The sequence below is a fragment of the Pseudomonas sp. 57B-090624 genome (assembly GCF_003234055.1).
Lineage (GTDB): Bacteria > Pseudomonadota > Gammaproteobacteria > Pseudomonadales > Pseudomonadaceae > Metapseudomonas > Metapseudomonas tohonis.
In genome coordinates, this window is sequence record NZ_QKRU01000062.1 from 1 (window position 1) to 42,858 (window position 42,858).

The 42,858-nt window shown below is 66.2% G+C and carries 37 protein-coding genes and 3 pseudogenes; 20 read left to right on the forward strand and 20 right to left on the reverse strand.

Features of this window, described 5'->3' with window-relative positions:
* The first annotated feature begins 592 nt into the window (after positions 1 to 592).
* The 3 genes and pseudogenes from DMX10_RS24350 (at position 593) to DMX10_RS33005 (ending at position 3,568) form a co-directional block, all read left to right on the forward strand.
* On the forward strand, positions 593 to 1,759 hold the full coding sequence (locus DMX10_RS24350) for a type I restriction endonuclease (protein ID WP_111263546.1): 1,167 nt from the start codon (positions 593 to 595) through the stop codon (positions 1,757 to 1,759).
* 38 nt (positions 1,760 to 1,797) lie between these two features.
* Positions 1,798 to 2,499 carry a hypothetical protein gene (locus DMX10_RS33000; protein WP_178083004.1) on the forward strand — a complete coding sequence of 234 codons (702 nt, stop codon included), beginning with the start codon at positions 1,798 to 1,800 and terminating at the stop codon, positions 2,497 to 2,499.
* 280 nt (positions 2,500 to 2,779) lie between these two features.
* A pseudogene (locus DMX10_RS33005) lies at positions 2,780 to 3,568 on the forward strand (TonB-dependent siderophore receptor).
* 74 nt (positions 3,569 to 3,642) lie between these two features.
* On the opposite strand, the gene DMX10_RS32610 reads toward DMX10_RS33005, so the two are convergent.
* Both DMX10_RS32610 and DMX10_RS24360 read right to left on the reverse strand, forming a co-directional pair.
* On the reverse strand, positions 3,643 to 3,933 hold the full coding sequence (locus tag DMX10_RS32610) for a hypothetical protein (protein WP_146603057.1): 291 nt from the start codon (positions 3,931 to 3,933) through the stop codon (positions 3,643 to 3,645).
* 59 nt (positions 3,934 to 3,992) lie between these two features.
* Entirely contained in the window at positions 3,993 to 4,409 is a 417-nt protein-coding gene (locus DMX10_RS24360; protein ID WP_111263515.1) for a hypothetical protein, read from the reverse strand.
* Positions 4,410 to 4,682: 273 nt separating this feature from the next.
* On the opposite strand from DMX10_RS24360, the gene DMX10_RS24365 reads away from it, so the two are divergent.
* Complete coding sequence (locus DMX10_RS24365; protein ID WP_111263516.1) at positions 4,683 to 5,042, forward strand: hypothetical protein; 360 nt, start codon at positions 4,683 to 4,685, stop codon at positions 5,040 to 5,042.
* A 72-nt stretch (positions 5,043 to 5,114) separates the two neighbouring features.
* On the opposite strand, the gene DMX10_RS24370 is transcribed toward DMX10_RS24365, so the two are convergent.
* The 5 genes from DMX10_RS24370 to DMX10_RS24390 form a co-directional block, all read right to left on the reverse strand.
* Complete coding sequence (locus DMX10_RS24370; RefSeq protein WP_111263517.1) at positions 5,115 to 6,293, reverse strand: VWA domain-containing protein; 1,179 nt, start codon at positions 6,291 to 6,293, stop codon at positions 5,115 to 5,117.
* Between the two features lie 25 nt (positions 6,294 to 6,318).
* On the reverse strand, positions 6,319 to 6,714 hold the full coding sequence (locus tag DMX10_RS24375) for a GFA family protein (protein ID WP_111263518.1): 396 nt from the start codon (positions 6,712 to 6,714) through the stop codon (positions 6,319 to 6,321).
* Positions 6,707 to 7,141 (reverse strand): hypothetical protein, encoded by a 435-nt coding sequence (locus DMX10_RS24380; protein WP_111263519.1) that lies wholly within the window; start codon positions 7,139 to 7,141, stop codon positions 6,707 to 6,709. Before DMX10_RS24380 ends, DMX10_RS24375 begins: the two co-directional genes overlap by 8 nt.
* A 7-nt stretch (positions 7,142 to 7,148) precedes the next feature.
* Positions 7,149 to 7,994, reverse strand: coding sequence for a MoxR family ATPase (locus DMX10_RS24385; RefSeq protein WP_111263520.1), 846 nt, complete (start codon positions 7,992 to 7,994; stop codon positions 7,149 to 7,151).
* 284 nt (positions 7,995 to 8,278) lie between these two features.
* Entirely contained in the window at positions 8,279 to 9,358 is a 1,080-nt protein-coding gene (locus DMX10_RS24390; RefSeq protein WP_111263521.1) for a DUF748 domain-containing protein, read from the reverse strand.
* A gap of 130 nt (positions 9,359 to 9,488) precedes the next feature.
* Between DMX10_RS24390 and cysK the strand changes: the two genes are divergently transcribed.
* Entirely contained in the window at positions 9,489 to 10,463 is a 975-nt protein-coding gene (cysK, locus tag DMX10_RS24395) for a cysteine synthase A (protein ID WP_111263522.1), read from the forward strand.
* A gap of 153 nt (positions 10,464 to 10,616) precedes the next feature.
* Here the strand turns inward: cysK and DMX10_RS24400 are convergent, their stop codons facing one another.
* Positions 10,617 to 12,281: an MFS transporter gene (locus DMX10_RS24400; RefSeq protein ID WP_111263523.1), complete on the reverse strand. Its 1,665-nt coding sequence runs from the start codon at positions 12,279 to 12,281 to the stop codon at positions 10,617 to 10,619.
* Positions 12,282 to 12,528: 247 nt separating this feature from the next.
* Here DMX10_RS24400 and DMX10_RS24405 point away from each other — a divergent pair, with 247 nt between their 5' ends.
* The gene (locus DMX10_RS24405) at positions 12,529 to 13,614 is read left to right on the forward strand and encodes a polyamine ABC transporter substrate-binding protein (protein WP_111263524.1); all 1,086 of its coding nucleotides are present in this window, start codon (positions 12,529 to 12,531) and stop codon (positions 13,612 to 13,614) included.
* Between the two features lie 172 nt (positions 13,615 to 13,786).
* Here the strand turns inward: DMX10_RS24405 and DMX10_RS24410 are convergent, their stop codons facing one another.
* The 3 genes from DMX10_RS24410 to DMX10_RS24420 form a co-directional block, all read right to left on the reverse strand.
* On the reverse strand, positions 13,787 to 14,695 hold the full coding sequence (locus DMX10_RS24410; protein WP_021220268.1) for a DMT family transporter: 909 nt from the start codon (positions 14,693 to 14,695) through the stop codon (positions 13,787 to 13,789).
* A gap of 709 nt (positions 14,696 to 15,404) precedes the next feature.
* Positions 15,405 to 16,148 (reverse strand): TorF family putative porin, encoded by a 744-nt coding sequence (locus DMX10_RS24415; RefSeq protein WP_111263525.1) that lies wholly within the window; start codon positions 16,146 to 16,148, stop codon positions 15,405 to 15,407.
* Between the two features lie 101 nt (positions 16,149 to 16,249).
* The gene (locus DMX10_RS24420) at positions 16,250 to 17,992 is read right to left on the reverse strand and encodes an amidohydrolase (RefSeq protein WP_111263526.1); all 1,743 of its coding nucleotides are present in this window, start codon (positions 17,990 to 17,992) and stop codon (positions 16,250 to 16,252) included.
* 106 nt (positions 17,993 to 18,098) lie between these two features.
* Here DMX10_RS24420 and DMX10_RS24425 point away from each other — a divergent pair, with 106 nt between their 5' ends.
* The 3 genes from DMX10_RS24425 to DMX10_RS24435 all read left to right on the forward strand — a co-directional run bounded on the left by DMX10_RS24425 (position 18,099) and on the right by DMX10_RS24435 (position 21,892).
* Positions 18,099 to 19,013 (forward strand): LysR family transcriptional regulator, encoded by a 915-nt coding sequence (locus tag DMX10_RS24425; RefSeq protein ID WP_111263527.1) that lies wholly within the window; start codon positions 18,099 to 18,101, stop codon positions 19,011 to 19,013.
* Between the two features lie 115 nt (positions 19,014 to 19,128).
* Positions 19,129 to 20,859 carry a bifunctional isocitrate dehydrogenase kinase/phosphatase gene (gene aceK, locus DMX10_RS24430; protein ID WP_111263528.1) on the forward strand — a complete coding sequence of 577 codons (1,731 nt, stop codon included), beginning with the start codon at positions 19,129 to 19,131 and terminating at the stop codon, positions 20,857 to 20,859.
* Between the two features lie 13 nt (positions 20,860 to 20,872).
* Positions 20,873 to 21,892, forward strand: a complete 1,020-nt coding sequence (locus DMX10_RS24435; RefSeq protein ID WP_111263529.1) for an AraC family transcriptional regulator — start codon at positions 20,873 to 20,875, stop codon at positions 21,890 to 21,892.
* 392 nt (positions 21,893 to 22,284) lie between these two features.
* Here the strand turns inward: DMX10_RS24435 and DMX10_RS24440 are convergent, their stop codons facing one another.
* A complete protein-coding gene (locus tag DMX10_RS24440; RefSeq protein WP_111263530.1) occupies positions 22,285 to 22,626 on the reverse strand; it encodes a Bro-N domain-containing protein in 342 nt (113 codons plus the stop codon).
* A gap of 362 nt (positions 22,627 to 22,988) precedes the next feature.
* On the opposite strand from DMX10_RS24440, the gene DMX10_RS24445 reads away from it, so the two are divergent.
* From DMX10_RS24445 to map, 4 genes are all read left to right on the forward strand, one after another.
* Positions 22,989 to 24,029 (forward strand): histone deacetylase family protein, encoded by a 1,041-nt coding sequence (locus DMX10_RS24445; RefSeq protein WP_111263531.1) that lies wholly within the window; start codon positions 22,989 to 22,991, stop codon positions 24,027 to 24,029.
* Positions 24,026 to 25,111: an extracellular solute-binding protein gene (locus DMX10_RS24450; protein ID WP_111263532.1), complete on the forward strand. Its 1,086-nt coding sequence runs from the start codon at positions 24,026 to 24,028 to the stop codon at positions 25,109 to 25,111. The genes DMX10_RS24445 and DMX10_RS24450 overlap by 4 nt, the downstream gene beginning before the upstream one ends.
* A 164-nt stretch (positions 25,112 to 25,275) precedes the next feature.
* A complete protein-coding gene (locus tag DMX10_RS24455; RefSeq protein ID WP_111263533.1) occupies positions 25,276 to 25,497 on the forward strand; it encodes a ParD-like family protein in 222 nt (73 codons plus the stop codon).
* Entirely contained in the window at positions 25,494 to 26,285 is a 792-nt protein-coding gene (gene map / locus DMX10_RS24460; RefSeq protein ID WP_111263534.1) for a type I methionyl aminopeptidase, read from the forward strand. The genes DMX10_RS24455 and map overlap by 4 nt, the downstream gene beginning before the upstream one ends.
* 181 nt (positions 26,286 to 26,466) lie before the next feature.
* On the opposite strand, the gene DMX10_RS24465 is transcribed toward map, so the two are convergent.
* The gene (locus DMX10_RS24465; protein WP_111263547.1) at positions 26,467 to 27,636 is read right to left on the reverse strand and encodes a YbfB/YjiJ family MFS transporter; all 1,170 of its coding nucleotides are present in this window, start codon (positions 27,634 to 27,636) and stop codon (positions 26,467 to 26,469) included.
* A gap of 102 nt (positions 27,637 to 27,738) precedes the next feature.
* Here DMX10_RS24465 and DMX10_RS24470 point away from each other — a divergent pair, with 102 nt between their 5' ends.
* Positions 27,739 to 28,611: a LysR family transcriptional regulator gene (locus tag DMX10_RS24470; RefSeq protein WP_111263548.1), complete on the forward strand. Its 873-nt coding sequence runs from the start codon at positions 27,739 to 27,741 to the stop codon at positions 28,609 to 28,611.
* A gap of 413 nt (positions 28,612 to 29,024) precedes the next feature.
* Here DMX10_RS24470 and DMX10_RS24475 read toward each other — a convergent pair whose 3' ends face one another.
* Positions 29,025 to 29,981: a helix-turn-helix domain-containing protein gene (locus DMX10_RS24475; protein ID WP_111263535.1), complete on the reverse strand. Its 957-nt coding sequence runs from the start codon at positions 29,979 to 29,981 to the stop codon at positions 29,025 to 29,027.
* Between the two features lie 119 nt (positions 29,982 to 30,100).
* Here DMX10_RS24475 and DMX10_RS24480 point away from each other — a divergent pair, with 119 nt between their 5' ends.
* The 3 genes from DMX10_RS24480 to DMX10_RS33285 all read left to right on the forward strand — a co-directional run bounded on the left by DMX10_RS24480 (position 30,101) and on the right by DMX10_RS33285 (position 32,420).
* Positions 30,101 to 30,727, forward strand: coding sequence for a cysteine hydrolase family protein (locus DMX10_RS24480; protein ID WP_111263536.1), 627 nt, complete (start codon positions 30,101 to 30,103; stop codon positions 30,725 to 30,727).
* Positions 30,728 to 30,850: 123 nt separating this feature from the next.
* The gene (locus tag DMX10_RS24485; RefSeq protein ID WP_111263537.1) at positions 30,851 to 32,146 is read left to right on the forward strand and encodes a sorbosone dehydrogenase family protein; all 1,296 of its coding nucleotides are present in this window, start codon (positions 30,851 to 30,853) and stop codon (positions 32,144 to 32,146) included.
* A gap of 139 nt (positions 32,147 to 32,285) precedes the next feature.
* The gene (locus tag DMX10_RS33285) at positions 32,286 to 32,420 is read left to right on the forward strand and encodes a PA1414 family protein (RefSeq protein WP_256604856.1); all 135 of its coding nucleotides are present in this window, start codon (positions 32,286 to 32,288) and stop codon (positions 32,418 to 32,420) included.
* Between the two features lie 27 nt (positions 32,421 to 32,447).
* On the opposite strand, the gene DMX10_RS24490 is transcribed toward DMX10_RS33285, so the two are convergent.
* From DMX10_RS24490 to speB, 6 genes are all read right to left on the reverse strand, one after another.
* Positions 32,448 to 33,173, reverse strand: coding sequence for an MBL fold metallo-hydrolase (locus DMX10_RS24490; RefSeq protein ID WP_111263538.1), 726 nt, complete (start codon positions 33,171 to 33,173; stop codon positions 32,448 to 32,450).
* Between the two features lie 182 nt (positions 33,174 to 33,355).
* Positions 33,356 to 34,957, reverse strand: a complete 1,602-nt coding sequence (locus DMX10_RS24495) for a 5-guanidino-2-oxopentanoate decarboxylase (RefSeq protein WP_111263539.1) — start codon at positions 34,955 to 34,957, stop codon at positions 33,356 to 33,358.
* A 134-nt stretch (positions 34,958 to 35,091) separates the two neighbouring features.
* The gene (locus DMX10_RS24500; RefSeq protein WP_111263540.1) at positions 35,092 to 36,480 is read right to left on the reverse strand and encodes a sodium:solute symporter; all 1,389 of its coding nucleotides are present in this window, start codon (positions 36,478 to 36,480) and stop codon (positions 35,092 to 35,094) included.
* 157 nt (positions 36,481 to 36,637) lie between these two features.
* Complete coding sequence (locus DMX10_RS24505) at positions 36,638 to 38,155, reverse strand: cytosine permease (RefSeq protein WP_111263541.1); 1,518 nt, start codon at positions 38,153 to 38,155, stop codon at positions 36,638 to 36,640.
* Positions 38,156 to 38,179: 24 nt separating this feature from the next.
* On the reverse strand, positions 38,180 to 38,587 hold the full coding sequence (locus DMX10_RS24510) for a nuclear transport factor 2 family protein (protein WP_111263542.1): 408 nt from the start codon (positions 38,585 to 38,587) through the stop codon (positions 38,180 to 38,182).
* A 2-nt stretch (positions 38,588 to 38,589) separates the two neighbouring features.
* Complete coding sequence (gene speB, locus DMX10_RS24515) at positions 38,590 to 39,549, reverse strand: agmatinase (RefSeq protein ID WP_111263543.1); 960 nt, start codon at positions 39,547 to 39,549, stop codon at positions 38,590 to 38,592.
* Between the two features lie 271 nt (positions 39,550 to 39,820).
* Here speB and DMX10_RS24520 point away from each other — a divergent pair, with 271 nt between their 5' ends.
* The 3 genes and pseudogenes from DMX10_RS24520 to DMX10_RS33740 all read left to right on the forward strand — a co-directional run.
* Entirely contained in the window at positions 39,821 to 40,714 is an 894-nt protein-coding gene (locus DMX10_RS24520; protein ID WP_111263544.1) for a LysR family transcriptional regulator, read from the forward strand.
* A gap of 155 nt (positions 40,715 to 40,869) precedes the next feature.
* Positions 40,870 to 41,154, forward strand: a pseudogene (locus tag DMX10_RS33735) (PAS domain-containing protein); the annotation flags it as partial.
* A gap of 303 nt (positions 41,155 to 41,457) precedes the next feature.
* Positions 41,458 to 42,435, forward strand: a pseudogene (locus tag DMX10_RS33740) (methyl-accepting chemotaxis protein); the annotation flags it as partial.
* Positions 42,436 to 42,858: the final 423 nt, after the last annotated feature.

The following is a 42,858-nucleotide window of genomic DNA, read 5'->3' on the forward strand; positions in this document are numbered from 1 at the left end:
GGGCATGGCCAACGCCCCAGGCCGGGTATGGCGTGCCGACGGGGTGGAGAAGCCAAGCTGGTTATCGAGTTCTGCGGATGCTTTTTGTTTCGCCCTCCCGGGCGAGTCCCTTTTCCAGTCGTTGAAAAGGAACCAAAAAACTCGCCCCTGCATACGGCCCGACTGCGTCGGGTTCCCTCGCTACATCGTCGCTCCAGGGGTACGCGCTGACGGGCCCTCCTTGGCCCGACAGCGCTCTCGCGACATCCATGTCGCTCAACCCCTTCCACGCCGATTCCACTCGGCCTTCTGAAGGGGCATTGTCCCCGCCCCATCACTCACGACTGGCATCAGCATTGCGTGCGCTCATGACTTGCACTCCTCTCCGATTCGGGAGAGAGGCGGGAAAAGGCCGGTTGCAAGGTCCTGAAGAGTCGGATCAGCTTGGCGCCTGACTTCTTGATTGCCACAGCCCTCGTATTTGCTCTCAGGTTGGCTGATTCAAAGATCGCCCAGGAAAGAGGACGGTAAAGCTGGCGCTTTGTCCTACTTGACGCTGACGGGTGTTACGAGCAATGTCGGCAAACTGCCACCACATGAGAGGGACCTCAGCATGCAAGAATTTCTTTCTCGCATTAATGCCCACGTTGAACACGTCAAGAAAGTTGCGCCGCATTGTTCTGGTGAAGAGACAACCAAGCAGGCGCTCATCCTACCGCTGCTTGATATTTTGGGCTTCAGTCCCTACGACCCAACCAAGGTACGGGCAGAGTTTGCCTCAGACTTCCCCGGTGTAAAGGCATCTGAACGGGTGGACTATGCGCTGTTCAGCAATGGAACTCCGGTTATGTTTATTGAGGCCAAGGCTCACTCCGAAAAGCTCAATAACCATTGTCCGCAACTGGCTCGTTATTTTAATGCGACTCCAAGTGTCACAATGGCTGTAATAACCAATGGTCAAGAGTGGCGTTTCTTCACCGATTTGGTGGAGAAAAATATAATGGATGAGAAGCCATTCCTGAAGATTGATTTGGTGGAAGGTCCAGTTCATGATTTTGCTCATCTTTACAATTTCCGGCACGATGAATTTCAGCCGGATCAACTTCGTACGCTAGCGGAAGAAAATATATACCTTCATGCCTTCAAGAAGACTATTAGTTCAAGTCTTCGCGAGGTTGATATTGATTTTGTTCGCTATGTCGCTGGGCGGTCAAATATTAATAGACAACTCAATGCTCGTTTTCTTGAATTAATCACTCCTTTGGTACGTACCGCTGTTGAACGCGCTGTCAGCGAAATGGTGGTAAGCGGGCTTTCTGCTCCGTCAGCTCCTGCACCTACTCTTCAGCAGGCTCAGAGTGAAGCTGATGTTCTAACTGCCGATAGTCGTGAAATTGTTGATCCGGAAAATCCCAATATCGTTACCACCGCCGCTGAGCGCGAGGTGTTGCGGATTGTTCAGGAGTTGCTGGGTGAAGAAGCAGAGGTCGTCGGGAAAGATAACGAGGGCTATTACTCCTGCCTTTATCAGGGTAAGACAAACCGTTGGTTGCTTCGCTATTGGGGAGATAAAAAGAGACCTTCGGTGAAGTTTATTGTTGATCTTGATCAGCAGCAGCGGGCGGAAATAAATCGGGCTGGCCTGGAAGTCGGGGCGGGGGATCAAATCCTAATCGACAAACCTGAAAATCTGAGAAGGATCAGAGGGATTCTTGCCGATAGCCTGGAGTTCTGCCGTAAGGACGAGAATTTTTCGCGTGGGCGAAAGTCCGGTGAATGATCTTCAGTCTATGTATCTGATTCGTCGGTGGTAGTTGAATGAGTCAAAATCTTTCGTGGTATCCCCCTAAGGTCGAGTGGCTTGGCAACGAATTTGGTTGCCCTCCCTTTGATGTCCTCAATCAAATGCTTTACGAATCTGTTGAGAGGAATCCTAGCAATACGGATCGCTCTCAGATTATTGGGAAGCTGATGTTGATTGGTCGGACATATTCAGCGTCCGTAGAACGCAGAAAAACCAATGGCGATCAGAAGGATGAGCGGCAAGCGTTGGTGGTAGTGATTGAGGCAGCAGATGCTATCTCGAAGTCAAAGCTTGAAGCGCTGCTCTCTGAGTTGTCATTGGATGAAAGCCTTACCCTTGAGCGCATTCCCTTTGCGGTAGAGGTTCACCTTGAACTGGCCGGTGCATTAGCCAAGGCAAATGGCCGAGAGAATAGCAGTCTAGCCTCCAAGTACTTGCATTTTCATCGTCCGCACTTCTTTCCAATAGTTGATTCCTACGTCCGGGAAGGATGGTCTTGGGTAATGGATGCGTTGGGATTGAGTTATCGCGGATGGAGGATGTTCGGAAAGGTTTCTCACTATGGCGCATGGTGCGAGAGAGTCATTCAACTTCAAGGGCATTTGGCAGATACGCAAAATGAGAAATTCTCGCTGAGACAAATTGATAACTATCTACTGTCGATAATGTCTCTGGATGGTAAGGGCGGGTGGGGATTGCCTAAGCTGCCTGGCTAGTTAAAGTTTTAAGTAACGAGAAAGGGCCCTCCGGGCCCTTTCTTAAATCGCATTCCCTCCTCCAGCCCCTTCAGCCTGCTGGGCCGCGAGCACGAGCTGATTGGCGACCTCACCCTGTCGCGCTACCGCGAGCACACCCCGAGCTACGGCGGCTGGCGCTACGACTACTCCAGCTCCCCGGATGGCGCCATCCCCAACCTCTTAAACTACAGCGGCAATAACCCCAAGCCGGTACGCCGGCTACCTCATCGGCCGCTTCCACGTCACCGACGACCTCAGCCTGATCCTCGGCGGGCGCCTGGTGGACTGGAAACGCGACACCGAAGACCGCCCCTACGCGGGCACTGCCAGTGACACCCGCTCGCGGGAGACCGGCGTGTTCATCCCCTACATCGGCGTGGTCTACAACCTCGATGAGCAATGGGCCGCTTACGCCAGCTACACCAGCATCTTCAACCCGCAGGAGTCCTGGGTCCGCGACGGACAGAACAAACCGCTCGACTCCATGGAAGGCGAAGGCTTCGAAGTCGGCCTCAAGGGCAGCCACCTCGGCGGCCAGCTCAACAGCAGCGTCGCGCTATTCGAAATGCACCGGGACAACCTCGCCATCTAGCAGGCGTAATACCCGGGCAGCAACGTCTACCGCGCCGAGCAGGACACCACCGCGCGCGGCCTGGAATTGATCCTGGACGGCCAGCTCGCCGAAGGCTGGCAAGCCTCGGCCGGCTACGTCGTCACCACCAACGCCGACGACCAGCACATCAACACCGCGCTGCCCCGTCACAGCCTCAAGACCTTCACCAGCTACCGCCTCGACGGCGCCCTCAACCCGCTCACGCTGGGCGGCGGGGTCAACTGGCAAAACAAGGTGGGCAGCGACCTGCGCAGCTTCGACCAGGGCAGTTACGCCCTGGTCAACCTCATGACCCGCTACGCGCTCACCCCGCAGATGGACGTCTCGCTCAACCTCAGCAACGCCCTGGATCGCGAGTACTACAGCTACGCCGGCTACTACAGCAACTACGGCGCACCGCGGAACCTGATGATGGCGGTGGACTACCGCTTCTAACGGCAAGCCCCCTCCCGGAGCGGGGAGGGGGCGGCACCGGCTTTGCCAAATGAGGGGGGCAGATACCCAATTCCTCAACGGTCGAGCGTCGTGATGCTTTCTATTGTTTGAAGCAGGAACATGATGTCTTCTGGCGGAGAAGTAATCATCCAGGCATCTATGGTCTGGGTTAGTTGCACGGGCTGCCCCACATGGTTCTGCATTTGAAGTGCAATTGCCGCGGTTACATCACGTCGTTCTGCGTCGCAAACAGAAAGCCCACAGCGACCACTGCCATGGGCTACCAACACTGTCCATGAGCCGGCTTGCCACCATTCGCGCTTGCCCAGCAAACTGCCTGGCAGCTCTTTGATCAATGTAATCATTCACTGAGTCCAATGACGTTCGGGGGCATCAATGTTGGCTTTCCGATGTCCCGGAGCATTTATGCCTGGAGCTCATAGAGACGCAAGGACCAAGGCTCTGCAATCACCAGGTACCGCCCTTCGTCCTCCAATGTCGCCACGAACCAGTCCCCGGAACGCGTCGGAAACACGATGTCATGCGTCCCACTCGGTGCTCTGACGGTTACGGTCGTTTCGTTCTGGGAGGGCATGAAGTCATAGCTGACCTCATGGGTGCCATTTGCCAGGTGAGGGCGTTTGTCGGTTACACCGTAGAAGTCTTCGTGGTGGTCATCTTCGAACGCGTAGGGGTCGTCATCGGTGTCTTGCGCAGAGGGAGGTTCGCCGAGAGTCACCCGGATAACTTCGTCGTAATTCACGATGTGGAATACCCCATCGACGATCCGGGTGAAACCGCGAATCCGCTCGAAGGAGATTGGAAGTTTTATTTCGCGCATCCTTGGCCTCAAAACTCAACGGATCGCTTTCGACCCATTTCCTCGTCAATTTGACAGGAACTTCATCCTGTCCTCCAGCCCCTCAATGCAAGCCGGTGCCTCCGGTCCTCGATCGTAGCCCGGGCTTCAGCCCGGGGCAGGTTGTAGCTTGCTGAAGCGCTCTGATACTGCCGAAACTACGCAACCAACCCAAATGAAGGCTTACCAGGCGAGCAAAAGCCCCAGAATCTGCCGCGCCTCAATGGCGATTCATAGTTCAAGGAAGGATAAAAAATGACCACGGATGACTTTATTACCATGTACCGCCCCTGCGGCGAGAAGGAGCTTGCCCTGGTTGCCGCCAGCGGGTTCAAGCGCTGGCCGCCCAGGCTGCCGGGGCAGCCGATCTTCTACCCGGTGACCAACGAGGCCTACGCCATCGAGATCAACAAGTGGAACGTCACGGACTTCAAGAAGGGTTACGTGACCCGCTTCAGGGTGCGGCGCGAGTTCGTCGAGAAGTATCGGATCGAGCAGGTCGGCGGCAGCCGCCATACCGAATGGTGGATCCCGGCCGAGGACCTCGAGGCCCTCAACGACAATATCGTCGGCGAGATCGAGGTGATCTACGAGGAAGGGCCGAACCCAAAATAAGCGGCCCCGAAGGGCTGCCGGGAGCTGAGCATCCAGGAAATGAAACGGGCCCTTCCGGGCCCGTTTTTCTTGTCACTTCGACAGGAACTTCATCCCGTCTTCCAGCCCGCTCAATGTCAGCGGGTACATCTGGTCCTCGATCAGCTCGCGCACGATATTGGTCGAGGCGGTGTAGTTCCAGGTGTCCTTGGGGTAGGGGTTGATCCAGATGAGCTTCTTGTACTTCTCCATGAAGCGCTTGATCCAGACGTAGCCCGGCTCTTCGTTCCAGTGTTCGACGCTGCCGCCGGCCTGGGTGATTTCGTAGGGGGCCATGGCGGCGTCGCCGACGAACACCACTTTGTAGTCCGCGCCGTACTTGTGCAGCAGGTCCAGGGTGGAGGTGCGTTCGGAGGTGCGGCGCAGGTTGTTCTTCCACACCGATTCGTACACGCAGTTGTGGAAGTAGAAGTACTCCAGGTGCTTGAACTCGGTCTTGCAGGCGGAGAAGAGTTCTTCGCAGACCTTCACGTGGGCGTCCATGGAGCCGCCGATATCCAGCAGCAGCAGGAGCTTCACGCTGTTGCGGCGCTCGGGGCGCATCTGGATGTTGAGCAGGCCGGCGTCGCGGGCGGTGTGGTCGATGGTGCCGTCCAGGTCGAGTTCGTCCTGGGCGCCCTGGCGGGCGAACTTGCGCAGGCGGCGCAGGGCGACCTTGATGTTGCGGGTGCCCAGTTCCACCTGGTCGTCGAGGTTCTTGTACTCGCGCTGGTCCCACACCTTGGCGGCCTTGCCCTGGCGCTTGCCGGCGTCGCCGACGCGGATGCCCTCGGGGTTGAAGCCGCCGGAGCCGAAGGGGCTGGTGCCGCCGGTGCCGATCCACTTGTTGCCGCCGGCGTGGCGTTCCTTCTGTTCTTCCAGGCGCTTCTTGAATTCTTCGATGAGCTTGTCCAGGCCGCCGAGGGACTGGATCTGCGCGCGCTCCTCGTCGGTCAGCATGCGCTCGAATTCCTTGCGCAGCCATTCCTCGGGGATCAGCGCCTCGATGTGCTGGTTGAGGTTTTCCAGGCCCTTGAAGTAGGCGCCGAAGGCCCGGTCGAACTTGTCGAAATGGCGTTCGTCCTTGACCAGGATGGTGCGCGACAGGAAGTAGAACTCGTCCATGTCGGCGAACACCACGTTGTGCTTCAGCGCGTTGATCAGGTCCAGCAGCTCGCGGACGGAGACCGGCACCTTGGCCGCGCGCATTTCGTTGAACAGGTTGAGCAGCATGGCTGCGCCCTCTTGCTGGTTGGCCTCAGGAACGGGGTTCCCGGGGCAGGCCGTCGGCTATGGCGTACCAGTCGGCCTTGGATTCGGGGTAGATGTGTTTCTGCGGGATCTCGCCCAGGGGCGAGTCCAGCGTGCCCAGGGCGATCGACACCCAGTTGGGGTGGGCCTTGTCGCTGTACCACTGCAGGGTGGCGCCGCACTGCCGACAGAAGCTGCGGGTGACGCCGGGGCTGGAGTGATAGCGGGTCACCCGATCTTCGCCTGCGGTCCAGCGGAAGCTGCTCCAGCGCACGTTGCCGTAGCTGGCGAACGCGGCGCCATGGCCCTTGCGGCACTGGCTGCAATGGCAATGGGTGGCGGATTCGATGGGCGCGTCGATCTGGTACTTCACCGCGCCGCACAGGCAGCTGCCGTTATGCATTGTCGCTGGCCTCTCCGTTGAGCTGGCGTTGGACTTCCAGGGCCCAGGCACCGTCGCTGACACCCGTCCCGCGGTTATGGCGGGAGGTCGAGGTCTGCTCTGTCACGTCATGCCAAAGGTTGCGGCCTTTGGCATCCAGCTTGGAGTAGTCCTCGTTGGTATCGAGGTCGAACTCAATGAACCGGCAGTCTTGGGTCAGCAGCAGGCCGCTGACTGAATGACCGCCGTATTGCTCTATATGCAGGTCGACCATGATGGTGCGGCTCCAGTCGATCCCCAGTGCCTGCGGGTGGTGCAGGAGCACGCGAGGCAATTCGTCTGGCTGGTTGCGGTAGTACTCGGCGGTCAGTCGCAGGCCTTCACGCCGGAGCAGAGACTGCTCCTGAACGTTCTTCTGGCGCTTGCGTCTGATCCGCTCGATGTCCATCGCAGCCTCAGCGGCTGGCGCGGCGGCTCATGAACGCCAGGCGTTCCAGCAGCTGCACGTCCTGCTCGTTCTTCACCAGGGCGCCGGCCAGGGGCGGGATGGCCTTGGTGGGATCACGCTCGCGCAGTACGGCTTCGCCGATGTTGTCGGCCATCAGCAGCTTCAGCCAGTCGACCAGCTCGCTGGTGGAGGGCTTCTTCTTCAGGCCCGGCACCTTGCGCACGTCGAAGAACACGTCCAGCGCCTCGGCGACCAGGTCCTTCTTGATGTTGGGGTAGTGCACATCGACGATCTTCTGCAGGGTCTCGCGATCCGGGAAGGCGATGTAGTGGAAGAAGCAGCGGCGCAGGAAGGCGTCCGGCAGTTCCTTCTCGTTGTTGGAGGTGATGATGATGATCGGGCGCTGCTTGGCCTTGATGGTCTCGTCGGTCTCGTAGACGTAGAACTCCATCTTGTCGAGTTCCTGCAACAGGTCGTTGGGGAATTCGATGTCGGCCTTGTCGATCTCGTCGATCAGCAGGATCACGCGCTCTTCGGACTCGAACGCCTCCCACAGCTTGCCCTTCTTGATGTAGTTGCGAACGTCGTGGACCTTCTCGGAGTTCAGCTGCGAATCACGCAGGCGGCTCACCGCGTCGTACTCGTACAGGCCCTGGTGCGCCTTGGTGGTGGACTTGATGTGCCAGGTGATCAGGCGGGCACCGAAGGACTCGGCCAGTTGCTCGGCGAGCATGGTCTTGCCGGTGCCCGGCTCGCCCTTGACCAGCAGTGGGCGTTGCAGGGTGATGGCGGCGTTGACCGCAAGCTTGAGGTCGTCGGTGGCGACGTAGGACTGGGTGCCTTCGAACTTCATCAGGGAATCCTCGAACGGTAACGCCCGGCTCGGCCGGGGCCTTCAGTATTTACGGAAAGGCCGACTATAACGCGCGGCCCGGCGCACTGTGAACGCAGACGGGGCATTCAGTCACTGAATGGGCGGTCACTCTCCTTCCAGCCTAGACACTCCCGGCCCGGCGCGTACCCCGACCTGCGATGGGCGGTGGCTCAAGCACGGGCCTGGCAGGCGGGCGGCTGTCACCTTCGGCAACAGCCATGCGCCCCCTGGGAGGGGCGCCGGGGCTCGCCCGGCTGTCGCCCTCAGTCGTTCTTCTCCGGCGGCGGTCGTTCGAAGCGGGTGGTGAAGGCTTCGATGAAGGCGTTGCGCAGGATCGACAGGAAGGCCTGGAAGGCGCTGATGTCCTGGCGATGCACGTTGCCGCTGAGTTCCACGCGGGTGGCGAACTGGTCGCGCTGCTGGTTCTTCAGCACCGTCTCGCCGCCGCCGACCAGGGCCTCCCACAGGGAGCGGAGGAAGCCCTTGTCGTCGTTCTCCACGTCCTGCTCCCAGTCGAACACGTCGACGTTGCGCAGCAGCGGTTTGATGTAGCCGCTGAGCTGGGCGTTATCGGCACGGGCCTCGATCACCAGGTCGCCGCTGCCGGCCTTGAAGTCGAAGCGGCCGTAGGCGCGGGAGAAGTCGTTGAGCCGGGGCAGGTCGACGTCGCGGGCGCGCAGGCGCAGCTCGAAGTCCTCGAAGTTCTTGAACGGGTCGAAGCGTGCCTCCACCTCCAGCGGCGCGTGGCCGAGCAGCTGCGCACGGCCCTCGAAGCGCGCCACGCGCTCGCCGCTGTCGTCGGCGACGTTGGTCAGGTTGTAGAGGCTGGCGTTCACCTCGCTGGCATCGATGTCCACCTTGGGCGTCGAGCTGAAGTTGTGGAAGGCGATGCGGCCGTTGACCACGCGCACCTCGTCGAGGGTGATGGGCAGCAGCTTGTTCAACTGGTCGCGCCAGTCGGTGCCGGCACCGGTCTGGGAGTCCTGCCTGTTCTTGCCGCCGTCGACGAAGTTCACCTCCGGCGCCTCGAAGATCACCCGCGCCACCACGCTGTGGTCGTACCAGAGCGAGTGCCAGCTCACCGCCAGGTCGATGCCCGGGGCGTCCAGCAGCGGCACCGGGATCGCGCCATCGGCCTTGACGATGGACAGGCCGTTGATGCGATAGGCGCCGCGCCACCAGGCCAGGTCGACATCGGCGATATGGCCGCGGTACTCGCCCATGTCGGCGAGCTTGCCGTTGAGGTAGTCACGGATCAGCCAGGGCAGCGCGAAGTGCGCCACCACCAGCAGCAGGACGAGGGTGAGGAGCGCCCCGAGGGGCAGGCTGTAGCGTCTTTTCATGGGGGCATCCGCCGGGGGCGATTCTCTTTCATGGACTGCCGCCCACTGCAATGAGTTCGGCTGGACTGCACTGGCGCGCGGGCATAGGCTGGTCGCCTTCCAACCGCCCGCCACCTCTAAGGACAGGACGATGACCCGTATCTACGCAGACAACTCCAAGGCCATCGGCAACACCCCGCTGGTGATGATCAACCGGCTCGGCCCGAAGGGCGTGACCATCCTCGCCAAGGTCGAGGGGCGCAACCCGGCCTATTCGGTGAAGTGCCGCATCGGCGCGAACATGATCTGGGACGCCGAGGAGCATGGGCGCCTGCGCCCCGGCATGACCCTGGTGGAGCCCACCTCCGGCAACACCGGCATCGGCCTGGCCTTCGTCGCCGCCGCCCGTGGCTACAAGCTGATCCTCACCATGCCGTCCTCCATGAGCCTGGAGCGTCGCAAGGTGCTCAAGGCGCTCGGCGCCGAGCTGGTGCTCACCGAGCCGGCCAAGGGCATGAAAGGGGCCATCGAGAAGGCCGCCGAGATCGCCGCCGGCAACCCCGAGCAGTACCTGCTGCTGCAACAGTTCGAGAACCCGGCCAACCCGGCCATCCACGAGAAGACCACCGGCCCGGAAATCTGGAACGACACCGACGGCGCGGTGGACGTGCTGGTGGCGGGCGTCGGCACCGGCGGCACCATCACCGGCGTGTCGCGCTACATCAAGCAGCAGTGCAACAAGCCGATCCTCTCGGTGGCGGTCGAGCCGGTCACCTCGCCGGTGATCAGCCAGACCCTCGCCGGCGAGGAGGTCAAGCCCAGCCCGCACAAGATCCAGGGCATCGGCGCGGGCTTCGTGCCGAAGAACCTCGACCTCTCCATCGTCGACCGCGTCGAGCAGATCACCGACGACGAATCCAAGGCGATGGCCCTGCGCCTGATGCGCGAGGAAGGCATCCTCTGCGGCATCTCCGGCGGCGCCGCCATGGCTGTCGCCGTGCGCCTGGCCGAGAAGCCGGAGATGCAGGGCAAGACCCTCGTCGTCATCCTCCCCGACTCCGGCGAGCGCTACCTCTCCACCATGCTCTTCGACGGCCTGTTCACCGAGCAGGAACTGCAGCAGTAAGGCCTGCCAGCATGCCCCCGGCTCGCTGGGGGCATGCGCCCCTAGTGTGGGCGAATTCATTCGCCCGGGAGCGCGAGGCGGTCGCTGGCAGCATGGGTTTCGCTTCGCTCTACGCCATCCTACAAGGCGCGTCTCCCTTCCAGCTTCCAGCTTCTAGCTCTTGGCTGCCTTGGTTTCATAACTCCCCGACTCGTAGCTGACCCCATGCCTCACCCGTGGCGGCTCCTCGCCCTCGTGGAGCATGGTCACGTTGTCGATGATCGCCTTGTCGGCGATGGTCAGGCGGTCGAGCATGCGCAGGTGCTGCAGCCAGTTGTCCACCAGGAGGATTTCCTGCCAGTTCTCCTGGTCGCTGGTGTCGCGGTACAGCGCCCAGCGGTCGGCGCCGTTGCGCAGGCGAAGGCGGCGGAGTATCTGCATGGCACGGACGAAGTCGCGGGTGCGCTCCACCGGGATGCGGTATTCGATGGTCACCAGCACCGCGCCGCGGCCGGGGTTGAAGACGAAGGTGGGCTGGCCGGGCAGGGTGGTCACCGCATGGGCGATGCTGGTGGCGTCCAGCTCCGGCAGGCGCGACTGATAGAGCAGGAAGGCGCAGGCGATCATCAGGCAGCCGGCGGCGAACAGCGCGCCCTTCACCCCCATGGTTTCCGCCAGGTGGCCCCAGAGGAACGAGCCCAGCGCCAGGCCGCCGTAGAGCGCCGTCTGGTAAAGCGCCAGGGCGCGCGCCTTGACCCAGTCCGGCACCAGGATCTGCACCGCCGAGTTGTAGCTGGCCACCGCCGCGATCCAGCAGGCGCCGCCCAGCACCAGCGCCGGGAAGATCACCCACAGGCTGTCCAGCGAGCCCAGCGCCAGCAGCACCAGGCCCAGCAGCAGCCCGCCGAAGCTGATCAGGCGGCTGGTGCCGATGCGTCTTCGTGCCAGGTTCACCCCCAGGCTGCCGAGGATCGCCCCCACGCCCAGGGCGCCGAGCATGTAGCCGTAAACCGCCGCGTCGCCGTCCGGGTTGCGGTGCGCCAGCAGCGGCAGCAAGGCCCACACGGCGCTGGCCGAGATACCGAAGGAGAAGGAGCGCAGCATCACCAGGCGGGTGACGCTGGAGTACTGGGTGAAGCGCAGCGCGGCGACCACGCCTTCCATCAGCCGCTCCGGCGGCAGGGTGCGCACCGGCAGCACCCGGCGCCAGCGCCAAATGGCCCAGATCAGCCCCAGGTAGCACAGGCAGTTGAACAGAAAGACCCAGGCCGGCCCCACCGCGCTGAGCATCAGCCCGCCGATGGCCGGGCCGGCGGCGCGCGCGACGTTGTAGTTGACGCTGTTGAGCAGCACCGCATCGCCCACCATCTTCGCCGGCACCTGCTCGTTCACCGCCGCCTGCCAGGCCGGGATGGTGATGGAGCCACCGATGGAGATCCACAGGATGGAGACGATCAGCAGCAGCGGGTCCAGGTAGCCGAAGAAGGCCATGGCGGTGAGGAAGGTCGCGCCGCTCATCTCGAAGGCCAGGCCCGCCATCATGATCTTGCGCCGGTCGTGGTTGTCGGCCAGCACCCCGGACATGATCGACAGCAGCACCAGCGGCAACGCGGCGGCGACCTGGATCATCGCCACCGTCGGCGGGCTGGCGTGGGCCTCGGTCACCACCCAGGCGGCGGCCACCGACTGCGCCCAGGTGCCCAGGTTGGCGAACAGGTTGGCGATCCAGATGATGCGGAACGCGGTGATGGTGAAGGGGCTGAACAGGCCGCTCTTGGGCGGCTCCTCGGATTCGGGTGTGCGCGGCAGGTCGTTCTTCGGCGATACGGACTGGAGCATGCGGGGTTCCTTGCGAGGCCGGACCGGGCCATGGGCGCCGGTCCCTGGTTACCGCGCAAGTGTAGACACCGCCCCGGTGGGCAAAGGCCGGATCGGCGGTTTTCGCCAGTGGCGTTCTTCCTCGCGGGTCCGCTGGGACTTTGGTGTGATTGTCTCGCCCGGCCACCGCGGTAAAGCTGGCGCAACGCCGGTATCGACTACGCTTGCCGTGCCCCGATTCCCAACTCGCAGCCAGGAAACAAAGACAATGAGAAGTTCCTTCGCGCCTCTGCTCCTGACCCTCGCCGTGTCCGGAGCTGCACAGGCCGCCGACACGGTGAAGATCTACAACTGGACCGACTACATCGCGCCGGACACCGTCGCCACGTTCAGCAAGGAGACCGGGATCCAGGCCACCTACGACGTCTACGACAGCAACGAGACCCTCGACGGCAAGCTGATGACCGGCAAATCCGGCTACGACATCGTCGTCCCGTCCAACCACTACATGGCCAAGCAGATCCAGGCCGGTGCGCTGAAGAAGCTCGACAAGAGCCAGCTGCCCAACTGGAAGAACCTCAACCCGGCGCTGCTCAAGGCCCTGGAAGTCAACGACCCGGGCAACGAGCACGGCTTCCCCTACCTCTGGGGCAGCACCGGCATTGGCTACAACCCGGCCAAGGTCAAGGAAGTGCTCGGCGACAACGCACCGCTGGATTCCTGGGACCTGATCTTCAAGCCCGAGAACATGGAGAAGCTCGCCAAGTGCGGCGTCGCCATCCTCGACAACGGCCCCGAGCTGCTGCCCATCACCCTCAACTACCTGGGCCTGCCGCACCACAGCAAGAAGCCGGAGGACTACAAGACCGCCGAGGCCGCGCTGCTCAAGGTCCGCCCCTTCGTGCGCTACTTCCATTCCTCCAAGTACGTGGGTGACCTGGCCAACGGCGAGATCTGCGTGGCCGTCGGCTTCTCCGGCGACATCCTCCAGGCCGCCACCCGCGCCAAGGAGGCCGGCAACGGCGTCGAGATCAGGTACTCCACGCCCAAGGAAGGCTCGCCGATGTGGTTCGACATGATCGCCATGCCGGTGGACGCGCACGACGAGAAGGCCGGCTACGCCTTCATGAACTACCTGCTGCGCCCCGAGGTGATCGCCGGCGTCAGCAACTACGTGCACTACGCCAACGGCAACAACGCCGCCGAACCGCTGGTGGAAGCCGAGATCAAGGCCGACCCGGCGATCTACCCGCCGGCCGACGTCATGGCCAAGCTGTTCGCCCTGGAATCCATGCCGCTGAAGATCGACCGCGTGCGCACCCGCACCTGGAACACCGTCAAGACCGGCAAATGACCCCGCGCTGAAACACCAACGCCCCGGCTTGCCGGGGCGTTTTTCTTATGGGCATTGTTCTTGTGGGAGCGGATTCATCCGCGATCAGTCAACACCGCAGCGTCGGGTTTCACCCGACCTACAGGAGTGGCAACGCGTAGGGCGGGTGCAACCCGCGTCGGGCCCCACTCACCTAAGACGCCTGCTCCACCTTCACCGCCGCCACCGTCGGGCGCAGCACCAGCCACAGCGCCAGGGCGATCAGCACGCCGCCCTGCAGGTGCGCCCAGGACAGCGACTCGTCCAGCAGCAGTGCGCCCCAGAACACCCCGAACAGCGGGATGAGGAAGGTCACCGTCATGGTCTTCACCGGACCGACGTTGGCGATCAGGCGGAAGTAGATGACGTAGGCGAACGAGGTGCACAGCAGCCCCAGCCCGGCCAGCGCCAGCCAGATGCCCGGCTCGGCCAGGGGTGCCAGGGGCATGGCGTGGCTGCTGGCGAGGAAGATCGGCAGCAGGCACAGCGTCGCACCGGCCTGGGCACCGAAGGCCGAGAGGCCGCTGTCGAGGCCACCGGCATCGTTGATCCAGCGCTTGGTGAAGAAGCCGGCGAAGCCGTAGCAGGTGGTCGCCATCAGGCAGGCCAGGGCACCGCGCAGCAGGTCGGCGTCGAAGGCCACCGGGCCGGCACCGGTCAGCACCGCCACGCCGGCCAGGCCCAGCAGCACGCCGGCGGCCTTGGGCAGGGTCAGCTTCTCGCCGAAGAACAACCCGCCGATCAGCACGCCCATCAATGGCGTGGTGGCGTTGAAGATGGCCGAGTAGCCCGCCGGCAGCACCTCGGCGGCGAGCGCGTACATGGCGGCGGGAATGCCCGAGCTGACCACGCCAATCAGCAGGATCTTGCCCAGCTTGCCGCGGAAGTCCCAGGTCACCCGCAGCAGCGCCAGGATCGCCACCAGGCCGATGGCCGAGATGGCCACGCGGAAGAACGCCGTCGGCAGCGCGCCGATCACCGGAACCAGCACGCGCATGAACAGGAAGCTGGCGCCCCAGATGGCGGCGAGGCTCAACAGGCGGACGAGATCGGCGGGTTTCATTGGGTGGCTCCGAGGCAGGAGCGGCACAGCTTACGCCGCCCCGGCGGCGGCGCAATCGACACCTTGCGCTCAAATCGGCGGCACAGCTCGGCGAGGCCTCTGGGCTGCGGATTGTGTGGGGCCGCTGGTCCGCAGGGCTACAAAAGAGCCTGCGCCCTACCGAGCTCGTAGGATGGGTAGAGCGCAGCGAAACCCATGCTGTCATCGGGCCCAGCGCAACTGAGCCGGCCCATTTCGCATGCACCCGCTCCCACAAAGGCGCCTGCGCCCTACCGGGTTCGTAGGATGGGTAGAGCAGCGAAACCCATGCTGTCATCGGGCCCAGCGCAACTGAGCCGGCGCCCACTTCGCGAATGAACCCGCTCCTACAAAGGCGCCTGCGCCCTACCGGGTTCGTAGGATGGGTAGAGCGCAGCGAAACCCATGCTGTCATCGGGCCCAGCGCAACTGACCCGGCCCATTTCGCATGAACCCGCTCCCACAAAGGCGCCTGCGCCCTACCGGGTTCGTAGGATGGGTAGAGCACAGCGAAACCCATGCTGTCATCGGGCCCAGCGCAACTGCGCCGGCCCACTTCGCGAATGAACCCGCTCCCACAAAGGAGCCTGCGCCCTGCCGGGTTCGTAGGATGGGTAGAGCGCAGCGAAACCCATGCTGTCGTCGGGCCCGCTGCGCGCGCCTTGGGCGAATGAATTCGCCCCTACAGGGCCTAGAACGACTTGCTGACGCTCGCCACCACCGTTGCGCTGCAGGTGTCGGTGAAGCCGTAGTTGCTGGCGCACTGGTTTTCCGAGAGGTCGGTGTCGACGTAGGCGAGGCCCCAGGTGACGCCGAGGAAGTCGCGGGTCAGCCTGGCTTCCCACTCGCGGTACGACTCGCTGCCGGTGCCGTTGCGCGACCAGAACAGCGGGTCCTTGAAGTCCATGCGCCCGTAGCGCAGCTCCAGGCCCACTTCCAGGGGCAGCCGGGTCTCGTAGCCGACCCAGGTGTAGAGGGTGTCCTGGTCCTCGCCGATGATGTTCGGCGCGTCGTCCGAGTAATAGGCGGCGGCCTTGAACCCGTAGGCGCTGAGGATGGCGTACAGCTCGCTCTGGTTGAACTGGCTCTCCTTCGGGTAGGCGTACTTGATCACGCCCAGGTCGAGGCTCACATCGTCCGTGGCCTGCCAGTACCAGCCGGCGTAGTAGTCCACTTCCTGGCGGGTCTTGAGGCCGAAGCCGAAGTCGACGTTGGAGGTCCAGGCCCCCGCGTACAGGCCGCTGGAGTGCAGCAGCGTGGCGCCGGCCTGGGCGGCGGGGTCGTTCTGGGTCTGCGAGATGCCGCGGGTGCGGTAGTCGCTGGCCAGGTTGAGGTCGACCTGCACGGCGAAGTCGTCGGTGATCGGCAACGCGGCCCGGCTGTACAGCGGGGCCAGGGCGAGGCCGGCGAGGAGGAGGGTGGTGGAGCGCTTCATGGTGGATTCCCGATCTTGTGGTTGTTATGGGCAGATGAGGGGCAAGGCTTCGCCCGACCCCCATGCAGCGGGGGCCAGGCATCAGCGGTGGTGCGGTCTTGTTATCGGGCGGCGGTGTAGACCTCGCGGCCGCCGAACCAGGTCTTGAGCACCCGGGTTTCGGCCAGGGCCTTGGGGTCCACGGTGAACACGTCGCGGTCGAGGAGGATGAAGTCGGCCTGCTTGCCGGCGGCCAGCGAGCCGATGTGCTTCTCCTGGCCGATGGTCCGCGCGGCGTTGAGGGTGTAGGCGTAGAACATGGTGTCGCGGTCCAGGCGCTCCTCGGCGTTGAGCACGCCTTTCTCGCCTTCGCGGGTCACCGCCTGGGCCATGGCCGCCCAGGGGTTGGGCGAGGACACCGGCCAGTCGCTGGCGCCGGCGAGGGTCGCGCCCTGTTGCAGCAGCGAGTGCGCCGGGTACTGGTAGCGGAAGGCGAAGGCGCTGACGTAGGGCTTGACCATGTCCAGCGTGTAGTCGTCGCCGGCGGCCCAGAGCAGCTGCATGGAGGCGATCACGTCGAGCGGCTTGAAGCGCGCGAACTCCTTGGGGTTGACCAGTTGCAGGTGGGTGATGGAGTGCACCACGCCGCTCTGCCGGTCCTTACGTGCCTGCTCGATGCCGTTGAGCGCCTCGCGCACCGCGCGGTCGCCGATGGCGTGGATGTGCACCAGCCAGCCGCGTGCATCCGCCGCGCTGACCAGCTCGCCGAAGTGTGCCGGGTCGATCAGCAGCTCGCCCTGCTTGTGGCTGTTGCTGTAGGGGTCGATCAGCGCCGCGCTCTGCGCCGGGTACTCCAGCACGCCGTCGGCGAAGATCTTGATCCCCGGCAGGCTCAGGTTGTCGATGCCCTGGAACTGCTGGCGCACCTTCTCCAGGGTGTCCAGGTCGGCGGGGCGGCTCTTCGGGTGGGCCACCAGCAGCGCGGCGACGTGGGCGGTCAGCTCGCCTTTCTCGGCCAGGGCCTTGTACACCGGCAGCACGCCGACCGACTTCTCCGTGGGCTTGAGGGCGAACAGCGGCTCGCCGGGGGCGCCGTTGGCGGCCGGGTCCATCCAGGCGGTGATGCCCAGGCTGTTGTTGGTGCGCACCGCATTCTCGCCGGCGCGCAGCAGCAGGGCCGGGTCCATGGGCGGCAGCACGGCGGCGACGCGGTCCCAGCCGGCGTCCACCAAAAAGCCGTTGGGCGTGCCGTCCTTGCCCAGGCCGATGGTGCCGCGCTCGGCCTCGGGCAGGGCGGCGACCAGCCTGGCGTCGATGCCGGCGCGCTTGCGCATGGCCGCGTTGGCCCAGGCGGTGTGGTGGTCGCTGCCGACGAAGACGATGGGCACACCCGCCCACTCGCCCTGGTCGAAGCGCTGGCCCATGGCCTCGGCCTGGGCCCAGTAGGCGGAGGTCATGCCCGCCACGTAGAGGGTGTCGCCGTGGCGCGCGGTGCCGTCGTCGCGCCAGGTGCGCAGGCGTTTTTCCAACTCCTCCAGGCTCACCTGCTCATCGCCCATGTTGGCAGTGGACATCTCCAGGCCGCCGAAGATGGCGTGGGAGTGGGTGTCGATCAGGCCCGGCATCAGCGCCTTGCCGGCCAGGTCGATGCGTTGGGTGGACGCGTCCGCCAGGGCCTTGATCTCGGCATCGTTGCCCACCGCCAGCACCTTGCCGTTCTCCACGGCAATGGCCTGCACCATGGGCCGCGCCTTGTCGGCGGTGAACACCTTGCCGTTGAACAGCACCATATCGGCGCCGGCCATGGCTTCCATCGAGGCAAAAGCCACCGCAGCCGCCAGTAGTCGTGGAACGAAGTTTTTCACGGGCTCCCCCCTTTGTTTTTATCGGTCTGCCAGCGAGACTAGCGGCTCCCCGGGGCTGGCAGAACGCCGGCAGCGTGCAAAACCCTTTTGCCTGGATGGAAAAACCATGGACAAGCTCGGTGCCATCGCCATGTTCGTCGCCACCGCCGAACAGGGCAGCTTCAGCCGTGCCGCCGAGCAACTGGGCAAGACCCCCTCGGCCCTGACCAAGGCCGTCAGCCACCTGGAGGCCGAGCTGGGCGCGCGCCTGTTCGAGCGCAGCACCCGGCGCATCGTCCTCACCGAAGCGGGGCGCCTCTACCTGGACACCGCGCGTCAGCTGCTGCAGCGCCTGCACGACGTGGGCGAGGAGATCGGCCAGCTGCAGCACGGCCTGCAGGGCAGCCTGCGGATGACTGCGCCGCTGGCCTTCAGCCGCGCCTTCCTCGATGAGGTGTGCGCGGGTTTTCTCGCGGCCTACCCGCAGATCAGCCTGCGGGTCGATCTGTGCGACGCCTTCGTCGACCTGGTGGAGGCGGGCTACGACCTGGCCCTGCGCGAAGGGCAGAGCGACCTGCCGGGGCTGATCGCCCGGGTGGTCGGGCGCAACCGCCTGGCCCTGTGCGCCAGCCCCGCCTACCTGGCACGCAAGGGCGTGCCGACGCTCGATGACCTCGAGCGCCACGACTGGCTCGCCTACCGTCATCCGGCGTTGAGCCGGCAGTACTGGTGGGTGGAGTGCGACGGCCAGCGCACGCGCCTGGCCCAGCCTGCCGCGCCACGGCTGGAGAGCGACAACTACGACCTGCTGCTGGCCAATGCCCTGGCCGGCGTCGGCGTGCTGCACACCCCGTTGTGGAGCGCGGCCCCCTATATCGCCGACGGCCGCCTGGTGCGCCTGCTGGCCGACCACGAGATCGACCCGGACGCCTTCGGCGACCAGATCCTCGCCGTCTACCCCAGCCATCGCCGGGCCACCGGCAAGGTGCTGGCGTTCATCGATTACCTGGCCGCCTTCCTCGAGGCGCGGGGGTTGGCCTGAGTGCCGTGACCCACGGGTCGCGAGCGGCCCGGCCGGGGCTGATGCAGGCAGAGCTTTTTTTCGGGGCGGGCTCTGGCTAAGCTCCGTCTTCCGAATTCCCAGCTGAGTGTTCCCCATGGCGCAGCAATGGCCGGCCGCAGATATCGCGCGACTGATCCTCGATGGTTTCGACGACTACCGTGAACATTTCCGTCAGATCACCGACGGCGCCCGTGCCCGCTTCGAACAGGCGCAGTGGCAGGAGATCCAGCAGGCGGCTGCCGCGCGGATCGCCCTCTACGAAGAAAAGGTCAGCGAAGTCAGCGAGCGCCTGCGCAGCGCCTTCGACGAAGAGGTGCTGCTGGACGTGCAGCTCTGGCCGCTGGTCAAGAGCGCCTACATCAAGCTGATCGACCTGCGCTTCGACGACGAACTCTCGGAAACCTGGTTCAACTCGATCTTCTGCGGCCTGTTCAGCCATGACCAGATCAGCGATGGCTGCATGTTCATCCACACCACGCGGCCGTCCCTGCGCCCCCACGAGCGCGCGCCACAGACCCGCAGCTACCACCCGCGCGGCGACCTCAAGGCGGCGCTGCTGCAGATCCTCGACGACTACCGCTTCGCCGTGCCCTTCGACGACCTGGAGCGTGACCTCGATCGCCTCGTCGTCCAGCTGCGCGACAGCCTGCCGGACTGGGTGATCAAGGACCCGGAGCTGTGCGTCGAGCTGTTCTCCTCCACCCTCTACCGCAACAAGGGCGCCTACCTGGTGGGCCGCATCTACACCCGCGACGAGCAGTGGCCGCTGGTGATCCCGCTGCTGCACCGCGAGGGCAAGGGCATCCAGGTGGACGCGCTGATCACCGACGAAGCCGACGTCTCGATCATCTTCTCCTTCACCCGCTCCTACTTCATGGTGGACGTGCCGGTGCCGGCGGAGTTCGTCAGCTTCCTCAAGCGCATCCTGCCGGGCAAGCACATCGCCGAGCTGTACACCTCCATCGGCTTCTACAAGCACGGCAAGTCGGAGTTCTACCGCGCCCTGATCAACCACCTGGCCAACACCGACGACCGCTTCATCATGGCCCCGGGCGTGCGCGGCATGGTCATGAGCGTGTTCACGCTGCCGGGCTTCAACACCGTGTTCAAGATCATCAAGGACCGCTTCTCGCCGTCGAAGAACGTCGACCGCAACACCGTCATCGAGAAGTACCGCCTGGTGAAGAGCGTCGACCGCGTCGGGCGCATGGCCGATACCCAGGAGTTCGCCGACTTCCGCTTCCCCAAGGCCAAGTTCGAGCCCGAGTGCCTGGCCGAGCTGCTGGAGGTGGCGCCGTCCACCGTCGAGCTGGAAGGCGACACCGTGCTCATCCGCCACTGCTGGACCGAGCGCCGCATGACCCCGCTGAACATCTACCTGGAAAGCGCCAGCGAGCCCCAGGTGCGCGAGGCGCTGGACGACTATGGCCTGGCCATCAAGCAGCTGGCCGCCGCCAACATCTTCCCCGGCGACATGCTGCTGAAGAACTTCGGCGTCACCCGTCACGGCCGCGTGGTGTTCTACGACTACGACGAGATCAGCTACCTCACCGAGGTCAACTTCCGCTTCATCCCGCCGCCGCGCTACCCCGAGGACGAAATGTCCTCCGAGCCCTGGTATTCGGTGGCCCCGCACGACGTGTTCCCCGAGGAGTTCCCGCGCTTCCTGTTCGCCGATATCGGCCAGCGCAAGCTGTTCAACCAGCTGCACGGCGACCTCTACGACGCCGACTACTGGAAGAGCCTCCAGGACGCCATCCGCGCCGGCAAGGTGATCGACGTCTTCCCCTACCGGCGCAAGGAGCGCCCGGACGCCATCCAGTGACGGCCTGAAGGCCATGGGCGACCCGCTGTTCTCCCGGGCCACCTGGCTCAACTCGCTGCACATGTCGACGCTCACCGTGGCCTGCCTCGGTGAGCGCGGCATCGACGCCGCCAGCCTGCTGGAAGGCAGCGGCATCACCGAGGACGACCTGCGCGCCCTGCAACGGCTGATCAACCCCGGGCAGGAGCAGCAGGTGTTCGCCAACGCCCTGCGCCTCGCCGACACCCCCGCGCAGGGGCTGGAACTGGGCCAGCGCACGCGCATCTCCGCCTACGGCCTGCTGGGCTACGCGCTGCTCTCGGCGCCCACCCTGGGCGAGGCCCTGCGCATCGGCCTCGGCTACCCGGTGCTGCTGGGCACCTACTTCCACCTGCGCCTGGTGGAAGAGGGCGACCTGGCCTGGCTGCTGGCCAGCGGCTACGGCGAGCGCGAGGCGCTGAAACCCTTCAACACCGAACTCTGCCTGGGCTCGCTGCGGGTGATCTGCGCCGACCTGCTCGGCCAGCCGCTGCCGGTGGCCGCGCTGGAGCTGGACTACCCTGAGCCACCCGGCGCCGCGCCGCTCTACCGCCAGGCCTTCGACCGCGCCCCGCGCTTCGGCCGTGCGCGCAGCGGCTTCGGCTTCCCCCGTGAGTGGCTGGAGCGCCCGCTGCCCCTGGCCGACCCGGTCACCCACCGGGAAATGCTCGAACAGTGCCGCCGGCAGAATGCCGAATTCGCCACCCGCCGCGCCTGGCTGGAGCGTGTGCGCGAGCAACTGGCCCAGCGCCTGGCCGCGCCGCCGGGGCTGGAGGAACTGGCCCGCGCCATGAACTGCTCCGCCCGCAGCCTGCGCCGCCACCTGGCCCAGCAGCAGACCAGCTACCAGCAACTGCTCGACGACCTGCGCTTCGCCCGCGCCAAGGAACTGCTGCAGCAGGGCGAGCTGCCCATCTACCGCATCGCCGAAGAACTCGGCTTCAGCGAAACCGCCAGCCTGCGCCACGCCTTCCAGCGCTGGAGCGGCCAACCCCCCAGCCAGTTCCGCGGCTGAGCCCCGGCGCAGGCCAACCCGGGGGGGAGGGTGGATGGCGCTTCTCCCATCCACCAAGCGGAGCCCCCAATCGCGCTGAACCCACACGTGACGCGTGGGGTGGGTCGGGCGGTGCTCCGCTTCAGCCCACCGCTGCCGTTTCCCGCCCCCCACATTGCTTGCGTCCGCATTGTGTTCAGTGGGCCCCCGCGTTCGCGGGGGCCCACTGAACACAATGCGGCCGCAAGCAATGTGGGGGGCGGGGAGGTTCGGGTAACCCCGTCATCCTCGCGAACGCGGGGATCCAGTGAAGGTGGGGCGGTACATCCGGCTCGGTGGGGTGGCACCGGCTACCCGGTGGCCCTGCGCACCGGGTAGCCCGGGCTTCAGCCCGGGATGGCCCATGCGAGGAGTCAGGCGATCGCCCGTGCCTGGCGCAGCGCCGGGATCACTTCCTGGGTGAGCCATTGGCGCAGGTTGCGGTTCTCGGGGTGGGGGAAGTGGCGCTGGAGGAGGGCGTAGGCGCCGGATTCGCTGACCATCATTTCCTCGCCCACCGTACCGTCGCCGGCGGCGATGAGGCCGAGGCGCCATTGGTCGGGGTCGAGGCGCGCCTGGACCTTGTCGCCGAAGTGGATGCCCATCAGGCGGGCGAGGTCGCGGGCGGCGAACCAGGGTTCGTACTGGATGAGGGTGGCACGCAGCAGGCGGCGGTAGCGGAAGAAGCGGAGGGTGTCGAAATAGCGGTTGGTCATGATGCAGCTCCTTAAGGCAGATAACCGGGCGGGCGTGAGCCCCCCTTGCACAGTCCGCCATAGACAGCCAGGAACGACAGGAAGGTCTCCTGTCGATCCTGCTTATGGCGCGCCTCATCTGTATTGGCTGGGGTTCTAAGCCCAGGTTGCAACCTGGGTCGCAACGGAGCGGGATGCTGCCCAAGCCCCTTGTAGGACGGCAATGCAGTTGTCATGTCAGAACTGTCGGAGCCTGCCCGGCCGCAACCCTGTGGCCAGTCAGGTTGGCCATTTCGATCCCCTATTGGCCGCCCGTCCCCCTGCGCAAGGGGCCACGATCGGCCACAGAATCCATCCACCCATAACAAGATGAGGTTCCCGGCATGCTGACCGTGTACAGCGACGACCATCGTCTCCACTTCGGCCAGTCCGAACTGGTGGACGGCAAGCTCCAGCCCTGCTTCGAGATGCCCAGCCGTGCGGACACCGTGCTGGCGCGGGTGCGCCACCAGGCGCTGGGCGAGGTGATCGAGCCCCGTGACTTCGGCCTGGAACCCATCCTGCGGGTGCACGACGCCGCCTACGTGGACTTCCTCAAGGGCGCCTGGGCGCGCTGGGCCGCCGAAGGCCACAGCTGCGACATGCTGCCGAGCACCTTCCCCGCGCGCCGCCTACGCCGTGACGGGCCCATCCCCACCGCGCTGCACGGCCAGCTCGGCCACTACTGCTTCGACACCGAGGCGCCCATCACCGCCGGCACCTGGCAGGCCGTTTACAGCTCGGCGCAGGTCGCGCTCACTGCCCAGGACCACATGCGCAACGGCGCCAACACCGCCTTCGCCCTGTGCCGCCCGCCGGGCCACCACGCCGGCAGCGACTTCATGGGCGGCTACTGCTTCTTCAACAACGCCGCCATCGTCACCCAGGCCTTCCTCGACCAGGGCGCGCGCCGCGTGGCCATCCTCGATGTCGACTACCACCACGGCAACGGCACCCAGGAGCTGTTCTACAGCCGCGGCGACGTGCTCTTCGCCTCCATCCACGGCGACCCGCTGGTGGAATACCCCTACTACCTGGGCCACGCCGACGAACGCGGCGAAGGCGCAGGCGCGCTCTGCAACCACAACTACCCGCTGCCCCACGGCACCGGCTGGGACGGCTGGGCCGCCGCGCTGGAGGACGCCTGCGGCAAGATCGCCGCCTACGCGCCGGACGCGCTGGTGATCTCCCTCGGCGTCGATACCTACAAGGACGACCCCATCTCCCAGTTCAAGCTGGACTCGCCCGACTACCTGGCCATGGGCCGGCGCATCGCCGCCCTCGGCCTGCCGACGCTGTTCATCATGGAAGGCGGCTACGCGGTGGAGGCCATCGGCGTGAACGCCGTCAACGTGCTGCAGGGCTTTGAGGAGGTGGCCCGATGAACGCCCGCCATCTCGTCGCCCTGGCGCTGCTGGGCGCCTCCCTCAACGCCGCCGCCGAGCCCGTGGTGCGCATCTACAACTGGTTCGACTACATCGCCCCGGACACCCTGGAGAACTTCCGCAAGGACAGCGGCATCACCCCCAAGTACGACGTCTACGACAGCAACGAGGTGCTGGAGGCCAAGCTGCTCTCCGGCCACTCCGGCTACGACCTGGTGGTGCCCAGCGACGGCTTCCTGCCCAACTACATGAAGGCCGGCGTGTTCCAGCCCCTGGACAAGAGCAAGCTGCCCAACTGGAAGAACCTCAACCCGGCGCTGCTCAAGGTGCTGGCCGCCAAGGACCCGGGCAACCAGTACGTGATGCCCTACATGTGGGGCACCAACGGCATCGCCTACAACCTCGACAAGGTGCGCGCGGTGCTGGGCGAGAACGCACCGGTGGATTCCTGGGAGCTGATCTTCAACCCCGACAACCTGGCCAAGCTCAAGCAGTGCGGCGTGGCTTTCCTCGACTCGCCCACCGAGGTGATCCCCGAGGTGCTGCACTACCTGGGCCTGCCGCCCAACAGCCGCAACCCCGAGGACTACGCCAAGGTCGAGGAACTGCTCACCCGCCTGCGCCCGAGCGTCACCTACTTCAGCTCCTCGAAGTTCGTCAGCGACCTGGCCAACGGCGAGATCTGCGTGGCCCTGGCCTGGTCCGGCGGCGCCATGCAGGCCGCTGCCCGCGCCGAGGAAGCCGGCAACGGGGTGAAGGTGGAATACCGCATTCCCAAGGAAGGCACCGCCGCCTGGTTCGACGTGCTGGCCATCCCCAGGGACGCGCAGAACGTCGAGCAGGCCCACGCCTTCCTCAACTACCTGCTGCGCCCGGAAGTGGTGGCGCCCATCTCCGACCACGTGGCCTACGCCAACCCCAACCAGGCGGCGGACGGGTTGATCTCGCCCACCCTGCGTGACAACCCCAACGTCTACCCGCCGGCCGAGGTGCAGGCCAAGCTGTTCTCGGTGGAGATGCTGCCGCCCAAGCTGGAACGCATCCGTACCCGCACCTGGACCAAGATCAAGACCGGCACCTGAGGCGCCCGCGCTCGCGCCGTAGGATGGCGTTGAGCGAAGCGAAACCCATCGCTGTCCCAGGTGATGGCGAGCAGCAAAGAAGGGCCGCACCGCGGCCCTTTCTCATTTGCGATTAAAAAATGAAATGCTATGTTATGTAGCGTTTCGTATATGGATCGATTGCCATGGGTATCGTCAAGATTTCCGATGTACTGCACGAAGAGGCGCGCATCGCCTGCCGCGCCATGTCCCGCTCCATCAACGCCCAGGCCGAGCACTGGATGCGCATCGGCATGCTCGCCGAGACCCAGCCGGAGCTGACCTACGCCGACATCATCAAGCGCCTGATGGAAGAGGCCCGCGAGCTGGAACTCTCCGCCACGCCGCCGGTGGAGGCGGTGGAGTGAGCAAGGTCACCCTCAAGAACGCCGCCGAGGTCGAGCGCATGGTCGTCGCCGGCCGCCTGGCGGCACGGGTGCTGGAGGCGCTGGATGACTTCATCGTCCCCGGCGTCACCACCGCGCAGATCGACGCCTTCGCCGAGCGCTACATCGTCGAAACCCTGAAGGCCATCCCCGGCAGCAAGGGCCAGTACGGCTACCCCTTCACCGTCAACACCTCGGTCAACCAGGTGGTCTGCCACGGCTGGCCCTCGGCGGAAGAGGTGCTGCAGGAGGGCGACATCGTCAATGTCGACGTCACGGTGATCAAGGACGGCTTCTACGGCGACACCAGCAAGATGTACTGCCTCGGCACCATCAGCGACGACGCCCGGCGCCTGGTGCACACCACCCGGCAGTGCCTCTACGACGCCATCCGCCTGGTGCGCCCGGGCGCCACGCTGGGCGACATCGGCCACGCCATCCAGAGCCGTGCCGAGGAGGCGGGGTACTCGGTGGTGATCGAGTATTGCGGCCACGGCATCGGCCGGCAGATGCACGAAAGCCCGCAGGTGGTCCACGTCGGCCATCCCGGCACGGGCCTGCGCCTGCAGCCGGGCATGACCTTCACCATCGAGCCGATGATCAACCAGGGCCGCCGCAGCGTCCGCACCCTCGCCGACGGCTGGACCGTCATCACCCGCGACGGCAGCCTTTCCGCCCAGTTCGAACACACCATCCTCGTCACCGAAACCGGCTTTCGCGTGCTCACCCTGCGCGAGGAAGAGCGCGACGCCTTCCCGGCGACGCCGTAGCAGGCAACCTGTAGCCCGGGCTTCAGCCCGGGAGCGCGCTGCGCAAAGGGGGCTGGTGGGCGCGCAACCGCATGGGTTTCGCTTCGCTCTACGCCATCCTACGAAGCGTGCATGGGAGGCTTTGTAGGATGGGTAGAGCTCCGCGAAACCCATCGATGCGGAGCGGCCGGTTATCGCTCGCTCACCCCCGGCACGCCGCCACGGCTTCCACCTTCACCTCTTCCCGCGCCCTGAGCATCAAGCCACCCGCCAGCAGCAGGGCGCCGGCGGCGAGCAGCAGGGCGGGGCGCAGGCCGCCGCTGAAGTGGCTGCTCAGGGCCGCCAGCAGCGGGCCGCCGAGCTGGCCCAGGGCGAAGCCGGCGGTGAGCAGGCCGACGTTGCGGGCGTGGCCCAGCGGGTCGATCTCCCGGGCCCGCTGCATCACCAGCAGCATGCTGGCGAGGAAGGGGCCGCCGCAGAAGATCACCCCCAGCGCCAGGCCGGTCATCCCCGGGAACAGGCAGGCCAGCACCCCCAGCGCCTGCAGCCAGAGCGCGCCCACCAGCCAGCGGCCGGTGTTGCCGGAGCCCGGGCGGCGCAGGCTCACCAGCAGCACGCCGAGGGTGGCGATGAGGCCGAAGGCGGGCCAGAACAGGTCGGCCAGCCACTGGCCGTGGAACTGCGCGGCGGCCATCTGCGAAAGGAAGGTGGCGGGGATGATGTAGCCGATGCCCACCAGCGAGTACGCCACCAGCAGCGGGTAGAAGGCCTTGGGGCGCGGGCCCGATGGCTGCAGCGCGGCATTGGCGCGCTCCTGCGGACGCGGCAGCAGCGGGTGGATGGCTGCGGTCAGCACCAGCGCGGTCACGCCGTACAGCAGCCAGGCGCTGGACGAGCCCTGGCCCAGCAGGTTCAGCGCCAGGGCCATCAGCCCGGTGGCCAGCACACCCAGGCTCGGCCCGGTGAAGATCAGCCCGGCCAGGCGCGGGCGGCCGGCCTGCACCGCCACCTGGGCGGCCAGGGCGGTGAGCACCACCAGCACCCAGGCGCTGGCCACGCCGGCGGCGAAACGCAGCGCCACATGGGGCCAGAAGCCGAACGCCCAGGCAGAGGCGAGGGTGATGGCGACGCCCGCCCAGAGGCCGCCGAACAGGCGGCGACGGGCCTGGGCCGGCGCCGTGGCACGCAGGGCATCGAGGGCGCCCACCAGGTAGCCGAGGTAGTTGGCGGCGGCGATCAGGCCGGCGCCGGTGAGGTCCACCTGGCCCTCGGCGATCAGGTGCGGCAGCTGTGGGGTGAGCGAGAAGCGCCCCACGCCCATGGCGACGAACAGGGCGAGGGTGCTGGCGAGGATGCGGATGATGGGCGACATGGCGGCCTCCGGAGTGGCGATGGAGGCCATGCTAGGGTTTTGACTTGTTCAGTTAAAACGAATAATAAAGAACAACTTGTTCAACTAAAGAGAATGTTTGCCGTGGAACTCAGTCAGCTGCGCATCTTCCAGGCGGTCGCCGAAGAAGGCTCCATCGCCAAGGCCGCGGTGCGCATGAATCGTGTGCCGTCGAACCTCTCCACCCGCCTGCGCCAGCTGGAAGAGGTGTTGGGCGTGGACCTGTTCCTGCGCGAACGCCAGCGCCTGCAGCTGTCCGCCGAGGGCAAGGTGCTGCTGGGCTACGCCGAGCGCATGTTCAGGCTGCAGGCCGAGGCGGAGGCAGCGCTCAAGGGCGGTGAGCCGGCGGGCGAATTCGTCATCGGCTCCATGTACAGCACCGCGGCCATCCACCTGCCGGGAATGCTGGCGCGCTTCCACCGCCGCTGGCCGGCGGTCAACCTGCAGGTGCAGACGCTGCCCAGCGGCGAGCTGGTCGAGGGGCTGGTGAGTGGCAGGCTCGACGCGGCACTGGTGGACGGCCCCATGGACTACGCCGAGCTGGACGGCCTGCCGCTGTTCGAGGAGACCCTGGTGCTGATCACCAGCCTCGGCCACGCCCCGGTGGCCTCGGCGGCGGACGTGCAGGGCGAGTCGGTGTTCAGCTTCCGCCCGCGCTGTTCCTACCGCAAACGCATCGAAAGCTGGTTCGCCGCCGCGCGGGTGCCCATGGGGCAGATCATGGAGATCGAGTCCTACCACAGCATGCTCGCCTGCGTGGTCGCCGGTGGCGGCGTGGCGCTGATGCCGCTGTCCATGCTCGAGACCCTGCCCGGCCGCGAAGCGGTGGCGGTGCATCACCTGGCCGAACCCTTCGACCACACCACCACCTGGCTGATGTGGCGCAAGGGCATGCTCGGCGCCAACCTCAAGGCCTGGATCGAGGTGATGGGCGTGGAGCCCATGCAACCCGCGTAACCCTTGCCTGCAGGGGCGAATTTATTTGAGCGTGGGAAACCACGTCCTTCGGGCGTGTTCATAAGTCATCGGCTCTGCCTGTGGCGATTTGAATTAAGAACCCAGCAGGATGAACGCGTGCCGTAGGGTGTGCCGTGCGCACCTCCGCGAGGTGCTTCCGGCGAGTCCGAGGTGCGCGCAGCACACCCTACGTCTGGAGTGAGTGGCGGCTGCATGTTCCGAGGTCTGATGCGCCCCTTCCAGGGAGCAAAAAGCAAAGCCACGTTCTAAGAACGTGGATTTTTACTCGCCCAGCGGCGCCAGATCGTGCGAGCGGATTCATCCGCGATCAGACTCGACCCCTGCGCGAGGCCCGATACCCAGCGTTGGGCCTCGCTGTGCTCGGCGCCAACCTACGGTGAGCCGATCGCGGGCTACGCCACGCTCCCCTGGAAACTCTGCCGCCACGCCGAGGGCGAGACGCCGAAGGCGCGGCCGAAGTGGTGGCGCAGCGAGACGGGCGAGCCGAAGCCGGCGAGGGTGGCGATCTTTTCCACGCTCTGGTCGGTGTTCTCCAGCAGGCGCTGGGTCAGGGCCAGGCGCTCGGCCAGCAGCCACTCGCCAAGGGTGCTGCCGGTGAGCTGGCGGAAGTGGCGGCTGAAGGTGCGCCGGCTCATCAGCACGCGCTGGGCCAGGCTGTCGAGGCTGTGCTCCTGCTCCAGGTTGCTGCGCACCCAATCCAGCACGCAGGTGAGGCGGTCGTCGCGCGGGCTCGTCGGCAGGGGCTGCTCGATGAACTGCGCCTGGCCGCCCTGGCGGTGGGGCGGCACCACCAGGCGCCGGGCCACGCGGTTGGCGGTCTCGGCGCCGCAGTGCTGGCGCAGCAGGTGCAGGCAGCAGTCGATGCCGGCGGCGGTGCCGGCCGAGGTCAGCAGTTCGCCGTCTTCGAGGTAGAGCACGTCCGGGTCCAGCTGCACCTGCGGGTAGCGCTCGGCGAAGTCGCGGGCCCAGGCCCAGTGGGTGGTGGCGCGGCGGCCATCGAGCAGGCCGGCTTCGGCCAGCACGTAGGCGCCCAGGCACAGGCCGACCATCTTCGCGCCACGCGCGTGGGCGGCGACCAGGGCGTCCAGCAGGGCCTGCGGCGGGCGTTCGTCGGGGTGGCGCCAGCTGGGCACTATCACCGTGTCGGCGCTGGCGATGGCCTCCAGGCCAAGCTCGACGGCGATGGTGAAGCCGGCGGTGGTGCGCAACGGGCCTGCTTCGGCGGCGCACACGCGCAGGTCGAAGGGCGCCATCTCCGGGCAGGTCTCGCCGAATACCAGGCAGGGCACGGAAAGGTGGAAGGGGATGATGCGGTCGAACGCGACCACGACTATCACGTGTTCCTGCATGGGCGGGGGCTCCTTGGGTTGGCCCGATATTAGCGGAAGTTGGCAGTCGGGCCACTCACCCGTCGAGGGCGCCAGGGCGAAGAATGCGCTCCAGTCCAATCACCACAAGGAGCTCCACCATGGCCCAGCCGAAGCGTGCGCTGATCGTCATCGATGTGCAGAACGAATACGTCAGTGGCGACCTGCTGATCGAGTACCCGCCCGTGGACCAGTCCCTGGCCAATATCGGCCGGGCGATGGACGCCGCCACCGCCGCCGGCATCCCCGTGGTGCTGGTGCAGCACCTGGCGCCGGAGGATTCGCCGATCTTCGCCCGGGGCAGCCGCGGTGCCGAACTGCACCCGCTGGTGGCCGACCGCGCCCACGACCTTCAGGTACGCAAGACCCTGCCCAGCGCCCTGACCGGCACCGACCTGGGCCCCTGGTTGCGCGAGCGCGGTATCGACACCCTGACCATCGTCGGCTACATGACCCAGCACTGCGACGAGTCCACCGCGCGCCAGGCCCGCCATGAAGGCTGGAACGTCGAGCTGCTGCATGACGCCACCGGCTCGGTGCCCTTCGCCAACGACCTCGGCTCGGCCAGCGCCGAGGAGATCCACCGGGTGTTCACCCTGGTCTCCCACACCGGTTTCGCCGCCGTGGCCAGCACCGAGCAATGGCTCGCCGCCGTCGCCACCGGTGAGGCGCTGCAGCCGGACAACCTCTACCTCTCCAACCAGCGCGCGGTGAAGGCGCGCGGCTGACGCAGCGGCAGGCCCGTCCCGGCGCTCTGGGACGGGCCTGCCGGCGTTGCAGAAATATTCCCTGAACCCTGCTGGCAGGGCCCGGTCGATGCAGTGTGCCCCTCACACGAAAAGGACCGAGCCATGGGCGAGCCCAATCCCCTCAATGTCGTCTTCAGCCTTGCCGCCGGGCTGTTCCTGGTGATCGTCCTGGCCGGCTTCGCCCGTGCCGATGACGCCTTGCCGCCCCCCGACCCGACCCACAAGGTGAAGAACTACAGCAAGGTCCAGGGCTGGGCCGATGGGCAGGCGCCCGTCGCCCCCGAGGGCTTTCGCGTCAACCGCTACGCCGGCGAGCTGAACAACCCGCGCTGGCTGTACGTGACGCCCAACGGCGACGTGCTGGTGGCCGAGGCCAACACCGAGCTGAAGGACGACAAGGCCCGGGAAAAGGCGCGCAAGGACGGCAAGCTGCAATCGCAGAACTACGGCAGGAGCGCCGACCGCATCACCTTGCTGCGCGATACCGACGGCGACGGCGTGGCCGAGCAGCGGGTGACCTTCCTCGACGGCCTCAGGCAGCCGCTGGGCATGCAGGTGGTGGGCGACTGGTTCTACGTGGCCAACACCGATGCGCTGTGGCGCTACCCCTACCAGCCGGGTGACCTGAAGATCCACGGCGAGGGCGAGAAGATCCTCGACCTGCCGGCCGGCGGCTACAACAACCACTGGACGCGCAACATCCTCGCCAACGCCGACAATTCCAAGCTCTACATCTCGGTGGGGTCGGCCAGCAACCTGGGTGACCACGGCATGCAGGAGGAAGAGCGCCGCGCCAACATCCTCGAGATCAACCCCGATGGCAGCGGCGAGCGCATCTTCGCCAGCGGCCTGCGCAACCCGGTGGGCATGGGCTGGGCACCGGGCACGCAGGACCTGTGGACGGTGGTCAACGAGCGCGACAACCTCGGCGAGGACCTGGTCCCGGACTACCTGGCCAAGGTGGAGGCGGGCGCCTTCTATGGCTGGCCCTACGCCTACTTCGGCCCCCACGAGGACCCACGCCTGGCCGGCAAGCGCCCGGACCTGGTGGCCAAGGCGCGCAGGCCCGAACTCTCCCTGGGCGCGCATACCGCATCGCTCGGCCTGGCCTTCTACACCCAGCAGGCCTTCCCCGAGCGCTACCGCGAGGGCGCCTTCATCGGCCAGCACGGCTCGTGGAACCGCCGCGCGCTCGCCGGCTACAAGGTGGTGTTCGTGCCCTTCAGGAACGGTGAACCGGCCGGTGCGCCGGAGGATTTCCTCACCGGCTTCGTCAAGGATGCGGACAAGGCCGAGGTCTTCGGTCGCCCGGCGGGCATCGCCGTGCTGCCCAGCGGCGCGCTGCTGGTGGCGGACGATGCCGGCAACAGCTTGTGGCAGGTTCGTGCCGAACCCTGAGGGTAAATTTGATCCAGGGCATTTTCGCTTTGGCGCGGCAGGACTACTCTGTACTTGGCAGCGGAATCGTTCCGTTCGCCGAGGGCGGCCAACCTGACTCGGGCCGCCCGACCAACCTTTTGATCGATTGGAGGGGCCCATGAAAGCTTGGCTGAGCCATATCGCCTGGCAGTTGTCCGTGACCCTTGGGCTGAGCGAGCGCCCGCGTCTGCAACCCATCCCCGTACGCAGCGACGAGCAGCGTCGTCTGGCCGAGCAACGCCGGCGCCGCTAGGGCGCCTTGTGCGGGTCGCCTGCGCGGTCAGTCGTGCGCCTTGAACCAGGCACCGATCAGTTCGCGCAGACGCTCCCCGGAGAAGCTCGGGAAATGCCCGCCATGCACGGTGCGAACCGGAAGTTCGCGCAGCCGTGCGAGGCTTTTCGCGTAGTCATCCAGGTTCGAATGGTAGGCGTCCTCGATCAGTGGCCCGTCGTAGACGATATCGCCGCTGAACAGGGTGCCGGTCCGCTCTTCCCACAGGCTGATGCCACCGGGTGAATGCCCGGGGGTGTGCAGCACCTCGAGCGTCCTGTCCCCCAGGTCCAGCACATCGCCTTCCTCGATCAGCCGCGTGGCCGGCGCTGCCTTGACGCGGTACTCGGCATAGCACAGCGGGCAGTCCGGGTGCGCCTCGAACATCTCGTCGCCGACGAAGGCGCGGGCCAGGGTGTTGTCGCCATCGGGCATGGCGAGGATGTCCGCCTCGGCGGGGTGCACCAGGCGTTGGTCGAACTCGTGGTGCCCGGCGATATGGTCGAAGTGGGTGTGGCTGGCCACCGCCAGCAGCGGGCGTTCGGTGAGCCAGGGCAACTGCTCGCGCAGGCTGACCAGGCCCGAGCCCGAATCCACCAGCACGTCGCGGTCGCGGCCCTGCACATGCCACAGGTTGCAGCGGTAGAAGGGGCGCACATAGGGCTCGCTGATCAGGCTGACGCCCTCGTAGAGGTGCTCGACCTCGAACCAGCGGTCGCGGCTGACGATCTTCATCGGGGGCTCCCTTGTTGTGGTTGTGGGGGCAGCATACCTGTCCGGTGCAGGCCATGGAGGTGGCGTTTACGGCACAGGCGCGTGCAGCACCCGGCTCCGCCTGGTGGAGGTAAAGAGCGACCTCCACCCTACGACTGTGGGAGCGAATTCATTCGCGAAACGCCCCCGCACGTAGCCCGGTTTCACGGTGCAAAGGGCGGGGCCTCGGCGACCTCGATGATCAGCGGGCGGTCGCCCGGGGCATTGCGCAGCAGTTCCTGCAGGTGCGCATGGTCGCGGGCTTTCTCCGCCTGGCAGCCGAAGCCGCGGGCGATGGCGATGAAGTCCGGGGTGTAGATGTCCACGCCCAGCGGGGTGATGTCGCGGCGTTCCATGTAGCGCTTGATCTCGCCGTAGCCCTGGTTGTTCCACAGCAGGACGATGACCCCGACCCGCGCTTCCACGGCGCTGGCCAGTTCCGGCAGGGTGAACTGGATGCCGCCGTCGCCCATCAGGCTGATCACCGGGCGGCCCGGTTCGGCCAGCTTGGCGCCGATGGCCGCCGGCAGGCCGTAGCCCAGGGTGCCGTAGCCGGTGGAGGCGTTGAACCAGCGGCGCGGGCCGTCCAGTTCCACCAGGTGGTTGCCGCTGTACACGGTCTGGGTCGAGTCGCCGACGAAGCGGGCGTCCGGCAGGGTGTCGAGGATGCACTCGAACAGCCGGCGGTAGTGCGCCCAGCCGGAGAAGTCCTCGGCCAGTTGCGCACGTACCCCGGCGGCGCGCTGTGCGCCCGGGCTGCTGGTGCTGGCCTCGCGCGCCGGCAACTCGGCCAGCAGCACGCGCATGGCCAGGCGGGCATCGCTGTGGATGGCCAGGGCCGGCGTGTGGTTGCGCACCAGTTGCTGCGGGTCGATGTCGATGCGGATCAGCTCGCCGCCGATGCGGAAGTTGCCGTCGAACACCACGTCGTAGTCGGTCTCGCCCAGCTCGGTGCCGATGGCCAGCACCACGTCGGCGTCCAGGGCCAGCTGGCGCACCGGGACCAGCGACTGGTTGCTGCCCACCAGCAGCGGGTGGTCGGGTTGCAGCAGGCCCTTGGCGTTGATGGTCAGCGCGGTGGGGGCGTCCAGCGCGGTGGCCAGGGCGCGGGCCTCCGCCTGGGCTTCCACGCAGCCGCCGCCGAGCAGCAGCAGCGGGCGCCTGGCGTTGCGCAGGCGGCTGGCGGCATCACGCAGCTGGGCCATGGCCGGGGCCGGGCGCGAGAGGGCGGCGCGGGGCTGCACCCGCAGGTGGTCGGCGGGGGCGGTGATGATGTCCAGCGGCAGCTCGATGTGCACCGGGCGCGGGCGCTGGCTGTCGAACACGGCGAAGGCGCGGGCCAGTACCGCCGGCAGTTCCTCGACGCTCATCAGGGTGTGGCTGAAGGCGGCGACGCCGGCCACCAGGGCGCGCTGGTTGGGCAGCTCGTGCAGGTAGCCGTTGCCCAGCCCCAGGCGCGAACGCTCGTTGACGCTGGAGATCACCAGCATGGGGATGGAGTCGGCGTAGGCCTGGCCCATGGCGGTGGTGATGTTGGTTATCCCCGGCCCGGTGATGATGAAGCACACGCCCGGCTTGCCGGAGACGCGTGCGTAGCCGTCGGCCATGAAGCCGGCGCCCTGTTCGTGGCGCGGGGTGATGTGGCGGATGCCGCTGCCGGGCAGGCCGCGATACAGCTCGACGGTGTGCACGCCGGGGATGCCGAACACGGTGTCGACGCCCCAGGCTTGCAGTTGCTTGACGAGGAATTCACCGCAGGTGGTCATGGCAGGTTCCTTGCTCTTTCAGTGGAACCCCGCGAAAGCGGGGACCCACTCGACTGATAAAACGAATCCCGGCCTGCGGGCGCAGGCCGGAATCCAAGGGTGGCCGCCGGGATGGTGCGGCCGTTCACGCAAACTCAGGCCAGGCTGGTGCTGGCCGCCGGGCGGCGGGACAGCAGGCTGACCAGCACGAAGCTGACCAGGCCGACGGCCAGGCTGTAGTAGATCGGTGTGTTGGCGTCGAGGCCGTCCTTGACCATCAGGGCGAGGACGGTGACGAAGCCGAGCACCATGCTGGTGATGGCGCCGGCGGTGGTGGCGCGCTTCCAGTAGATGGCGCCGATCAGCGGGATCAGCATGCCGCCCACCAGCAGGTTGTAGGCCACGGTCAGGGCGCTGATCACGTCGCTGACCACCAGGGCGATGCCGAGCATCACCAGGCCCAGCAGCAGGGTGGCGATGCGGTTCTCGTGCACGTCGCCGTTGCCACCCTCGTGGCCCTTGCGCAGCAGCGGCAGCAGGTCCTGGGTGATGGTGGTGGAGGCGGCCAGCAGGCCGGCGCTGGCGGTGGACATCAGCGCGGCCAGGGCGGCGGCGATGACCAGGCCGCGGATGCCGTTGGGCAGGCTGTGCTCGACGACGCTGGCGAAGGCGTTGTTGACGTTGTCCAGGTCCGGCAGCAGCACCTTGGCGGCCATGCCGATCAGGGCACCGGCCAGGCCGTAGAGGATGCAGTAGAGGCCGGCGGCGGTGCCGGCCACCTTGGCCACGCCCTCGCTGCGGGCGGTGAACACGCGCTGCCAGATGTCCTGGCCGATGAAGATGCCGAAGAAGTAGATGAGGAAGTAGGTGACGATGGTGTCCCAGCCGATGGCGGTGAAGTCCAGGTAGCTGGCGGGCAGCTTGTCCATCAGGGCATTCCAGCCACCGGCATCGCTGATGGACATGGGCATCAGCAGGAATACCAGGCCGACGGTCATGATCAGGAACTGCACGATGTCGGTCAGGGTCAGCGACCACATGCCGCCGATGGTGGAGTAGAGCACCACCACGCCGCCGCCGATGAGGATGGCGACCCAGAAGTGCAGGCCGAACAGCACCTGCATGACGGTGCCGATGGCGATGGTCGAGGTGGCGCCGATCATCAGCGCGTACACCAGCATGATCAGCGCGCTGGCATGGCGCGCGGCGGGGTTGTAGCGGCGCTCCAGTACCTGGGTGACGGTGTAGATCTTCAGTTTCAGCAGCGGTTTGGCGAGGAACAGGCTGAGGCCGACGATGCCCAGGCCGATGGCGCCGCAGAGCCAGAAACCGGAGATGCCATGGACATAGCCCAGGCGCACGGTGCCGATGGTGGAGGCGCCGCCGAGCACGGTGGCGGCCATGGTGCCGAGGTAGAAGCCCGGGCCGAGGTTGCGCCCGGCCACCAGGTAGTCGTCACGGGTCTTGGCGCGGCGCATGCCGTACCAGCCCAGGGTGAGCATCGCGGCTACGTAAAGCAGTACGACGAAGATATCCAAGGCCATTGTTCAGCTCTCTCTTTCTCATTGTTGTAGCTCGGGCGGGTCAGGCCCGAGGGTGCGTGGCTCGCGGTCGATCCATCGGTGATGCACCGGGGCGGCAGTCCCCGGGTCGGTGGCGTCGCCGGCGGCCGGACCCTGGCCGCCGGTGTATCGGGTGTGTTCAGGCGGCGCTGGCGTCAACCAGGCCGGTGGCGCTGGCGCGTTTCACGCGTACCCAGCGCGGGCCCTTGGGGCCGTAGACCTCGGCGGCCTCGGGGAACAGGTTGAGCAGCGCCAGGTAGAGGAGGGCGGCCATGCCCAGGGTCACCGGCAGGCTGACGTCGATGCCGCCGGCCAGCTCGCCCAGCGGGCCGACGAACTGCCCCGGCAGGTTGACGAAGCACAGGCCCACCAGCGCGCTGGGAATCCAGGCGCCCATGCCGCGCCAGTTCCAGCCGTTGTGGAACCAGTAGCGGCCGCCACTCTCGCCACGGGTGAAGACCTGCAGGTCGTCCGGGCAGTAGAAGCCGCGGCGGATCACCAGGCCGAGGATCATGATCACCATCCAGGGGCTGGTGCAGGTGATGATCAGCACGGCGAAGGTGGACACGCTCTGCACCAGGTTGAAGGCGAAGCGGCCGATGAAGATGAAGGCGATGGACATCAGCCCGATCATCACCGTGGCCTGCACGCGGTTGAGCAGGCGCGGGAACACCGAGGACATGTCCAGGCCCGTGCCGTACAGCGAGGTGGTGCCGGTGGACATGCCGCCGATCACCGCGATCAGGCACACCGGCAGGAAGAACCAGGTGGGCGAGACGGCCAGCAGGCCGCCGACGTAGTTGTTCTGCGCGATGTAGTCCGGTGCCTGCACGGCGACGATGGTCGCGGTGACCAGCCCGAAGAAGAAGGGGATCAGGGTGGCCAGCTGCGCAGCGATCACCGCCGCCATGATGCGGCCCTTGCTCGCCTCGCGGGGGATGTAGCGTGCCCAGTCGCCGAGGAAGGCGCCGAAGGACACGGGGTTGCTCATGGCCAGCAGGGCGGCGCCGATGAAGGCGGCCCAGAAGCCCTCGCTGCCCACCTGCACCGAGCCTGCGTAGCTGGTGTCGAAGGGGCCGGCGAAGGCGAAGATGCCCAGCAGGAACAGCGCACTGGCGCTCCACACCGCGACCTTGTTGACCCACAGCAGGAAGCGGAAGCCGTAGATGCACACCGTCAGCACCAGCACGGCGAACAGGCCGTAGGCCAGGCCCAGGGTCAGGTCGGTTTCCGGCAGGCCCATCAGGCGCTTGGCACCGCCGACCAGTGCATCGCCCGAGCTCCACACCGAGAGGGAGAAGAAGGCGATGGCGGTGAGCAGCGAAAGGAAGGAGCCGACGATCCGCCCGTGCACGCCGAAGTGGGCACCGGAGGAGACCGCGTTGTTGGTGCCGTTGAGCGGGCCGAACAGGCCCATCGGCGCGAGGATCAGCGAGCCCACCACCACGCCCAGGAGGATGGCCCACACGCCCGCCTCGAAGGACAGGCCGAAGAGCACCGGGAAGCTGCCCAGCACGGCGGTGGCGAAGGTGTTGGCGCCGCCGAAGATCATGCGGAACAGGTCGACGGGCCTGGCGTTGCGTTCGTGGTCGGGGATCTGCTCGACACCGAAGGTTTCGATTCGGGTCAGGCTTTGCTCGTTATTGTTGTTATGCATCGTTGTTCTCCCGGGGGAGCCTCATCAGGTTTGGGGCAGGTGCTCCGGCATGGCCGACAAGTGCTCGTGACAGGCCAGCCAACGGCCCTGTTCTTGTTGTTGGCGGAAGACGATGGTCTCCCGTTCCAGGCTCGTGATCGCCTCGCCGCCCACACGCAGGCGGGTGACCACGTCGTGCATGAAGATCGCCACCTCGCCTTGCAGGCTCAGCAGCGGATTGCGCGATTCGCAGCCCAGCACGCGGAAACCCTCGCGCTGCCAGGCATCCCAGAGTTCGCGGTAGGCCGCGCGGCCCTGCAGCACACCGGGGGTGGTGTGGAACAGGAAGCTGGCGTCCTCGCTGAAGGCGGCGAAATAGGCCTCGGTGTCGTTGCGGGCGAAGGCGGCCACCAGTTCCCTGGCGGCCTCCATGACCTGGGCGTGGCGGTCCATGCTCAGCGACGCTCCACGCCGGGCAGGATGCAGAGCATCTCGTACAGCAGGTTGGCGCCCAGCAGGGAGGTGTTGCCGGTGGTGTCGTAGGGCGGGGAGACCTCCACCAGGTCGCAGCCGATGATGTCCAGGCCCTGGCAGCCACGGATGATCTCGATCGCCTGGATGGTGGTCAGGCCGCCGATCTCCGGGGTGCCGGTGCCGGGCGCCCAGGCCGGGTCGATGCCGTCGATGTCGAAGGACAGGTACACCGGGCCACCGCCGACCTTCTCGCGCACCTCGGCCATCAGCGGTTCGAGGGACTTGTGCCAGCACTCCTCGGCCTGCACCACGCGGAAGCCCTGCTTGCGGCTCCAGTTGAAGTCCTCGGCGGTGTAGCCCTGGGCGCGCAGGCCGATCTGCACCACGCGGTCGCAATCGAGCAGGTCCTCTTCCACCGCGCGGCGGAAGGTGGTGCCGTGGGCGATCTTCTCGCCGAACATGTGGTCGTTGACGTCGGCATGGGCATCGATGTGCACCAGGCCCACCTTGCCGTGCTTCTTCTTGATGGCACGGAGGATGGGCAGGGTGATGGTGTGGTCGCCGCCGAGGGTCAGCGGCAGGATGCCGTGGCCGAGGATGCGGTCGTACTCCTCCTCGATGATGCGCACGGCGTCGAGCAGGTTGAAGGTGTTGATGGCGACGTCGCCGATGTCGGCCACGTTCAGCGAATCGAAGGGGGCGGCGCCGGTGGCCATGTTGTAGGGGCGGATCATCACCGACTCGGCGCGGATCTCGCGGGGGCCGAAGCGGGTGCCGGAGCGCAGCGAGGTGCCGATGTCCAGCGGCACGCCGACGAAGGCGGCGTCCAGGGCATCGAGCTCGGCGGGGGTCTGGATGTGGGGAAGACGAAGCATGGTGGCGATGCCGCCGAAACGGGGCATTTCATTGCCGCCCAGGGGCTGGTGGAGTTTCTTGTCCACGGGGTGGCCTCACGTTTGTTGTGGTTGTCGTGGGGCGATTCTGGTGACCTGGCGATGCGGGAAGAATCCCCACGGGCAAATAATCACTTCAGGTATTTCTAAACTATCCGCAACGGGTAGACTGCGCCGATCTGTCGTAGGCGCGTCGTGATCGTGGGAGCGGATTCATCCGCGAAACGCCGCAAAGCGGCGCCTGGGCGGGCCTGCGGCCCGCATCGCGAATGAATTCGCTCCCACCGAGCCCCATAGCCGATAGTTTTGCCGGAGCCCCATGTCCAACACCCTCCCCGACCTCAAGCTGCTGCGCATCTTCGCCACCGTGGTGCGCAACCAGGGCTTCGCCGCCGCGCAGCAGGAGCTGAACCTCTCCACCTCCGCCATCAGCACCTACATGAGCCAGCTCGAAGGGCACCTGGGCCTGACCCTCTGCCATCGCGGCCGGGGCGGCTTCAGCCTGACCAGCAAGGGCGAGCTGTTCTACCAGGAGACCCTGCGCCTGCTCGGCGAGCTGGAAGGCTTCGAGCGCTATTCCGCCTCCCTCAAGGGCGAGCTGCGCGGCACCCTCAACCTGGGCGTGCTCGACTCCACCGTCAGCGACCCGGCCCTGCCGCTGGCCGAGGTCATCGGCGCCTACAGCCGCGAACACGCCGCCGTGCACCTGCACCTCTCGGTGATGAGCCCCTACGACCTGCAGCTCGGCGTGCTGGAGAACCGCCTGGACCTGGCCATCGGCGCCTTCTCCACGCGCATGAACGGCCTGGTCTACCAGCCCCTGTACCGCGAGCAGCACTGGCTCTACTGCAGCGATCGCCACCCGCTGTTTTCCGAGCGGCGCATCCCCGCCGAGGTCATCACCCAGCAGCGCATGGTCGGGCGCGGCTACTGGAGCCAGGCGGAGCTGGCGCGCCACGGCTTCAAGCACAGCGCGGCGACGGTGGAATCGATGGAGGCGCAACTGATCCTGGTGCTCTCCGGCGCCTACATCGGCTACCTGCCGGAGCACTACGCCCAGCCCTGGGTCGACCAGCAGCGCCTGCGCGGCCTGCTGCCGGCCACCTTCGGCTACCAGGCGCCGTTCTCGATGATCCTGCGCCGGGGCCGCGCCCGCGAGCCCCTGATCGTCACCTTCCGCGACCTGCTGCGGGCCCAGTTGAACCTGCGCTGACCGCCGCTTCGCTGGCGTTTCCCTGACGCTTGCGAAGCGCCCTGCGCGTTGATGCCAAAATAATGGCTGGTGCCTCTGGCGGCCCTGCAAGCCTGTGCTAGACCTAATTTCTGTGGGCCAGGACGTACACACGTACCAATCACAGGGATTTGCGCATGCGCCAGAATCTACCCGTCACCCAGCGTGAAAGAACCTTCCCGGCCACCGAACGCCTGATCTCGACCACCGATCTCAGCAGCAAGATCACCTACTGCAACGACGCCTTCGTGGAGATCAGCGGCTTCTCCCGCGAGGAACTGCTCGGCCAGCCGCACAACCTGGTGCGCCACCCCGACATGCCGCCCGCCGTCTTCGGCCACATGTGGGACACCCTCAAGCAGGGCAAGCCCTGGATGGGCCTGGTGAAGAACCGCTCCAAGAACGGCGACTTCTACTGGGTCAGCGCCTATGTCACCCCGGTGTACGAGAACGGCCAGATGGTCGGCTACGAGTCCGTGCGCTCGCTGCCCACCCGCGAGCAGGTGCAGCGCGCCGATGCCCTCTACGCGCGCCTGCGGGCCGGCAAGGCGCCGGTGCCCTGGATCGAGTACTGGACCTACGATCTGGTCCGTTCCTGGCCGGTGATCCTCGCCACCCTGGTGATCCTCGGCGGTCATCTGCTCATTGGCGGTCCGGCGCTCATCGCCCTGATGCTGGTGACCATGTTCGCCCTCGGCTCCTACCAGCTCTACAGCAAGCGGCAGACCATCCGCCGCACCCTGGCCGAGCATCCCAAGGCCTTCACCAGCGGCCTGGTGTCGCTGACCTATTCCAGCAACAAAGGCGCGCAGGCGCTGCTGGACATGGCCATGATCAGCGAGGAAGCGCGCCTGCAGACGGCCCTCACACGGCTGGAGGATGCCGGCATCAACGTCAAGCTGCGGGCCTCGGACTCCTCCCGGCTGTCACGCTCCAGCGCCGAGTTGCTGGAGCAGCAGCGCTCCGAGACCGACCAGTCCGCCACCGCCATCAACCAGATGGCGGCGACCATCCAGGAGGTCTCGCACAACGTGCAGAACACCGCCCATGCCGCCGAGGAGGCCGACCGCCTGGCGCAGCAGGGGCGCGGCCTGGCCGGGGAGAGCCTGAGCGCCATGCAGCACATGGCCAGCGCGGTGAGCGAGATCGGCCAGGCGGTGAACGAGCTGGCCAACTCCACCCAGTCCATCGGCAGCGTGGCCGACGTCATCACCTCCATCGCCGAGCAGACCAACCTGCTGGCGCTCAACGCCGCCATCGAGGCGGCGCGGGCCGGCGAGCAGGGCCGGGGCTTCGCGGTGGTGGCCGACGAGGTGCGCTCGCTGGCCTCGCGCACCCGCCAGTCCACCGAGCAGATCCACCAGATCATCGCCTCGCTGCGCTCCGGGGCCGACCGCGCGGTGGCCACCGCCAACCGGGGCGAGGAAATCTCCCGTGACAGCGTCGGCAGCGTCGAGGCCGTCGGCAAGGCACTCGACGGCATCAGCCAGGCGGTGACCCGCATCACCGGCATGAGCCAGCAGATGGCCGCCGCGTCCGAACAGCAGAGCCACGTGGCCGACGACATCAGCCGGCAGATCACGCGGATCGCCCAGCTCTCCGACCACAGCGCCGGGCAGGCCCAGGAAGGCGCGCAGATCAGCCAGGACCTCGAACATATGGCCGAGTACCTGCACAGCCTGGCGGAGCGGTTCAACCGATAGCGACCTGGCATGGGCGGCGGAGCCACGCAGGAGGGTGCGGCTCCCGGGGCAGGGATGCCCCACTTTCCCGCTACGCCCCCAGGCGCCTCCGCAGCGTTGTTACCTCGTAGGAGCGAGCTCTGCTCGCGAAGGTCGAGTCCATCCGCCGCCCTCGTGGGCGCGAATTCATTGGCTCTGTCGGCGTTAAGTGTTGCTAGAGGATTTGAGCTCAGCTGATTGTCGAGTTCTGGTGATGTTTCTGGTTTCGCCCCCCCGGGCGAGTCCCTTTTCTCAGTCGCCAGAAAAGGAACCAAAAGGGCTTGCCCCATCATCCGGCCCCGGCTTCGCCGGGGTTCCCTCACTCCATCGTCGCTATCGGGGGCCGGCGCGATGGGCCATCCATGGCCTGGCGCGCCTCTCGCGGCATCCATGCCGCTCGTCCCC

What these genes read in the sequence shown, in the direction of transcription:
- DMX10_RS24350 (WP_111263546.1), top strand. Translation starts at nt 593, where the DNA reads ATGCAAGAATTTCTTTCTCGCATTAATGCCCACGTTGAACACGTCAAG.
- DMX10_RS33000 (WP_178083004.1), top strand. Translation starts at nt 1,798, where the DNA reads ATGAGTCAAAATCTTTCGTGGTATCCCCCTAAGGTCGAGTGGCTTGGC.
- DMX10_RS32610 (WP_146603057.1), bottom strand. Translation starts at nt 3,933, where the DNA reads ATGATTACATTGATCAAAGAGCTGCCAGGCAGTTTGCTGGGCAAGCGC.
- DMX10_RS24360 (WP_111263515.1), bottom strand. Translation starts at nt 4,409, where the DNA reads ATGCGCGAAATAAAACTTCCAATCTCCTTCGAGCGGATTCGCGGTTTC.
- DMX10_RS24365 (WP_111263516.1), top strand. Translation starts at nt 4,683, where the DNA reads ATGACCACGGATGACTTTATTACCATGTACCGCCCCTGCGGCGAGAAG.
- DMX10_RS24370 (WP_111263517.1), bottom strand. Translation starts at nt 6,293, where the DNA reads ATGCTGCTCAACCTGTTCAACGAAATGCGCGCGGCCAAGGTGCCGGTC.
- DMX10_RS24375 (WP_111263518.1), bottom strand. Translation starts at nt 6,714, where the DNA reads ATGCATAACGGCAGCTGCCTGTGCGGCGCGGTGAAGTACCAGATCGAC.
- DMX10_RS24380 (WP_111263519.1), bottom strand. Translation starts at nt 7,141, where the DNA reads ATGGACATCGAGCGGATCAGACGCAAGCGCCAGAAGAACGTTCAGGAG.
- DMX10_RS24385 (WP_111263520.1), bottom strand. Translation starts at nt 7,994, where the DNA reads ATGAAGTTCGAAGGCACCCAGTCCTACGTCGCCACCGACGACCTCAAG.
- DMX10_RS24390 (WP_111263521.1), bottom strand. Translation starts at nt 9,358, where the DNA reads ATGAAAAGACGCTACAGCCTGCCCCTCGGGGCGCTCCTCACCCTCGTC.
- cysK (WP_111263522.1), top strand. Translation starts at nt 9,489, where the DNA reads ATGACCCGTATCTACGCAGACAACTCCAAGGCCATCGGCAACACCCCG.
- DMX10_RS24400 (WP_111263523.1), bottom strand. Translation starts at nt 12,281, where the DNA reads ATGCTCCAGTCCGTATCGCCGAAGAACGACCTGCCGCGCACACCCGAA.
- DMX10_RS24405 (WP_111263524.1), top strand. Translation starts at nt 12,529, where the DNA reads ATGAGAAGTTCCTTCGCGCCTCTGCTCCTGACCCTCGCCGTGTCCGGA.
- DMX10_RS24410 (WP_021220268.1), bottom strand. Translation starts at nt 14,695, where the DNA reads ATGAAACCCGCCGATCTCGTCCGCCTGTTGAGCCTCGCCGCCATCTGG.
- DMX10_RS24415 (WP_111263525.1), bottom strand. Translation starts at nt 16,148, where the DNA reads ATGAAGCGCTCCACCACCCTCCTCCTCGCCGGCCTCGCCCTGGCCCCG.
- DMX10_RS24425 (WP_111263527.1), top strand. Translation starts at nt 18,099, where the DNA reads ATGGACAAGCTCGGTGCCATCGCCATGTTCGTCGCCACCGCCGAACAG.
- aceK (WP_111263528.1), top strand. Translation starts at nt 19,129, where the DNA reads ATGGCGCAGCAATGGCCGGCCGCAGATATCGCGCGACTGATCCTCGAT.
- DMX10_RS24435 (WP_111263529.1), top strand. Translation starts at nt 20,873, where the DNA reads ATGGGCGACCCGCTGTTCTCCCGGGCCACCTGGCTCAACTCGCTGCAC.
- DMX10_RS24440 (WP_111263530.1), bottom strand. Translation starts at nt 22,626, where the DNA reads ATGACCAACCGCTATTTCGACACCCTCCGCTTCTTCCGCTACCGCCGC.
- DMX10_RS24445 (WP_111263531.1), top strand. Translation starts at nt 22,989, where the DNA reads ATGCTGACCGTGTACAGCGACGACCATCGTCTCCACTTCGGCCAGTCC.
- DMX10_RS24450 (WP_111263532.1), top strand. Translation starts at nt 24,026, where the DNA reads ATGAACGCCCGCCATCTCGTCGCCCTGGCGCTGCTGGGCGCCTCCCTC.
- DMX10_RS24455 (WP_111263533.1), top strand. Translation starts at nt 25,276, where the DNA reads ATGGGTATCGTCAAGATTTCCGATGTACTGCACGAAGAGGCGCGCATC.
- DMX10_RS24465 (WP_111263547.1), bottom strand. Translation starts at nt 27,636, where the DNA reads ATGTCGCCCATCATCCGCATCCTCGCCAGCACCCTCGCCCTGTTCGTC.
- DMX10_RS24475 (WP_111263535.1), bottom strand. Translation starts at nt 29,981, where the DNA reads ATGCAGGAACACGTGATAGTCGTGGTCGCGTTCGACCGCATCATCCCC.
- DMX10_RS24480 (WP_111263536.1), top strand. Translation starts at nt 30,101, where the DNA reads ATGGCCCAGCCGAAGCGTGCGCTGATCGTCATCGATGTGCAGAACGAA.
- DMX10_RS24485 (WP_111263537.1), top strand. Translation starts at nt 30,851, where the DNA reads ATGGGCGAGCCCAATCCCCTCAATGTCGTCTTCAGCCTTGCCGCCGGG.
- DMX10_RS33285 (WP_256604856.1), top strand. Translation starts at nt 32,286, where the DNA reads ATGAAAGCTTGGCTGAGCCATATCGCCTGGCAGTTGTCCGTGACCCTT.
- DMX10_RS24490 (WP_111263538.1), bottom strand. Translation starts at nt 33,173, where the DNA reads ATGAAGATCGTCAGCCGCGACCGCTGGTTCGAGGTCGAGCACCTCTAC.
- DMX10_RS24495 (WP_111263539.1), bottom strand. Translation starts at nt 34,957, where the DNA reads ATGACCACCTGCGGTGAATTCCTCGTCAAGCAACTGCAAGCCTGGGGC.
- DMX10_RS24500 (WP_111263540.1), bottom strand. Translation starts at nt 36,480, where the DNA reads ATGGCCTTGGATATCTTCGTCGTACTGCTTTACGTAGCCGCGATGCTC.
- DMX10_RS24505 (WP_111263541.1), bottom strand. Translation starts at nt 38,155, where the DNA reads ATGCATAACAACAATAACGAGCAAAGCCTGACCCGAATCGAAACCTTC.
- DMX10_RS24510 (WP_111263542.1), bottom strand. Translation starts at nt 38,587, where the DNA reads ATGGACCGCCACGCCCAGGTCATGGAGGCCGCCAGGGAACTGGTGGCC.
- DMX10_RS24520 (WP_111263544.1), top strand. Translation starts at nt 39,821, where the DNA reads ATGTCCAACACCCTCCCCGACCTCAAGCTGCTGCGCATCTTCGCCACC.